At 68.6% G+C, this 56,971-nt stretch carries 46 protein-coding genes, 1 tRNA gene and 4 pseudogenes (1 of these 51 only partly in view); 27 read left to right on the forward strand and 24 right to left on the reverse strand.

Annotation, left to right across the window (positions count from 1 at the left end; translation table 11 throughout):
• Together ACZ2G1_RS17750 and ACZ2G1_RS17755 are read right to left on the reverse strand one after the other, a co-directional pair.
• Positions 1-1,168 carry the 5' portion of a phosphotransferase gene (locus tag ACZ2G1_RS17750; RefSeq protein ID WP_470377236.1) on the reverse strand. Its footprint begins 71 nt before the window's first position, so the window shows 1,168 of its 1,239 coding nt (coding positions 1-1,168); it begins with the start codon at positions 1,166-1,168; its stop codon lies beyond the left edge, outside the window.
• 4 nt (positions 1,169-1,172) lie between these two features.
• The gene (locus tag ACZ2G1_RS17755; protein ID WP_176338058.1) at positions 1,173-3,017 is read right to left on the reverse strand and encodes an ABC-F family ATP-binding cassette domain-containing protein; all 1,845 of its coding nucleotides are present in this window, start codon (positions 3,015-3,017) and stop codon (positions 1,173-1,175) included.
• A gap of 273 nt (positions 3,018-3,290) precedes the next feature.
• Here ACZ2G1_RS17755 and ACZ2G1_RS17760 point away from each other — a divergent pair, with 273 nt between their 5' ends.
• The 5 genes from ACZ2G1_RS17760 (at position 3,291) to ACZ2G1_RS17780 (ending at position 8,116) form a co-directional block, all read left to right on the forward strand.
• On the forward strand, positions 3,291-4,058 hold the full coding sequence (locus ACZ2G1_RS17760) for a hypothetical protein (RefSeq protein ID WP_150110285.1): 768 nt from the start codon (positions 3,291-3,293) through the stop codon (positions 4,056-4,058).
• Between the two features lie 62 nt (positions 4,059-4,120).
• Positions 4,121-4,193 (forward strand) — tRNA-Gln (locus ACZ2G1_RS17765).
• A 232-nt stretch (positions 4,194-4,425) separates the two neighbouring features.
• The gene (gene glmU / locus ACZ2G1_RS17770; RefSeq protein WP_229587715.1) at positions 4,426-5,922 is read left to right on the forward strand and encodes a bifunctional UDP-N-acetylglucosamine diphosphorylase/glucosamine-1-phosphate N-acetyltransferase GlmU; all 1,497 of its coding nucleotides are present in this window, start codon (positions 4,426-4,428) and stop codon (positions 5,920-5,922) included.
• Positions 5,923-5,924: 2 nt separating this feature from the next.
• Positions 5,925-6,908 carry a ribose-phosphate diphosphokinase gene (locus ACZ2G1_RS17775; RefSeq protein ID WP_017832365.1) on the forward strand — a complete coding sequence of 328 codons (984 nt, stop codon included), beginning with the start codon at positions 5,925-5,927 and terminating at the stop codon, positions 6,906-6,908.
• A 179-nt stretch (positions 6,909-7,087) separates the two neighbouring features.
• Positions 7,088-8,116, forward strand: a complete 1,029-nt coding sequence (locus ACZ2G1_RS17780) for a chitinase (protein WP_017832364.1) — start codon at positions 7,088-7,090, stop codon at positions 8,114-8,116.
• Here ACZ2G1_RS17780 and ACZ2G1_RS17785 read toward each other — a convergent pair.
• From ACZ2G1_RS17785 to ACZ2G1_RS17800, 4 genes are all read right to left on the reverse strand, one after another.
• Positions 8,082-9,353, reverse strand: coding sequence for an acyltransferase family protein (locus ACZ2G1_RS17785; RefSeq protein ID WP_470377237.1), 1,272 nt, complete (start codon positions 9,351-9,353; stop codon positions 8,082-8,084). The genes ACZ2G1_RS17780 and ACZ2G1_RS17785 overlap by 35 nt on opposite strands.
• Positions 9,340-11,745 carry a bifunctional polysaccharide deacetylase/glycosyltransferase family 2 protein gene (locus ACZ2G1_RS17790; protein ID WP_470377238.1) on the reverse strand — a complete coding sequence of 802 codons (2,406 nt, stop codon included), beginning with the start codon at positions 11,743-11,745 and terminating at the stop codon, positions 9,340-9,342. Before ACZ2G1_RS17790 ends, ACZ2G1_RS17785 begins: the two co-directional genes overlap by 14 nt.
• Positions 11,746-12,271: 526 nt before the next feature.
• The gene (locus ACZ2G1_RS17795; RefSeq protein ID WP_095650415.1) at positions 12,272-13,435 is read right to left on the reverse strand and encodes a CAP domain-containing protein; all 1,164 of its coding nucleotides are present in this window, start codon (positions 13,433-13,435) and stop codon (positions 12,272-12,274) included.
• Entirely contained in the window at positions 13,432-15,330 is a 1,899-nt protein-coding gene (locus ACZ2G1_RS17800; RefSeq protein ID WP_470377239.1) for a GH25 family lysozyme, read from the reverse strand. Before ACZ2G1_RS17800 ends, ACZ2G1_RS17795 begins: the two co-directional genes overlap by 4 nt.
• A 344-nt stretch (positions 15,331-15,674) precedes the next feature.
• Here ACZ2G1_RS17800 and ACZ2G1_RS17805 point away from each other — a divergent pair, with 344 nt between their 5' ends.
• Entirely contained in the window at positions 15,675-16,286 is a 612-nt protein-coding gene (locus ACZ2G1_RS17805) for an arsenate reductase/protein-tyrosine-phosphatase family protein (RefSeq protein WP_035926630.1), read from the forward strand.
• A gap of 91 nt (positions 16,287-16,377) precedes the next feature.
• Here ACZ2G1_RS17805 and ACZ2G1_RS17810 read toward each other — a convergent pair whose 3' ends face one another.
• Positions 16,378-16,620, reverse strand: a complete 243-nt coding sequence (locus tag ACZ2G1_RS17810) for a hypothetical protein (protein ID WP_470377240.1) — start codon at positions 16,618-16,620, stop codon at positions 16,378-16,380.
• A gap of 53 nt (positions 16,621-16,673) precedes the next feature.
• On the opposite strand from ACZ2G1_RS17810, the gene ACZ2G1_RS17815 reads away from it, so the two are divergent.
• From ACZ2G1_RS17815 to ACZ2G1_RS17825, 3 genes are all read left to right on the forward strand, one after another.
• Positions 16,674-17,003, forward strand: a complete 330-nt coding sequence (locus tag ACZ2G1_RS17815) for a hypothetical protein (protein WP_167508901.1) — start codon at positions 16,674-16,676, stop codon at positions 17,001-17,003.
• 120 nt (positions 17,004-17,123) lie between these two features.
• The gene (locus ACZ2G1_RS17820; protein WP_470377241.1) at positions 17,124-19,313 is read left to right on the forward strand and encodes a M36 family metallopeptidase; all 2,190 of its coding nucleotides are present in this window, start codon (positions 17,124-17,126) and stop codon (positions 19,311-19,313) included.
• Positions 19,314-19,323: 10 nt separating this feature from the next.
• Positions 19,324-20,595 carry a M28 family metallopeptidase gene (locus ACZ2G1_RS17825; protein ID WP_470377242.1) on the forward strand — a complete coding sequence of 424 codons (1,272 nt, stop codon included), beginning with the start codon at positions 19,324-19,326 and terminating at the stop codon, positions 20,593-20,595.
• A gap of 38 nt (positions 20,596-20,633) precedes the next feature.
• Here the strand turns inward: ACZ2G1_RS17825 and ACZ2G1_RS17830 are convergent, their stop codons facing one another.
• Entirely contained in the window at positions 20,634-23,036 is a 2,403-nt protein-coding gene (locus tag ACZ2G1_RS17830) for an ATP-binding cassette domain-containing protein (RefSeq protein WP_470377243.1), read from the reverse strand.
• A gap of 198 nt (positions 23,037-23,234) precedes the next feature.
• Between ACZ2G1_RS17830 and ACZ2G1_RS17835 the strand changes: the two genes are divergently transcribed.
• Complete coding sequence (locus ACZ2G1_RS17835; RefSeq protein WP_470377244.1) at positions 23,235-23,855, forward strand: ClpP family protease; 621 nt, start codon at positions 23,235-23,237, stop codon at positions 23,853-23,855.
• Positions 23,852-24,454 carry a ClpP family protease gene (locus tag ACZ2G1_RS17840; protein ID WP_470377245.1) on the forward strand — a complete coding sequence of 201 codons (603 nt, stop codon included), beginning with the start codon at positions 23,852-23,854 and terminating at the stop codon, positions 24,452-24,454. The genes ACZ2G1_RS17835 and ACZ2G1_RS17840 overlap by 4 nt, the downstream gene beginning before the upstream one ends.
• Before the next feature lie 24 nt (positions 24,455-24,478).
• On the opposite strand, the gene ACZ2G1_RS17845 is transcribed toward ACZ2G1_RS17840, so the two are convergent.
• Positions 24,479-24,871 (reverse strand): helix-turn-helix domain-containing protein, encoded by a 393-nt coding sequence (locus tag ACZ2G1_RS17845; protein ID WP_470377246.1) that lies wholly within the window; start codon positions 24,869-24,871, stop codon positions 24,479-24,481.
• Between the two features lie 102 nt (positions 24,872-24,973).
• Between ACZ2G1_RS17845 and ACZ2G1_RS17850 the strand changes: the two genes are divergently transcribed.
• The 4 genes from ACZ2G1_RS17850 (at position 24,974) to ACZ2G1_RS17865 (ending at position 28,355) form a co-directional block, all read left to right on the forward strand.
• A complete protein-coding gene (locus ACZ2G1_RS17850; protein ID WP_470377247.1) occupies positions 24,974-26,626 on the forward strand; it encodes a LuxR C-terminal-related transcriptional regulator in 1,653 nt (550 codons plus the stop codon).
• Between the two features lie 156 nt (positions 26,627-26,782).
• On the forward strand, positions 26,783-27,619 hold the full coding sequence (locus ACZ2G1_RS17855; RefSeq protein WP_470377248.1) for a class I SAM-dependent methyltransferase: 837 nt from the start codon (positions 26,783-26,785) through the stop codon (positions 27,617-27,619).
• A gap of 38 nt (positions 27,620-27,657) precedes the next feature.
• Positions 27,658-27,951 carry an ArsR/SmtB family transcription factor gene (locus tag ACZ2G1_RS17860; protein ID WP_470377249.1) on the forward strand — a complete coding sequence of 98 codons (294 nt, stop codon included), beginning with the start codon at positions 27,658-27,660 and terminating at the stop codon, positions 27,949-27,951.
• Complete coding sequence (locus tag ACZ2G1_RS17865; protein ID WP_470377250.1) at positions 27,948-28,355, forward strand: VOC family protein; 408 nt, start codon at positions 27,948-27,950, stop codon at positions 28,353-28,355. The genes ACZ2G1_RS17860 and ACZ2G1_RS17865 overlap by 4 nt, the downstream gene beginning before the upstream one ends.
• Before the next feature lie 83 nt (positions 28,356-28,438).
• On the opposite strand, the gene ACZ2G1_RS17870 is transcribed toward ACZ2G1_RS17865, so the two are convergent.
• From ACZ2G1_RS17870 to ACZ2G1_RS17885, 4 genes are all read right to left on the reverse strand, one after another.
• Positions 28,439-30,148, reverse strand: coding sequence for a tyrosine-protein kinase domain-containing protein (locus ACZ2G1_RS17870; protein WP_470377251.1), 1,710 nt, complete (start codon positions 30,146-30,148; stop codon positions 28,439-28,441).
• 44 nt (positions 30,149-30,192) lie between these two features.
• Positions 30,193-31,194 (reverse strand): GDP-L-fucose synthase family protein, encoded by a 1,002-nt coding sequence (locus ACZ2G1_RS17875; protein WP_470377252.1) that lies wholly within the window; start codon positions 31,192-31,194, stop codon positions 30,193-30,195.
• Between the two features lie 14 nt (positions 31,195-31,208).
• On the reverse strand, positions 31,209-32,240 hold the full coding sequence (gene gmd, locus ACZ2G1_RS17880; RefSeq protein ID WP_470377253.1) for a GDP-mannose 4,6-dehydratase: 1,032 nt from the start codon (positions 32,238-32,240) through the stop codon (positions 31,209-31,211).
• A gap of 79 nt (positions 32,241-32,319) precedes the next feature.
• Positions 32,320-33,543 carry a glycosyltransferase gene (locus ACZ2G1_RS17885; RefSeq protein ID WP_470377254.1) on the reverse strand — a complete coding sequence of 408 codons (1,224 nt, stop codon included), beginning with the start codon at positions 33,541-33,543 and terminating at the stop codon, positions 32,320-32,322.
• A 187-nt stretch (positions 33,544-33,730) separates the two neighbouring features.
• Between ACZ2G1_RS17885 and ACZ2G1_RS17890 the strand changes: the two genes are divergently transcribed.
• The 7 genes from ACZ2G1_RS17890 (at position 33,731) to ACZ2G1_RS17920 (ending at position 41,823) form a co-directional block, all read left to right on the forward strand.
• Positions 33,731-34,339, forward strand: coding sequence for an LbetaH domain-containing protein (locus ACZ2G1_RS17890; protein ID WP_470377255.1), 609 nt, complete (start codon positions 33,731-33,733; stop codon positions 34,337-34,339).
• The gene (locus ACZ2G1_RS17895; protein ID WP_470377256.1) at positions 34,336-35,490 is read left to right on the forward strand and encodes a glycosyltransferase; all 1,155 of its coding nucleotides are present in this window, start codon (positions 34,336-34,338) and stop codon (positions 35,488-35,490) included. Before ACZ2G1_RS17890 ends, ACZ2G1_RS17895 begins: the two co-directional genes overlap by 4 nt.
• Positions 35,487-36,650: a glycosyltransferase gene (locus ACZ2G1_RS17900; protein WP_470377257.1), complete on the forward strand. Its 1,164-nt coding sequence runs from the start codon at positions 35,487-35,489 to the stop codon at positions 36,648-36,650. The genes ACZ2G1_RS17895 and ACZ2G1_RS17900 overlap by 4 nt, the downstream gene beginning before the upstream one ends.
• Positions 36,650-38,065 carry an O-antigen ligase family protein gene (locus ACZ2G1_RS17905; RefSeq protein ID WP_470377258.1) on the forward strand — a complete coding sequence of 472 codons (1,416 nt, stop codon included), beginning with the start codon at positions 36,650-36,652 and terminating at the stop codon, positions 38,063-38,065. The genes ACZ2G1_RS17900 and ACZ2G1_RS17905 overlap by 1 nt, the downstream gene beginning before the upstream one ends.
• Positions 38,066-38,168: 103 nt before the next feature.
• Positions 38,169-39,278: a hypothetical protein gene (locus tag ACZ2G1_RS17910; protein ID WP_470377259.1), complete on the forward strand. Its 1,110-nt coding sequence runs from the start codon at positions 38,169-38,171 to the stop codon at positions 39,276-39,278.
• A complete protein-coding gene (locus ACZ2G1_RS17915; RefSeq protein WP_470377260.1) occupies positions 39,275-40,648 on the forward strand; it encodes an oligosaccharide flippase family protein in 1,374 nt (457 codons plus the stop codon). Before ACZ2G1_RS17910 ends, ACZ2G1_RS17915 begins: the two co-directional genes overlap by 4 nt.
• Positions 40,648-41,823: a glycosyltransferase family 4 protein gene (locus tag ACZ2G1_RS17920; protein WP_470377740.1), complete on the forward strand. Its 1,176-nt coding sequence runs from the start codon at positions 40,648-40,650 to the stop codon at positions 41,821-41,823. The genes ACZ2G1_RS17915 and ACZ2G1_RS17920 overlap by 1 nt, the downstream gene beginning before the upstream one ends.
• Positions 41,824-41,936: 113 nt before the next feature.
• Here the strand turns inward: ACZ2G1_RS17920 and ACZ2G1_RS17925 are convergent.
• The 3 genes and pseudogenes from ACZ2G1_RS17925 to ACZ2G1_RS17935 form a co-directional block, all read right to left on the reverse strand.
• Positions 41,937-42,230, reverse strand: a pseudogene (locus ACZ2G1_RS17925) (integrase core domain-containing protein); the annotation flags it as partial.
• A gap of 4 nt (positions 42,231-42,234) precedes the next feature.
• On the reverse strand, positions 42,235-43,632 hold the full coding sequence (locus ACZ2G1_RS17930; RefSeq protein ID WP_470377261.1) for an IS30 family transposase: 1,398 nt from the start codon (positions 43,630-43,632) through the stop codon (positions 42,235-42,237).
• A gap of 46 nt (positions 43,633-43,678) precedes the next feature.
• Positions 43,679-43,852 (reverse strand): annotated as a pseudogene (locus ACZ2G1_RS17935) (DDE-type integrase/transposase/recombinase); the annotation flags it as partial.
• A 53-nt stretch (positions 43,853-43,905) separates the two neighbouring features.
• Here ACZ2G1_RS17935 and ACZ2G1_RS17940 point away from each other — a divergent pair.
• Together ACZ2G1_RS17940 and ACZ2G1_RS17945 are read left to right on the forward strand one after the other, a co-directional pair.
• Positions 43,906-44,019 (forward strand): annotated as a pseudogene (locus ACZ2G1_RS17940) (hypothetical protein); the annotation flags it as partial.
• A 240-nt stretch (positions 44,020-44,259) separates the two neighbouring features.
• Positions 44,260-45,486, forward strand: coding sequence for an IS30 family transposase (locus ACZ2G1_RS17945; protein WP_470377741.1), 1,227 nt, complete (start codon positions 44,260-44,262; stop codon positions 45,484-45,486).
• Positions 45,487-45,907: 421 nt separating this feature from the next.
• On the opposite strand, the gene ACZ2G1_RS17950 is transcribed toward ACZ2G1_RS17945, so the two are convergent.
• From ACZ2G1_RS17950 to ACZ2G1_RS17980, 7 genes and pseudogenes are all read right to left on the reverse strand, one after another.
• Positions 45,908-46,216: a transposase gene (locus tag ACZ2G1_RS17950; RefSeq protein ID WP_470377262.1), complete on the reverse strand. Its 309-nt coding sequence runs from the start codon at positions 46,214-46,216 to the stop codon at positions 45,908-45,910.
• A 306-nt stretch (positions 46,217-46,522) separates the two neighbouring features.
• Positions 46,523-46,747: pseudogene (locus ACZ2G1_RS17955) on the reverse strand (IS110 family transposase); the annotation flags it as partial.
• A gap of 129 nt (positions 46,748-46,876) precedes the next feature.
• On the reverse strand, positions 46,877-47,716 hold the full coding sequence (locus ACZ2G1_RS17960; RefSeq protein ID WP_470377263.1) for an IS5 family transposase: 840 nt from the start codon (positions 47,714-47,716) through the stop codon (positions 46,877-46,879).
• Positions 47,717-48,178: 462 nt separating this feature from the next.
• Positions 48,179-49,717, reverse strand: a complete 1,539-nt coding sequence (locus ACZ2G1_RS17965) for a sugar transferase (RefSeq protein WP_470377264.1) — start codon at positions 49,715-49,717, stop codon at positions 48,179-48,181.
• Between the two features lie 302 nt (positions 49,718-50,019).
• A complete protein-coding gene (locus ACZ2G1_RS17970; RefSeq protein ID WP_470377265.1) occupies positions 50,020-50,481 on the reverse strand; it encodes a hypothetical protein in 462 nt (153 codons plus the stop codon).
• Positions 50,482-50,837: 356 nt separating this feature from the next.
• A complete protein-coding gene (locus ACZ2G1_RS17975) occupies positions 50,838-51,254 on the reverse strand; it encodes a VOC family protein (protein WP_470377266.1) in 417 nt (138 codons plus the stop codon).
• Between the two features lie 226 nt (positions 51,255-51,480).
• Positions 51,481-51,984 (reverse strand): hypothetical protein, encoded by a 504-nt coding sequence (locus ACZ2G1_RS17980; protein ID WP_470377267.1) that lies wholly within the window; start codon positions 51,982-51,984, stop codon positions 51,481-51,483.
• A 612-nt stretch (positions 51,985-52,596) separates the two neighbouring features.
• On the opposite strand from ACZ2G1_RS17980, the gene ACZ2G1_RS17985 reads away from it, so the two are divergent.
• Entirely contained in the window at positions 52,597-52,965 is a 369-nt protein-coding gene (locus tag ACZ2G1_RS17985) for a hypothetical protein (RefSeq protein ID WP_470377268.1), read from the forward strand.
• Positions 52,966-53,052: 87 nt separating this feature from the next.
• Positions 53,053-54,750, forward strand: coding sequence for a sensor histidine kinase (locus ACZ2G1_RS17990; protein WP_470377269.1), 1,698 nt, complete (start codon positions 53,053-53,055; stop codon positions 54,748-54,750).
• An 82-nt stretch (positions 54,751-54,832) separates the two neighbouring features.
• Here the strand turns inward: ACZ2G1_RS17990 and ACZ2G1_RS17995 are convergent, their stop codons facing one another.
• Positions 54,833-55,354 carry a hypothetical protein gene (locus tag ACZ2G1_RS17995; protein WP_470377270.1) on the reverse strand — a complete coding sequence of 174 codons (522 nt, stop codon included), beginning with the start codon at positions 55,352-55,354 and terminating at the stop codon, positions 54,833-54,835.
• Between the two features lie 156 nt (positions 55,355-55,510).
• Here ACZ2G1_RS17995 and ACZ2G1_RS18000 point away from each other — a divergent pair, with 156 nt between their 5' ends.
• A complete protein-coding gene (locus tag ACZ2G1_RS18000) occupies positions 55,511-56,521 on the forward strand; it encodes an IS481 family transposase (protein ID WP_272027982.1) in 1,011 nt (336 codons plus the stop codon).
• Positions 56,522-56,971 lie beyond the last annotated feature (450 nt).

Here is a 56,971-nt window from a genome sequence, read left to right on the forward strand (position 1 = left end):
GGTCCGGCGGCCCGCCCGAGCGGCGGGCGCCGGCCACCAGGGACAGGGCCACCCCGGCGCAGCGCACCCGCAGCGCGGCCGGGTCCACGGCCGCGTCGAAGCCGGCGAGCAGGCGCCGCGCGGCGGCCGGTGCGTGCCCGTAGCTGTCGTGGACCGTGGGCAGGACCGCCAGGTGGGCCACCAGGCAGGCGAGGTCGTCCACCCGGTGGCCGGGGCCCACGGCGTCGACGTCGAGCACCCCGGTCACCGGGCCGAACGTCCCGCGGGCGGCCGGGCCGACGAGCAGGTTCGCCTCGTAGAGGTCCCCGTGCACGGGCACCACCGGGCCGGGGTCCGTGGCCCGGCGGGCCTCGTCGATCGCCGCGGCGAGCCGTTCGATCCGTCCGCGCTCCTCCGGCAGGGCCACCGCGGCCGCGTGCCCGTAGTCCAGGACGCGGTCCGTCCAGGAGGCGCGGACGGGGAGCTCCAGCGCGGCGGCGGGCAGGGCGTCGAGCAGCGCCAGCACGTGCTCGGGGTGCAGCGCGGCGGCGCCGTCCCGGCGCACGGACGCGGCCAGCGGGGTGCCGGGCAGCTGCCGGAGCACCACCACGTCCCGGACCGGGTCCTCCACGGGCGCCGGCACGGGCAGCCCGGCCGCGAGCAGCATCCGGTGCCGGGCGTGCAGCGCCGCGGCCCGGTCCCGCCGCAGCACCTTGAGGTAGCGCACCCGGGAGCCGTGGGCCGCCCGCAGCACCGCCCGCCGGGTGGGCCGGTAGGAGACCTCGGTGAGCTCCGCGGGCTCGGCGGAGCAGAAGACCTCCCGCCCCACGGCCTCGGGCGAGGTCGCCCAGGCGAGCTCGGGCAGCCACGGGTCGTGCGGGTGCCGCCACGCCACGAGGTCCACGCCCTCGTGCCGGGTCCGCACCAGGTCCGGGGACGTGCCGGCGGGCGGGGACGTGTCGGCGGGCGAGGAGGCGGTGCTCACGCACACCACCTCGGCGCCCCGCCGTGCCCCGGCCAGGGCCACGACGTCGAAGACCGCGGTCACCCCGGCGCCCGGCCGGTGGTGGACACGCCGCCGGGTCCAGCGCTGCACGGACAGCCCGGCCGGGCTCAATGCAGCCGCCAGGACCGGGCCCATCCCGGTGCCCGAGAGCAGGGCCACGGCCTCCTGCTCCGGGCCCGCCACGGGGCTAGACCAGGTCCTCGGACAGCTCGAGCCAGCGCATTTCGAGCTCCTCGATCTCGTCCTGGACCGCGGTGAGCCGGGCGGTGATCTCGCCCAGGCCGGTGTAGTCGGACTGGTCGTGCGCCGCCATCTCCGCGTGCAGGGCGTCGACCCTGGCGGACAGCTTCTCCAGCTTCCGCTCGATCGCGCCCACCTCCTTCTGCGCGGTGCGGGCCTGCGCACCGGAGAGCTTCGGCCCGCCCTGCGCCGTCGTCGTCCCGTTCGAGGACGCCGCCCCCGTGGCCGCCAGCGGGTTCGAGGCGTTCGCGGAGCCGGCGGCCGTGCCGGTGCGGGACTGTGAGGCGAGCTCCAGGTACTGCTCCACGCCGCGGGGCAGGTGCCGGAAGCGGCCGTCGATCACGGCGTACTGCTGGTCGGTGACCCGCTCCAGGAGATAACGGTCGTGCGAGACCACCAGCAGGGTGCCCGGCCAGGTGTCGAGCAGGTCCTCCATCGCGGTGAGCATGTCGGTGTCGAGGTCGTTGGACGGCTCGTCGAGGATCAGCACGTTCGGCTCGTCGAGCAGGATCATCAGCAGCTGCAGCCGCCGCTTCTGCCCGCCGGAGAGGTCCTTGACCGGGGTGGCCAGCTGCTCGTTGGTGAAGCCGAGCCGCTCCAGCAGCTGGCCCGGCGTCATTTCCTTGCCGTCGGCCAGGTAGGTGGTGCGCTTCGAGGCGACCACGTCCGAGACCCGGTCCTCGGCCACGTCCTCCAGCTCGGACAGCTGCTGGGTGAGGGTCGCGATCTTCACGGTCTTCCCGCGCTTGACCCGCCCGCTCGTGGGCTGCACCTCACCGGTGACCAGGCCCAGCAGCGTGGACTTGCCCGCCCCGTTGACGCCCAGGATGCCGGTGCGCTCACCGGGGGCGATCAGCCACGTGACGTCCCGGAGCACCTCCCGGGGCCCGTCGTCCTCGGTGGGGTAGGAGACGGAGACCTTCTCGAGGTCCACCACGTCCTTGCCCAGCCGGGAGACCGCCAGCTGGGACAGGGCCACGGTGTCGCGCGGCGGCGGGACGTCGTTGATCAGCTGGTTCGCGGCCTCGATCCGGAACTTGGGCTTGGCCGTGCGGGCGGGCGCGCCGCGGCGCAGCCACGCCAGCTCCTTCTTCATGAGGTTCTGCCGCTTCGACTCGATGGTGGAGGCCTGCCGGTCCCGCTCCACGCGCTGCAGGACGTACGCCGCGTAGCCGCCCTCGAAGGGCTCCACCATCCGGTCGTGCACCTCCCAGGTGTCGGTGCACACGGCGTCCAGGAACCACCGGTCGTGGGTGACCACGGCCAGGCCGCCCTGGTTCTTCGGCCAGCGGTTGTTCAGGTGGCGGGCCAGCCAGGTGATGCCGTCCACGTCCAGGTGGTTGGTGGGCTCGTCCAGGAAGATGACGTCCCAGTCGCCGGCCAGCAGCGCGGCGAGCGCCACGCGGCGCTTCTGGCCGCCGGAGAGCTCGCCCAGCTTCGCGTCCCAGTCCAGGTCCTTGACCAGCCCCGAGACCACGTCCCGCACCTTCGCGTCCCCGGCCCACTCGTGCTCCTCGCGGTCCCCGACGACGGCGTGCCCCACGGTCAGCTCCGGGTCCAGCACGTCGGCCTGGTCGAGCATGCCCACGCGCACGCCCGAGCGCACGGTCACGCGGCCCCCGTCTGGCTTGAGCCGTCCGGCGAGCAGCTTCATGAGCGTGGACTTGCCGTCGCCGTTGCGGCCCACGATGCCGATCCGGTCGCCCTCGTCGATGCCGAGACTGACGGCGTCGAAGACCGTCTTGGTGGGGAATTCCAGGTGCAGGTTCTCGCCGCCGAGTAGATGTGCCACCCGTCAAGGGTACTCGCGCCCCCGCCCCGCCGAGTCCCCCCTCTCGGGCCCCTTGCCCCGTCGAGTCCCCCATCTCGTCGCAATCCCCCCAGCAGGATCGGGGGGATTTGCGAGGACATGGGGGGCTCGGCGGAATGAGGGGGCGGGGATGGGGGGCTCGGCGGAACAAGGGGGCGGAAATAAGGGACTCGGCGGAAATGGGGGCGGGGGAGGCACATGTGCGGACAGGAGTTTCTCAGCGGCGGCTCAAGCTCGGGTGAGAGCATGGAGGGCATGGAGCAGAACCCGACGGAGCGATCCTCCGCGTCCCCGAGCACCCGTCCGCTGGGCACCAGGCTGGACGGGATCACGGACCTGGAGACCGCCGTCCGTGCCGTGACGGAGCACCCTGGACCCGTGGAGATCCCGGCGGGCCCCGGTCAGCTGGTCGGGCGCCACCTCGGCTCGGTGCCGCAGCGGCAGGTGGGGGAGGCGCTGCGCGGAGCCGGCGCCGACCCGCTGATGATGCGGGCGGACATCTCGATCGACGAGGACATCCCGGACGAGGGCGTCATCGCGGTCCTGGACGACCACCTCTCGCTGGCCGCCGGCGTGGGCGCCGAGTACCTCGTGGTGCCCCGGGCCGGGATGGGCGGGCGGGGGCGCAGCGAGGAGCGGATCTTCTCGATGCTGGCCGCCCTCGACGAGGCGGCCTCGGCCCACCAGGTGCACCTGCTCCTCGAGACGGAGGGCGCCACCGCGGACGAGGTGGAGCTGGTCGAGTACCTGGAGCGCGCCCGGGAGGCGGGGACCCTGGACGTGGACCCGCACTACGTGGCGTCGGTGGCCTGGAACGTGGCCGCGTCCTCCGCGGCGGGGGAGGGCCCGGCCGCCGCGTTCGAGCGGATGCGGCCCCTGCTGGACCGTGCGCCGCTGATCGTCTGCGGGGTGGACGAGGACACCGTGGAGGACCTGTTCGCCGCCGTCCCGGAGCTGCGGGAGGCCGCCGCCACGGCCCGGATCATCGTGATCCTGGGGCGCCCGGGAGCGGCGGGGGCCTGACCCCCGAGTGGTAGGGTGACTGCCTGTGCACTGCGTGCACCACTGCCGTTCCACGGCGGTGCTCCGCCTTGGTGTAATCGGCAGCACCCCGGCCTTTGGAGCCGTGGAGTCTAGGTTCGAGTCCTAGAGGCGGAACGTCCGCATCCCGCCCGAGAGCCCGGAAGCTCGAGATCCCCAGAGCCGAAGAGCCCACAAGCTAGTGAGACGGAACAGAGCCGGAGCCGGTGAGCCCACCGGCTCCTCTCTCAGATCGACGACCGAGGAGCTGCATCCCGCCGTGAGCACCCCCCAGACCCCTGCACATCGTCCGGGGGCGGCCGTCGGGCCCGCCGCCGTCATCGTCCTGGCCGCCGGCAAGGGCACACGCATGAAGTCCAAGACCCCCAAGATCCTGCACCGGATCGGGGGTCGTTCCATGGTCGGGCACTGCCTGGTGGCCGCCCGGAGCCTGCACCCGCGCCGGCTGGCCGCCGTGGTGCGCTTCGAGCGGGACCTGGTGGCCCCGCACGTCCTCGAGCAGGACCCCGAGGCGATCGTCGTGGACCAGGACGAGGTGCCCGGCACGGGCCGCGCCGTCCAGGTGGCGGTGGAGACGCTCGACGCCCAGGAGCGGCTGGCCGGCACCGTGGTGGTCACCTACGGCGACGTCCCGCTGCTGACCCCGGAGGTCCTGCAGCGGCTGGTCGCCCACCACGAGGAGCGCCGCAACGCGGTGACGGTGCTGACCGCGGACCATGAGCAGCCCGGCGGCTACGGCCGGATCCTGCGGGACGCCGACGGCTCGTTCCGCGAGATCAAGGAGGCCAAGGACGCCACCGAGGCCGAGCTCGCGGTCGCCGAGATCAACTCCGGCATCTTCGCCTTCGACGCCGACGTGCTGCGCGACAGCCTCGCGAAGGTCACCTCGGACAACGCGCAGGGCGAGATGTACCTGACCGACGTCCCGCTGCTGGCCCGCGAGGCCGGCCACGCGGTGGACGCGCTGAAGATCGAGGACCGCTGGGAGGTCGAGGGCGCCAACGACCGCGTGCAGCTCGCCCAGCTCGGCGCCCACCTCAACCGCCGGATCCTCGAGGCGCACATGCGCAACGGCGTGACGGTCGTGGACCCCGCCAGCACCTGGATCGACGTGCAGGTGCGGATCGCCGCGGACGCCACGATCCTGCCGGGCACCCAGCTGCATGGGGGCACGCGGGTGGGCGAGGACGCCGTCGTCGGCCCGGACACCACTCTCACGGACGTGGAGGTCGGCCCGGGCGCCCACGTGGTGCGCACGCACGGCTCCGGCTCCGTGATCGGCCCCCGGGCCAGCGTGGGCCCCTTCGCCTACCTGCGCCCCGGCACGGTGCTCGCGGACGAGGGCAAGATCGGCACGTTCGTGGAGACCAAGAACTCCCGGATCGGCACCGGCTCGAAGGTCCCGCACCTGTCCTACGTGGGGGACGCCACGATCGGCGAGCACTCCAACATCGGGGCGGCCTCCGTGTTCGTCAACTACGACGGCGTGCGCAAGCACCGCACCGTGATCGGCGACCACGTCCGGATGGGCTCCGACAACATGTACGTGGCGCCCGTGCAGGTCGGGGACGGCGCATACTCCGGGGCGGGCACCACGATCCGCAAGGACGTGCCGCCGGGGGCCCTGGCCCTCACCGAGGGCGCGCAGCGGGTCGTCGAGAACTGGGTCGTGGAGCACCGTCCCGGCACCGCTGCGGCCGAGGCCGCGTCCCGGGCCCTGGGCAATGGCGCCGCGACCGCGGCCGGGACCGTTCCGTCCGGGACCACCGAGCACTCCACGGCAGGGACCGGCGCCGGCACCACGGCGCACGGCGCGGCCGGGGACACCACCGAGGAAAGCGAGTAGCAATGACCACTGCCATCACCAACGAGGGCGCCAAGCAGCTGGTCCTGGTCTCGGGACGGGCCCACCCCGAGCTCGCCGAGCGCATCGCCACGGAGCTGGGCACGGAGCTGATCCCCACGGACGCCTACGACTTCGCCAACGGGGAGACCTACGTGCGGTTCGGGGAGTCGGTGCGCGGCACGGACGCCTTCCTCATCCAGTCCCACCCGGCCCCGATCAACCAGTGGATCATGGAGCAGCTGCTCATGATCGACTCCCTGAAGCGGGCGTCCGCCAAGTCCATCACCGTGGTGTCCCCGTTCTACCCCTACGCCCGGCAGGACAAGAAGCACCGCGGCCGCGAGCCCATCTCGGCCCGCCTCATCTCGGACCTGTACAAGACCGCCGGCGCGGACCGGCTGATGTCCGTGGACCTGCACACCGCGCAGATCCAGGGCTTCTTCGACGGCCCGGTCGACCACCTGATGGCCATCCCGCTGCTGGCGGAGCACGTGCGCTCCGTCGTCGACGTCGAGAACGTCACCGTGGTCTCCCCGGACACCGGGCGCGTGCGCGTGGCGGAGCAGTGGACCGAGCTGCTGGGCGGCTGCCCGCTCGCGTTCGTGCACAAGACCCGCGACATCACCCGGCCGAACCAGGCCACCTCGAAGGAGGTCGTGGGGCAGATCGAGGGCCGCACCTGCGTGCTGATCGACGACATGATCGACACGGGCGGGACGATCTCCGGCGCCGTGCAGGTGCTGCGCGAGCGCGGCGCCAAGGACGTCATCATCGCCGCGACCCACGCCGTGTTCTCCGATCCCGCCGTGGAGCGGCTGTCCACGTGCGGCGCCCTCGAGGTGGTCGTCACGGACACCCTGCCCGTGCCCCCGGAGCACCAGTTCGAGAACCTCACGGTCCTCTCGATCGCCCCGCTCATCGCGCGCGCCATCCAGGAGGTCTTCGAGGACGGCTCCGTGACCAGCCTGTTCGACGGCAGGTCCTGACCCGCTCCCGGGAACGGTCGACGACGACGACGCAGCCCCTCGCCACCCGGCGGGGGGCTGCTCCGCCGCCGGGGCCCTACAGCTGGGGCCTCCGCTGCGGAGCCCGGCACCGCAGGAACCACCGTCCCGGGCGGCACCGTCCGGGGAACCTTCGCGCCGACAAGGACAGCCCGCACCCCATGACCCGACGACGACACCGCCTCCTCGGCCCGCTGCTGCTGTGCGGCGCCGCCGGGCTGGTCCTCACCGGCTGCGGCCCCGACCTGCGCGAGCCCTGGTCCGGCGGCTACGTCAACACCACGTCCTACCCGTACTTCGACTTCGGGGCGGAGGCCGCGGGGCAGTCCCGCACGGTGCTGGGGTTCGTGGTGGCCGATCCCGAGGACCCCTGCACGCCCTCGTGGGGCGGCTACTACGGGCTGGACGAGGCGGAGGACGTGCTGCGGATGGAGGAGCAGATCGCGTCCCTCCGGGAGCAGGGCGGGGAGGTGGCGATCTCCTTCGGCGGCGCCGCCGGGGCCGAGCTGGCCACCGTGTGCACCGACCCGGACCGGCTGCTCGCGGCGTACCGGACGGTGCTCGAGCGCTACGACGTGGGCATCGCGGACTTCGACATCGAACTGGACGACCTCGAGGACCGGGAGGCCAACCACCGGCGGGCCGAGGTGCTGGTGCGCCTGCAGGAGGAGCGGGACGAGCCGCTCGAGGTGTGGGCCACGCTGCCGGTGGCCCCGCACGGTCTGGACCAGGACCCGGTGGAGGTCGTGGCACAGCTGCTCGCGGCGGAGGTGGACCTCGCCGGGGTCAACCTCATGACCATGAACTACAGCGAGAGCAAGCCTGCGGGGCAGTCGATGGCGGCGGCCTCGGAGGAGGCGGCCCGCTCGGCGCACGGCCAGCTCACCGCGCTGTGGGAGGCGGCCGGCCAGGACCTCTCCGCCGAGGAGGTGTGGAACCGGATCGGGCTCACCCCGATGATCGGGGTCAACGACGTCCCCGGGGAGGTCCTGGACCTGGACGCGGCCGCCGAGCTCGCCGGGTTCGCCCGGGAGCAGGGCGTGGGGCGGCTCTCCTACTGGTCGGTCAACCGGGACCGGCCGTGCACCGCGCAGGACGGGGACCCGGCCGAGGCCAACGACTTCTGCAGCGGCCTCGACGAGGAGGCCGGGGAGTTCACCCGGGTCCTCCGCGAGGGCTTCGCGGGCTGAGCTCCGCCGGCGGGGCCGGCTCCCGCACGGAACGGGGGTAGAGCCAGGACCGGCCGGCGAAGCCGGTGCCGGCAGCTCCCTGTCCCGCGGAGGCGGCAGCAGCGGGGGCAGGCACGGGAGCGGGAGCGGTGGCAGGGGCGGGAGCGGGCCGCACCGGCCACAGCCGCGGCCGCCGTCCCGCGGCGAGGTCCTCGGCCCAGCCCACCGCGAGCACGACCACGGCGAGCAGCGGCCAGACCAGCACGAAGGACAGCCACGGGCTCGCCAGCAGCCCGGGCACGGCCGTGGCCAGGACGTCGCTCTCCCACAGCACGTCGACGAGCAGGACGGTGCCGAGCAGCAGGAGGTTGTGCCACAGGTAGACGGTCATCGCCCGGGCGTTGAGCAGGGTCACGGCCCCGTCCAGGAACCGCAGCGGCCGGGGCAGCTCCCGCCAGGCCGGGGAGACCCGCAGCAGCACGGCGCAGAAGCCGAACGACCACAGGGCCTGGGCGAGAGGGATCTCGTTGAGGTCCCATCCCGCCTCGCCGGGGTGCCGGGCGGCCCACCAGAGGCCCAGGCCCATCACCGCGGGGCCTGCCGCGAGGACGGCGGCGCGGGGGGTGCGGCGCATCAGCCCGCTCTGGTGGGCGAAGCCCAGGACCCAGCAGGAGCCGTAGGTCGCGAGGTCCGTCACCGGGGCGTCCGCCCAGGAGGGCAGCGGCACGAGCCCGAGGGCGAGCAGTCCGCTCAGGGCGAGCGGGGCGAGCAGCACCGGCCAGGGCCGGGCCCGGAACGCCCGCAGCAGCACGGGGGAGAGGAGCAGGAACCAGACGTAGGCCCGGACGTACCAGAGGATCTCCCCGGCCTGCACCGGCCAGGTGGGATCCACCGCCCCGAACCCGGCGCTCTCCGGGAGGACCGGGTCCCCGACCGGGAGGAACCACAGGAGCACCTGCCCCCAGGACGCGTCGGCCCCCGGCGTCCAGCCCTGTGCCACGAGCAGCGCCAGGACGGTGGCGGCGTAGACCCACAGCGGCACCAGCACCCGCCGGGCCCGGGAGGCGAGGACCGTGCCCGCGGGCCGGCGCAGAGACCTGGCCATCAGGAAGCCGGCCAGCGCGAACATCACGCCCATCGCGGGGAACACGAGGCTGAAGGCGGCGCCGGCGAACGTGTGGTAGGCGACGACGCGGACCAGCGCGATCGACCGCAGCAGGTCGAGGTACCGGTCCCGGCCGGGCTCAGGCCCGCTCACCGCGCCGGTCCTCCTGCCACGGGGCCACGGAGGCCGCAGGGGTCGCGGGGGCTGCGGAGCCGGCGGGATCCGCCGCGGGGGTCAGGTCGATCACGCTGTTGGTGCGCTCGGGCTTGTACCAGCCGATCATCCGGCCCCGCAGCGCCTGGAGCAGGGAGGCGTAGAGGAGGTAGGCGCGCAGGGGCTCGTAGATGATCCGGTAGACGGGCACCACCAGCAGGTGGGTCCAGGACTCGCCGACCATGCGGATGGCGAGCACGCAGATCACGGCGTGGATGGCCAGGACGAAGGCGGCGAAGGCGGCGATGGGCTGCCAGTTCCCGGCGGCCAGGTTGATCCCGGCCATGAGCACGGTCAGCGGCAGGAAGACCAGCGGGATGAGGGTGGCGAGCAGGGTGTAGGGCAGGGCCACCATCCCGAGGAACCCGTAGCGGGGGCGGAAGAGCATCCCGGCGTGCTTCCACAGGGCCTGGAGGTTGCCGTAGGTCCAGCGCAGCCGCTGCTTGGCCAGGCCGCGCACGGTCATGGGGGCCTCGGTCCACGCCACGGCCCGGTTCTCCTGCACCACGGCCCAGCCGAGCTTCTGCAGGGTCATGGTGAGGTCGGCGTCCTCGGCGAGGGTGTCGTGGGAGTAGCCCCCGGCGGCCTGGAGGGCCTCCTTGCGCCAGGCGGCGCACGCCCCGGGGACGATGGAGATCGCCCCGGCCACGCCCTCGCCCATGCGGGTGACGCAGATCCCGGAGATGTACTCCAGGGACTGCCACATGGTCAGCAGCCCGGTGCGGTTGCCGACCTTCACGTGCCCGGCCACGGCTCCGACGGGGCGCTTGGCGTCCTGGGCGTAGAAGTGGCGGGCGAACATCCGGACGGTCTGGGGCTCGAAGAGGGTGTCCCCGTCGAGGGTCACCACGATCTCGCCCCGGGCGGCCATGATCCCGTGGTTGGAGGCGATGGACTTCCCGCCGTTGGGCTGGGTGATGACCGTCAGCGCCGGCCAGGACGCGGCGTGCTCGCGCATGATCGCCAGGGTGCGGTCGGTGGAGCCGTCGTCGACGGCGATGACCTCGAGGTTCGGGTAGTCGCTGGCGCGCAGGGCGGCCAGGGTGCGGGCGATGACGGGCTCCTCGTTGAACACCGGGAGGATCACCGAGACCAGCGGCAGCCGGTCCTCGGGCAGCTCGGGCCAGGTCCGGCGGGTCTGGCGGCGGTGGCCGATCAGCGCCAGCACCACGTAGAGGGCGGACATGAGGGTCAGGGACCCGATGCCGAACCAGAACAGCCACGTCATGACCACGTCCGGGGCCACGGTCAGACCGGCCACGGCCAGGGCGGTGGCGTCGTCGGCGAGCACGGGCTCGGTGTCCGCCGCCGGCAGGTAGCCCTCGGGGACGATGGGGGCCAGCGTCGAGAAGGTGTAGCCCTGCGCCTTGGCCTCGGTGATCAGCTGCTTGAGGGCGGCCACGGTGGCGGTGCGGTCCCCGCCGCCGTCGTGCATCAGCACGATGTGGCCCTCGCCGTCGAGCGCGGGCAGGTCCACGGTCTCCCCGGGCGCGGCCTCCCAGTCGTGGGTGTCGTAGTCGAAGTCCACGTGCAGGTAGCCCAGCTGCTGGGCCTCGAGGATGGGCAGGGCCTTGTTGTCCGGGTCGCCGGTGGGCAGGCGGAACAGGTGGGTCGCGTAGCTGCCGACCGAGCGCATGGCGCGGTCGGTGCCGATCAGCTCCTCGCGGTTGCGCAGGTCGTCGTCCCAGGCGGTGGTGTGGGTCATGGTGTGGTTGCCCACCATGTGCCCCTCTCGGACGATCCGGCGGAAGAGCTCCGGCTGCCCGACCACGTTGGTGCCCACGCTGAAGAACGTGGCGGGCACGCCCTCGGCCGAGAGCACGTCGAGGATCTCACCGGTGTAGGTGGCGTCGGGGCCGTCGTCGAAGGTCAGCATGAGCTGCTTCTCCGGCAGCTCACCGAAGCGCTCCATGACGTAGGGGCTGTCCCCCACGAGCTCCCGCTCCTCGTCGGTGAGCACCCGGAACACGTCCTCGCTGAACGGGCTGCGCAGCACCGTCCCGGCCTCCGTCTCCTCGACGAGCCCGATCCGGCTGAACGGGTTGGACGCGTCCCCGAGCAGCGGGATGTTCTCCTGGTCCCCGGTGGCGATCAGCTCCCGCGGATAGCCGTTCTCCTGGTGCAGCGGCCGCTCCCAGGGCTGGGCGAGCGCCTGCGGGACGATCCAGGACACGGCGCCGGCCGCGAGGGCCAGGAGCACCACGAGGGTGGCGAGGATGCGGTACCAGCGCTTGCCGCTGGGGTCGAAGAACACCGGCGGCGCGGCGCTGCTGCCGGTCCGCTCCGCGCGTCGGCGGTGCGGTGGTCGTCGGTCGTTGTCGGATGCTGCCACGGCGTGCTCGTTCCCCCGGTCGGCGGTCCGTCCCCTCGACGGACCGGCCGGCGCATCCCCCCGGACGGGCCGACCGGGCCAGCCTGCCAAGCCGCGACCCGTCTGTCACAAGTGCAAACAGGTTGCACAGGCAGCACATCTCATCGCTGTGCATGCAAGTGCGAGTGCAAACGACTGCCATCGCGGCACCTGAAGTTACGGAGTGGTACTTAATGAACGGGAACATCCGCCGATCGGGGGACGGGCGCGGCCGGACTCGTCCCCCCAAGTGGTGACACGGGAATCCACACATTCACAGATTCGCAACAGGAAACACAGCTCGATTCCGTCCTGCCTGTGAAGCGCACCACATCCTGACGTGGCCGGATGTGATCGCCCGCCCTCGTGCGGGGGACAACCGCGGCGAGCCGGTGCCCGGCCCCCGCTCGGGGGACACCGGCACCGGGACCGGGGACAAGAACGCCGGCCGGGGACGGCAGAACGCCCGGCCGGAGAACCGGCCGGGCGTTCAGCGGGTGGCGAGGGGTCAGCGGGTGACCCAGGTCCGCTTCGTGATCGAGGACCAGTGCACGGTGTAGCCGTTCGAGAACCGCTGGCGCACCTCGGAGCCGTACCGGTACTCGTCGGTGCTCGGGTAGCCGTAGCCCCGCTCGTAGCCGGCGGACTTCCAGCGCTGGCCGATCGCGCTGTTCTCCTTCACGGCCTTCGCACCGGTCCGGGGGCTCCAGAGGACCTTGTGCACGGTGGCCCCGCTGCGGAACACCTGGTAGGCGCCGCCGCCGGTGAGTCCGCCGCGCTCCGGGCTGCTGGGGTAGCCGTAGCCGCGCTCGTGCCCGGCGGCGGCGAACTTCTGGCCGATGGCGCTGTTGAAGCGCACCGGCCAGGCGCCGGTGGGGGCGCTCCAGTAGAAGGTGGTGCTCCTGGCGAAGCTCTGCAGGGCGCCGCCGCCCACCAGGCCGCCGCGCTCGTTCATGGTGGGGGCGCCGAACACGGCGGCCCCGCCCAGCGCGCGGTACTGGTTGCCGATCCCGCCGCGCACCGTGTACCCGGCGGAGGTGATCGGGGCGGTGGGGGGCTTGGGCGCCGCGACCGTGCCCACCGTGGAGCGGGTGTCCGCGGGGGCCTGGCCGGCGGCGTAGCCGTAGGAGTTCACGGTGCCGACCAGCTTCCAGCCCTGCTTGTTCCCGGACAGCTGCCCGTCCACGTAGGTCAGGCCGATGCCGATGACCGTCATCCTCGGGTCGGTCAGCACCTTGTTGTGCGCCTTCGAGCCCTTCCACCAGTTCATGAGCTCGGTGACGGTGCCCTGCCAGGACACGGAGTGGATCTCGCCGACGGCGTTCCAGTTCCCGGCGCGCTCGTCCTTCCAGAAGTCGTCGGTGTGGTCGATGACCTCCTCGCGGACCAGGCGGGTGGACTGCTCCTGGCCGATCTTGGAGAGCGTGGCCGAGTACTTGACCGGGGCGAGGCCCTTGGCCTTGCGGTGGGCGTTGATCAGGTCCAGCAGCCGCTGGGTGTCGGCCGAGCGGGTGCTCGTGGAGACGTTGACGATGTCCGAGGTCGCCGCGGCGGCGGGGGCCGCCGCGAGCATCCCGGTGGCGGGGACCGCCAGGGCGAGGGCCGCCGCGGTGAGCGCCAGGCGGCCGGTGGTGCGGGGGCGCGCGGGGGCGCGGTGCTTGGCGGTGTTCATCGGGTGGCCCAGGTCCTCTTCGTGGTGGTGGAGTAGTGCACGGTGAAGTTCTTGGAGAACTTCTGGCGGACCTCGGTGCCGTAGCGGTACTCGCCGGTGGTCGGGTAGCCGTAGCCGCGCTCGGAGCCTGCGGCCTTCCACTCCCGGCCGATCGCGCTGTTCTCCTTCACGGCGTGGGCGCCGGAGGCGGAGCTCCAGAGGATCTTGTGGACGTCGTTGCCGCGCCGGAACAGCTGGTAGGAGCCGCCGTTGACCAGGCCGCCGATCTCGGGGGTGGAGGGGTAGCCGTAGCCGCGCTCGTAGCCGCCGCGCTTCCACGCCGCGCCGATCCCGCTGGTCTCCCGGACGGGCTGGGCGCCGGTGGCCGGGCTCCACAGGACCTTGTTCACGGCGCCGCCGCTGCGGAACACCTGGTAGGCGCCGCCGCCGGTGAGGCCCGTGATCTCGCGGGTGGACGGGTAGCCGAAGCCGTTCTCGTAGCGGTTCGCCGTGAACTTCCGGCCGATGGCGCCGTTGAAGTTCACGGGCCACGCCCCGGTGGGGGAGCTCCAGTAGAAGGTGGAGTTCTTGGAGAACCGCTGGTACACGCCGCCGTTGACCAGGCCGCCGCGCTCGTTCATGGTCGGGGTGCCGAAGACGGAGGATCCGCCGAGGGCCCGGTACTGGTTGCCGATGCCGCCCTTGACCACGTATCCGGCGGGGGACACCTGGGTGGGGGTCCCGGTCGGGGTGCCGGCCGGTGCCCGGCCGCCCATCGGCTTGTAATAGCGGTTGCGCACCAGGTCCTGGAGCTGCGCGGTGCTGCCGCGGAAGACGTTGGCGTCGATCCGCTCGGTGAACCCGGCGTCGGTGTACTGCCAGAAGTCGTAGGTGGACCAGGCGCTGGGCACCCGGGGTCCCGTGGTCTCGTAGGCAGCGATGTGCAGGGGGTGGTCGTTGAACGCACTGGTGTTGCCGGTGCAGTCCTGCCACCAGTAGTAGTTCGTGTAGATGGCCGGCACGCGCCCGGTGCGGGCCTTGTACCGGTTGGAGAAGTCGCGGATCCAGCTGACCATCTCGGACTGGCTGAAGCCGTAGCACTGGTTGCCGTACAGGGAGGGGTACGGGTTGTTCTCGACGTCCAGCAGGCCCGGCAGGGTCCGGCCGTCCGCGGACCAGCCGCCGCCGTTGTTGATGAAGTAGTCCGCCTGCTTCGCGCCCGAGGAGTCCCGGGTGGGGATCGCGAAGTGGTACCCGCCGCGGTGCATGCCCACGGCACCCGCCCCGGCGTACTGCTGCTGGAACAGGCTGTTGCGGATGCTGTCGCCCTCGGAGGTCTTGACGTAGGCGAAGCGCGAGCCCTGGTTCCACAGGCTCGACCAGTTCAGGGACGGCTGCCAGTTGGAGACGTCCGTGCCTTTGATGCCGCTGGGGGCCCAGGACGCGGCGGCGCCGAGGGACTCGGCCGACGCGACCCCCGCGACAGCCTCCTCCGCGGTGTCGCCGTCCGCCGCGCCGGCAGCGGCGCCGTCGTCGTCGTCGTCGGTGTCCGTGGCGCCGGAGAGCTCCTCCGCGGTGCGGGCGGAGGAGGCGGCCATCTGCTCGAAGTGGCTCTCGGACTTGGCCCACTGGCCCATCACGGCGCCGCCGTGGGGGTCGCCCGCGGCCGGCTGCGTGCCGGCGCGCGCCGGGTCGGGGAGAACGGCCTCGCCGGTGGTCGCGTCCACCAGGGTGGAGACGATCTCGCCGTCGGACTCCACGACCTTGGAGACCAGGTTGCCCTGCCGCTCCTCGGAGAGGGTGGTCGATCGGGTGGTGGCGGCCTCTTCCAGGGCCGCGACCGGGGTCAGTGTGGTAATGGCCAGCACCGCCGCCGTGAGGGCGGCAGGCAGCGTCAGTCGGGGGGGTGCTTTCACGCTGGAACGCCTAACTCGCATGGATCGTTGGGGGAACGACTCGTGCAAGGCCATCGGGATGGGGGGAAGATCCTCAGAGCCACGACGAGTATAAAGGCGCGTTTGCATAAACAATCAATAACGATGGGCCGTGTTACGCACCCGTACATCTCTGGCCGTAGTGATTCTGTCCGCGGGGTGCGTTGCGGGGTGCGTTGCGGGGGCCGCGCGCCGGGGAACGACGACGACGGACCCGGCGCGGCGCGGGTCCCGTCGGCGGCGCGATCCCGGTGGTCGGGCGAAGACCCAGCTCAGGACCCGGTGCCGGATACGATGAACCGGACTCGACCCCCCAGAGGAGAACCATGGCCCCCACGCGCATCCTGACGGTCTGCACGGGCAACGTGTGCCGCTCGCCCATGGCGGCGGTCGAGCTCGACCACGGCCTCAACGAGATCTCGCCCGGCGGCTTCGAGGTGACGAGCGCCGGGATGCACGCGCTGGTGGACGAGGGCTTCGAGCAGCGGGTGGGCAGGCTGGCCCAGGACCGCGGCCTGGAGGCCGCCGCCGCGCACCGGGCCCGGCAGGTCACCCCGGATGTGCTGAAGGACACCGACCTGGTGCTCGTGATGGCCCGGGAGCACACCCAGCCGGTGCTGCAGCAGTCACCGCGGCTGCTGAAGAAGGTCTTCACCCTGCGGGAGTTCGCCCGGATCCTGCAGTACCTCTCCACCGACCCGGAGCTCGACCGCGCGGTGCCGTCCGACCGTGCCGAGCGCTGGGCCTGGCTGGTCCAGCAGGCGCCGCGGCTGCGGCAGCGGGTGCCGGTGCGCCACCCCGAGCGCAACGACGTGATCGACCCCTACCGCCAGGAGGACGCTGTGCTCCAGCAGATGGCGGACGAGTTGTTCGAGGCCACGGACGCGATCCTCGCCTTCGAACGCCGCTACGCGGAGCCCGCGCCGGTGGCAGAGTAGTACTGCGTCAGGTGTGTTTTGCGCGGGTGCCTGTTCCACCCGGGTGGGGCGCCTTGTGGGGCGGGGAGTCCTGCACCGACCGCGCGGACGTTCAGTCCTGACCGAACCTCTGCTGGGCCGCTTGGCGCGTCGTGTCGAGAGCGGAACCGATCAAGGCCCAGGATTCGCCGGCCGCACGGGCGGCCTTCACCGCCTCCCGCAGTTCGTTCTCCGCCTCGGTGATGTGCTGCCGAGCGGCCAGGATGCGCCGGAAGTGCACGGCGTCACGAGCGGGGTGCGACGACACATCGAGTTCGTCCAGTCCTGTGCGGTCGTGCGCGGTTGCGATATCCATGGAATTCCACCTCATCTCAAATAGTCGTAGAACTTCGGTCTGAGCAGATCGGCGTGGATGATCCTCGTCGGTTCTCCGGCTGGTACGGCGACCAGCTCGAGGAGCCTGCCGTGTTGGTCGGGCCCGATGACCAGGAGGCGGTCTTCGCCCTGGTACTCGTACTCGACCAGACGGATCGCATTTACCCACGCGTGCTCGATGTCGGCGTCGTCGATGCCGTGCTTCCGCGCGGATCCCCGAACCTCCATTTCTCCAATGTGCCGGACCGCCCCGGGCGTGTCAAGATGAAATTGACGCCAACCGCCATGGTGGGCGCGCTCCGCCGCCGCGGGCTGGTGACGAGAAGGACGAACGGGCACGTCACACGCCTGTTCGCTGCTTGACCGATGAACGGGACCGGTTCCTTAATGGAGCTCAGGTCGGCCACGCCTGCGAGGAGAACCCGTTCCCGGTCCCGTGGACGATGACCGGGTGCTGCACTGATCATTCGCGAGGAGTTCCTGATGGCCGCTGACCGAGCACTCCCGGAGGACTTCCACGCGCTGTACGACGCCGGCGTCCGGAACGCCCGTGGCACCGCGCCGCCGGCTGCTCCGGCTCCTGGGTCGCCGGGCCACCTCCGAATGGACGCGCAGCTCGGCGACCTGGAGGTGGACTACGACCAGGCGACCGCGCTGCCGAACCGCATCGCACGGCGGGCCCCGGCCGCCGGGCTGTCGGGGGAGGCGGGCGCATCGCCGGAGGAGACCGTCCAGCGCTTCGTCACCGAGCACGGCGACCTGTGGCGGCTGTCCGAGGCGGACGCGCAGGGCGTCACCATCGTGTCGGTGAGCGGACGGGGGCTGCGCACGGTGCAGCTCGTGCAGCGGGCCGACGGCCTGGAGGTCTTCAACTCCGAGGCGACGGCGGCCATCGGACCGGACGGCGACGTGATGTCCGTGGCCGGCCAGTTCTTTCCCGGCGCCGCGCAGGCGGCCGGTGCCCGCGCGGCCAGCACCACCACCGGCGTCACCACGGCGGAGGAGGCGATCGCGGTGGCGGCGTTCGACCTGACCGGGGTCGAGTACCCCGCCACGGCCTTCACCGGGACGAGCACGGCGAGCGCGGCGAGCGCCGAGGACGCCGGGGGTACTGAGACCGGCGACACCGCCGGTGGCGGCTACCGGTTCTACCGCTTCACCGAACCGGCCGGCGCCGAGCCGACCGACACCGAATCGGCTGGCACCGAACTGGCCGGCGCCGGGCGGCCGGCGTTCGAGCGGGAGGTCCGGGTGAAGGACGTGCTGTTCCCGCTGGGCGAGGAGCAGTTCACCCCCGGCTACTACCTGGAGCTTTGGATCGAGGGCTTCCCGGCGTTCAGCTACGTGATCGACGCGCTGGGGGAGCCGGAGGTGCTGTTCCGGAAGAACCTGCGGGCGGACGCCGCCTTCACCTACCGGGTGTTCAACACGGGGGACGCGCTGTTCCGCCCCGAGGACGGGCCGGCGCCCGGGTCGCCGCACCCGACCGGGCGCCCCGACGGCTTCCAGGCCGCCACCATCCCCGACCGGCTGGTCACGCTCGAGAGCCTCCTCCCGGGCGCCCCGTGGCTGCCGGATGGCGCCACGACCACCCGCGGCAACAACTGCATCGCCTACGCGGACGTCCAGGCCCCGGACGGGAGCAGTTCCGGGGACGTGGACGGTCGGGCCACCGGGTCCCGCACGTTCGACCACGCCTACGACCACGCCCGGCCCGCGAGCGACCCCACCAACCTGCAGGCCAGTGTCGTCGGGATGTTCTTCCACGTGAACTGGCTGCACGACCGCTGGTACGAGGCGGGCTTCGACGAGGCGGCCGGCAACGCCCAGCAGGTGAACCTCACGGGGGCGGGCCTCGGCGGGGACCCGATCCTGGCCGAGGGCAACGACTTCAGCGGCACCGACAACGCCAACATGCAGACCCCGGCCGACGGCGCCAGCCCGCGGATGCAGATGTTCGAGTTCCGCGGCGTCGCCCCGCTGCCGTCCCGGACCAGCAACTTCGACGCGCTGATCACCTACCACGAGCTCGGGCACTACATCACCAACCGTCTCGTCGGCAACGCCACCGGGCTGGCCAACCAGCAGGGCCGGGCGATGGGCGAGGGCTGGGGCGACTTCTTCGCGATCACCATGACCTCCCAGGCCACCGACGACTTCGGCACCGGCGCCTTCCCCGCCGGAGGGTGGACCGACCTCACCCCCACCTTCACGGACAACTACTACTTCTCCATCCGCCGCTACCCCTACTCCGCGGACCTGGGCAAGAACCCGCTGACGTTCAAGCACATCAGCAACGGGGTGGTGCTCCCGGCCGGCCCGCCGCGCCGCCCGCACGGCGGCGGGCCGAACAGCGAGGTGCACAACGCCGGCGAGGTCTGGTGCGCCGCCCTGTGGGAGGTCTTCGTCAACCTCGTCGCAGCCCACGGCCACGCCGAGGCCGAGCGCCGCGTGCTCGAGTACGTGGTCGGCGGGCTCAAGCTCACGCCCGGCATGCCGACCTTCACGCTGGCGCGCGACGGCATCGTCACCGCGGTTGCCGCCCTGCACCCCGGCGACCTCGGTGCGGTGTGGCGCGGTTTCGCCAAGCGCGGGCTGGGCGCCGGCGCCGTGTCCCCGCCCAGCACCTCCACGTCGCTCGCGGGCGTGGTCGAGAGCTTCAGCACGCCGTAGGAGGCGCACCATGACGGCCCTCCGCTTCGAGGCAGGAAAGACGTCGGGGAACGACGACGTGCCCCGCGCCGCAGCACCGGACCCGCTGCGGGCCCTGACCGCCGCGGCCGCGGACGCCGGCGCCGCCTGGACGCGGCTCGGCGACACGCTCCTGGTGACCGGGGCGCCGGCCCAGCTGGAGCGGACGGCCGCCGGCCGCGCCCCCGCGGAGCGGATCGGGGTCCCCGCCGCCCGCCTGCACCTGGTGATCCAGAACGGCCGCCAGTTCCAGCAGGCCCACCCCGAGGTCCCGGTGCTTCTCGACCGGGGACGCTATCTCGTCGTCGACCTCGACCCCGCCGAGGCGGGGAGGATCGTCGAGCCGTCCGAGCGGCACCTGCCGTGCTTCGGCGTCCGCCCTCTGCCGGCGAACACCGTGGTCTTCGAGCAGCGGCCACCGGCACCGTCCCGGACCTGGGCCGTGGCGGCGCCGCGCGCAGCCGCCGTGTCCCGGGATGGGTTCGCAGCGGATCTGCGCGCGCTCGCCGGACTCGAGACGCGGCACTCGACGAGCCCCGAGTTCCGCACCGCGCTCGACTGGGCCGAGGGCGTGCTGAGCGGCCTGGGCTTCGCGACCCGGACCCAGACGGTGGCGATCCACGGCGGGAGCACGCAGAACCTCATCGCCGAGCGGCCGGGGCACGGCGGCGACGGCCGCGCGGTGCTCGTCACGGCGCACCTCGACTCGATCAACGTCCGGGACGGCGCATCCGCCCCCGCACCGGGCGCCGACGACAACGGCTCCGGTGCCGCCGGGGTACTCGCCGTCGCCCGGGCCCTGCGCGACCATCCCGCCGCCCGCGATCTGCGGCTGATCCTGTTCGGGGGCGAGGAGCAGGGACTGTTCGGCAGCCGACACTACGTCACGGAGCTGGACCAGGCGGCACGCGACCGCATCCACTCGGTGGTCAACATGGACATGATCGCGTCCCGGAACACGCCCGCGCCCACGGTGCTGCTCGAGGGCGCCACCGTGTCCCAGGCCGTGCTGGAGGAGCTGGCCGCCGCGGCGCAGGCGCACACCGGCCTGACCGTGCAGACCAGTCTGATGCCCTTCAACAGCGACCACGTGCCGTTCCTCGACGCAGGCATCCCCGCCGTGCTCACGATCGAGGGGGCCGACGGCGCCAACGACCGCATCCACACCGCCGGCGACACCCTGGAGCACGTCGACCATGACCTCGCCCTCGAGATCCTGCGGATGAACGTCGCCTACCTGGTCCAGGCCCTCGGGTCGGCCTGAGCCAGGACCGGCACCACCGGAGCGAGCGGGACGGCTGCTCAGGCGCCCACGTAGGCGGCGAGGTGCTCGCCCGTGAGGGTGGAGCGGGCGGCGACGAGCTCGGCGGGGGTGCCCTCGAACACGATCCGGCCGCCGTCGTGACCGGCACCGGGGCCGAGGTCGATGATCCGGTCCGCGTGGGCCATGACCGCCTGGTGGTGCTCGATCACGATCACCGACTTGCCGGAGTCGACCAGCCGGTCGAGCAGGCCCAGCAGCTGCTGCACGTCGGCGAGGTGCAGACCCGTGGTCGGCTCGTCGAGGACGTAGACGCCGCCCTTCTTGCCCAGGTGGGTGGCCAGCTTGAGCCGCTGGCGCTCGCCGCCGGAGAGCGTGGTGAGCGGCTGCCCGAGGCTGAGATAGCCTAGCCCCACGTCGGCGAGCCGGTGCAGGATGGCGTGGGCGGCCGGGGTGCGCGCGTCGCCGGCGCCGAAAAACGCCTCGGCCTCCTCGACCGGCATGGCGAGCACGTCGGCGATGTTCTGCCCTCCCAGGGTGTACTCGAGGACCGCGGCCTGGAACCGCCGGCCCTCGCACTCCTCGCAGGTGGTGGCCACCCCGGCCATCATCACCAGGTCGGTGTAGATCACGCCGGCGCCGTTGCAGGCCGGGCAGGCGCCCTCCGAGTTCGCGCTGAACAACGCGGGCTTCACCCCGTTGGCCTTGGCGAAGGCCTTGCGGATCGGGTCCAGCAGACCGGTGTAGGTGGCCGGGTTGCTGCGGCGGGAGCCGCGGATGGCGCCCTGATCGATCGAGACCACGTCCTCCCGGCCGAGCACCGATCCGGTGATCAGCGAGCTCTTGCCGGAGCCGGCCACCCCGGTCAGCACCGTGAGCACGCCGAGCGGGATGTCGACGTCGACGGACCGCAGGTTGTGGGTGTCGGCGCCGCGCACCTCCAGCACCCCGGTGGGGGTGCGCACGGAGGTCTTCAGGGTGGCGCGGTCGTCGAGGTGCCGGCCCGTGAGGGTGTCACCGGCGCGCAGCCCCGCCACGGTGCCCTCGTAGCAGACGGTGCCGCCGGCGGTGCCGGCGCCCGGGCCGAGGTCGACCACGTGGTCGGCGATCGCGATGGTCTCCGGCTTGTGCTCCACGACCAGCACCGTGTTGCCCTTGTCCCGCAGCCGCAGCAGGAGCTGGTTCATCCGCTGGATGTCGTGCGGGTGCAGTCCGATGGTCGGCTCGTCGAAGACGTAGGTGACGTCGGTGAGCGAGGAGCCGAGGTGGCGGATCATCTTGGTGCGCTGGGACTCGCCGCCGGAGAGCGTGCCCGAGGACCGGCTGAGCGAGAGGTAACCGAGCCCGATCTCCACGAACGAGTCGAGGGTCTCGCCGAGCGCGGTGAGCAGCGGCGCCACGGACGGCTCGTCCAGGCCGCGCACCCACGCGGCGAGATCGCTGATCTGCATCGCGCAGGCGTCGGCGATGCTGATTCCCTGGATTTTGGAGGAGCGGGCGGCCGCGCTGAGTCGGGTGCCGCCGCACTCGGGGCACGCGGTGAACGTCACGGCCCTCTCCACGAAGGCGCGGATGTGCGGCTGCAGCGCGGCCACGTCCTTGGACAGGAAGGACTTCTGCATCCGGGGGATCAGGCCCTCGTAGGTGAGGTTGATGTTGTCGACCTTGATCTTGGTCGGCTCCCGGTGAAGCAGGTCGTGCAGCTCGGTCTCGGTGTAGTCGCGGATCGGCTTGTCCGGGTCGAGGAACCCGGAGCCGCCGTAGATCCGGCCGTACCAGCCGTCCGCGCTGTAGCCGGGGATCGTGAGCGCGCCCTCGTTGAGGGACTTGGAGTCGTCGTAGAGCTGGGTCAGGTCGACGTCGTTGACCTGACCCATGCCCTCGCAGCGCGGACACATGCCGCCGGTGATGGAGAAGCTGCGCCGCTCCTTGACGGTCTTCCCGCCGCGCTCCATGGTCACCGCGCCCGCGCCGCTGATCGAGGCGACGTTGAAGGAGAACGCCTTCGCCGTGCCGATGTGGGGCTTGCCGAGCCGGCTGAAAAGGATCCGCAGCATTGCGTCCGCGTCCGTGGCCGTGCCGACCGTGGAGCGGGCGTTGGCGCCCATCCGCTCCTGGTCCACGATGATCGCGGTGGTGAGCCCGTCGAGGACGTCGACGTCGGGGCGGGCCTGGGTGGGCATGAAGCCCTGCACGAAGGTGCTGTAGGTCTCGTTGATCAGCCGCTGCGACTCTGCGGCGATCGTGCCGAACACCAGGGAGCTCTTGCCGGAGCCGGAGATCCCGGTGAACACGGTGAGCCGGCGCTTGGGGAGCTCCACGCTGATGTCCCGGAGGTTGTTCTCGCGGGCGCCCTGCACGCGGATCAGGTCGTGGCGGTCGGCCACGTGCGGCGCAGAGGACGATGCAGGGGAGTGCGGGTCCTGGCTCGGGGGTGTGCTCATCGTGTCTCCATCCCTGGGGGGCGCCTGCGCCGGGATTCCCGACGACGTGGCCCGGTTCGATCCGACCGGTTCCGAGCTTACGTCCGTCCCGCTGGCCGCTCGCGGATTCGACGCCGCCGGCAGCAGAGCCGCTCAGGGCAGAGCCGCGCACAGCAGAAACGGGTTCCGCTCGAGGGAGCCCGGGTCCACGCTGGGCCCATGAACACCACCACCGCACCACCCAGAACCCCGATCGACGACGAGCTCGCCTCCCGGCTGCTGGAGCAGCGCATCATCGTGCTGGGCGCCGAGCTGGACCAGGCCACCGGCAACCGGCTGTGCACGCAGCTGCTGCTGCTCTCCGCCCAGGACCCCAGGCGGGACATCAGCCTCTGGATCAACTCCCCGGGCGGCTCCGTCCCGGCCATGCTCGCGATCATGGACGTCATGCGGATCATCCCCAACGACGTGTCCACCCTGGCCATGGGCCTGGCCTGCAGCGCCGGGCAGTTCCTGCTCTCGGCCGGCACCCCGGGCAAGCGCAGCGCCCTGCCGCACGCCCGGATCCTGCTGCACCAGGGCTCGGCCGGGATCGGCGGCACGGCAGTGGACATCGCCATCCAGGCCGAGGACCTGCGCCACACCCGGGACACCGTGCTCGGGCTCATCGCCGAGCACACCGGTCAGCCGCTCGAGCGGATCGTGTCCGACTCCCAGCGGGACCGCTGGTTCACCGCCGAGGAGGCCCTCACCTACGGCTTCGTGGACCGGGTCATCGCCGGGCTCGACGACGTGCGGCCCCGCTCCGCCACCACGGCCGCCGCGGGGGTGGGGTCATGAGCGGCTACGCCGTGCCCTACGTCGTCGAACGCACACCGAACGGCGAGCGCAGCATGGACGTCTTCAGCCGGCTGCTGGTGGAGCGGATCGTCTACCTCGGCACCGAGATCGACGACGGCGTCGCCAACGTCCTGATCGCCCAGCTGCTCTACCTGGACTCCTACGGCTCCGATCAGCCGATCGGCTTCTACATCAACTCCCCGGGCGGTTCCACCACGGCGATGCTCGCCGTCTACGACGCCATGCAGCACGTGGCCGCGCCCGTGGAGACCACCTGCGTGGGCCAGGCGGCCTCGGCCGCGGCGGTGCTGCTGGCGGCCGGCGCCCCGGGGCGGCGCTCGGTGCTGCCCCACGCCCGGGTGGTGCTGCACCAGCCGGCCGCGCAGGGCCAGGGCACCATCCCGGACCTCATCCTCGAGGCCGAGGAGATCGCCCGCACCCGGGAGCAGCTGGAGCAGGTGCTCGCCCGGCACACCGGGCGCACCCCGGAGCAGATCCGGGCGGACACCGACCGGGACCTGGTGCTCACCGCCGAGGAGGCGGTGGCCTACGGGGTGGCCGACCGGGTCGTGACCCCGCGGGAGGCCCGGGCCCGGTGAGACCGGCGGGACCGGGCAGAGCGCTCAGACGGCCAGGGCCACCGGCCCGGCCAGGCAGACTGGACCGCCCGGGACGGCACGGGCGGCCGGAACGCTGTCGAGCAGCACCCCGGTGGTCCCCTCGGTGAGATCGAGCAGGTTCAGTCCCAGGGCACCGACCACCGCGGCGATGATCTCCGAGGAGGGGTCCTTCACCCCGCGCTCGATCTCGGAGAGGTACTGCGTGGAGACCCCGGAGACGCGGGCCACCTGCGCCAGGGTCAGCCCCTGCGCCAGGCGGTGACGGCGCAGGAACATCCCCAGCACGGACCGCCACAGCGGGTCCACGGGCGCTCGCGGCGCGGCACGCTCCCGCGGCGCGGGCGACGGGAGCCAGGCCGGCGACGAGGGCGAGGTGGGGCGGATCACGTCCTTCATGACCCCATGCTAGGTCCGCACGGGCGCCGGCGGGCGGGTCGTCTGCTGTGAGCGGAGCACGGTGTCCTGTCCACGCCGCGGGCGCGGTGGGATACTGGCCGCATGGATTCGCCGCAGGTGGGCGACCAGCTCCACGAGGGCACGGAGGCGCTCGAGCGGGCCGACTGGGCCGGCGCGCGCCGGGCCTTCGAGCACGTCCTGGACGGCGGCGGATCCCCCGGCGAGGCGGTGGCCGCCGAGGGCCTCGGGCTCGCCCTGTGGTTCGAGGGCCAGGTGGCGCAGGGCATCGCGTGGCGCGAACGGGCCGTCACCGGGTACGTCACGCAGCGCCGGTTCGGCGACGCCGCCCGGGTGGCGGTCTGGGTGTCCGAGCAGCACCAGCTCGCCGGCCGGCCGTCCGCGGCCCGCGGCTGGCTCGCCCGGGCCGAGCGGATCATCGACGGCACCCCCGTGAGCGAGGGCCACGGGTGGGTGGCGGTCGGACGGGCCCAGCAGGCCGCGTCCGTCGAGGAGCAGGCGGCCCAGGCGGAGCAGGCCCACCGGATCGGCCGGGAGACCGGGGCGGAGGACCTCGAGATCCTCGCGCTGAGCCTGCTCGGCCAGGCGGAGCTGACCGCCGGCCACCGGGAGCCGGGCCTGCGCCTGCTCGAGGAGGCCATGGTCGCGGCCACCGCCGGCCGGATCCGCAACATCCACACCATGGGCTCGGCCTACTGCCACCTGGTCATGGCCTGCGCCGAGGCGGAGGAGTGGGAGCGGGCCCGGGAGTGGTGCGAGCACGTCGAGAACTTCGCGCAGACCCACCGGGCGGCGCCGCTGCTGGGGGTCTGCCGGACCGTGCACGCCGACGTCCTGGTGGCCACGGGCCACTGGTCCGAGGCCGAGGAGGCGCTGGAGTCCGCCCTCGCCTCCCACGCCCGGGCCATCCCGGAGCTCAGCGTCCCGGCGCTCGCCACGCTGGCCGAGCTGCGGATCCACCAGGGCCGCCTGCGCGAGGCGGAGCAGCTGCTGTCCGGGCGGGAGGAGCACCCGTCGTCGTTGCGTGCCCTGGCCCTGCTCCACGTGGCCGAGGGGAGACCGCACGTGGCGGTCTCCCTGCTCGAGCGCGGCCTGTCCGAGACGGAGGGGCACGCGGCGCGCACCACGCAGCTGCTGGCCGCCCTCGTCGACGCCACCCTGGCCGCCGGGGACCTCGGGGCCGCCGAGGCCGCCAGCGAGAGCCTGCACCGGATCGCCGGGGAGTCCGAGATGCGCCTCGGCTCGGCCCGCGCCGATCTCGCCGCGGCCCGGCTCGCCCTGGCCACCGGTGACCGGGGCACGGCCGCCGAGCTCGCCCGGCGGGCGCTGCGCGCCTTCGGCGCCATGGCCATGCCGCTGGACGCGGCCCTGGCCCGGCTCGACCTGGCCCGGTCGGTCATGCACGGATCGCCCGACCTGGCGCGGGAGGAGGTGCTGGCCGCCCAGGGCGTCTTCCGCGACCTGGGGGCGTCCCGGGAGCTGGACGCCGCGGCCTGGCTCCTGCGCGAGCTCGGGGGCGGCACGGGCCCCCGGCCGCGGAACGGGGGCGAGCTGACCTCGCGGGAGCACGAGGTGCTGGACCTGATCGCCCTCGGGATGTCCAATGCCCGGATCGCGAGAGCCCTGAGCATCGGCGAGAAGACCGCCGGGCACCACGTGAGCAGGATCCTCATGAAGCTCGGGGTGCACAACCGCGCGGAGGCGGCCGCGCACGCCGCGGGCAGGGACAAGGGGTAGAGGAGGAGTGGGGAGAAGGTAGGGAGCGAATAGGGAGTTCTCCCGATGTTCGGCTCGGACGATCGGCGGATCCTGGGACGCGTGACACAGCTTCACAGCACCCCAGCAGCAGACCTCGACCCGAGGTACCCGACCCCTCGACCAGGAGACCCCGTCATGAGCCAGACCATCAGCCCCCGGACCGCGGACCACGAGCTCAAGGCCAAGCACCGCGCCATCTGGGCCTCGGGCGACTACCCGACCATGGTGGAGACGTTCCTGCTCCCGCTGGGCCCGCGCCTGGTCGGGGCGGCCGGCGTCACCGCCGGCCAGCGCGTCCTCGACGTCGGCGCCGGCAACGGCAACGCCTCCCTCCCCGCGGCCGCCACGGGTGCCCGCGTCACCGCCGGCGACCTCACCCCCGAGCTGCTCGACGACGGCAGGCGGCGCGCCGCGGTCGCCGGACTCGACCTCGAGTGGGTCGAGGCCGACGCCGAGCACCTCCCGTTCGAGGACGCATCCTACGACGTGGTGATGTCCTCGATCGGCGCCATGTTCGCCCCCCACCACCAGCAGACGGCCGACGAGCTGGTGCGCGTGACCCGCCCCGGCGGGACCCTCGCCCTCCTGAGCTGGACGCCCGAAGGATTGGTGGGTGAGCTCTTCCGCACGATGAAGCCCTTCGCCCCGACCCCGCCGCCGGGCGTGCAGCCCCCGCCGCTGTGGGGGAGCGAGGAGCACCTGCGGGGGCTCTTCGGCGGACGGGTTCAGTTCCACCGGGTCCTCCGGGACGTCCTCGAGGTCACGGCGTTCGAGCGGCCCCGCGGCTTCGGCGAGCACTTCAAGGCCAACTACGGCCCCACCATCGCCGTGCGGAAGAACGCCGAGCGCGAGGGCCGGGCCGCGGAGTTCGACGAAGCGCTCGACCAGCTCTGCGACGAGTGGAACCGGGGCACGCCCGAGCGGGCACGCTTCGAGATGGAGTACCTGGTGGCGGTCGGCACGCGGCCGTGACCTTGACCGGCAACCAAAAGGTTGCCTAATCTGGTGGCGTGGACATCGTGTTCCAGGCCCTGGCCCATCCCGCGCGGCGGATCCTCCTCGAGGAGCTCGCCGCGCGGGATGACCAGAGCCTCTTCGAGCTCACCGTGCGGCTCATCAACGACCACGGCCTGGCCATGACCCGGCAGGCCGTGACCAAGCACCTGGCCGTGCTGCGCGAGGCCGGCCTGGTGACCTCCACCGTTCAGGGGCGCACCACGGTGCACCACCTGGACACCTCCCCGCTCACCGACGTGCGGCAGTGGATGGACTCGCTGCCGCCCCCGCCGAAGGACACGCCGTGATCATCACCTACGCCTCCGTCTTCGTGGACGACCAGCAGAAGGCCCTGGACTTCTACACGGAAAAGCTCGGCTTCCAGCTCAAGGTCGACGTGCCGACCGGCCCCTACCGGTGGCTGACCGTCGTCTCGCCGCAGGCCCCGGACGGGGTGCAGCTGCTGCTGGAGCCCTCCGAGCACCCGGCCGTCCACCCGTTCAAGGACGCCCTGGTGGCAGACGGCATTCCGTTCAACAGCTTCGGCGTGGAGGACGTGCAGGCCGAATACGAGCGGCTCACCGGACTGGGCGTGCGCTTCGTGCAGGAACCGACCGCGATGGGCCCCGTCACCACCGCGGTGCTCGACGACACCTGCGGCAACCTGATCCAGATCGCCCACCTGAACGACCCGGAGGCGGCCGGGCAGTAGGCGCGGCGCAGTCCGCACAACGCCGAAGGGGCGCCTCCCCGTAGGAGGCGCCCCTTGACGTCCGAGCCGGGAGTCGGCCGGGGTCAGTGCCCCGTCGACGTGGACCCGGTGGACGAGCCCGATCGGCCCCAGGCCTCGAGCCCGAAGGTCTCGTGCTCGGCAGAGCCCGGGATATCCGTCTGCACCTGAGCGGTGGGCTTCGGCGCGGGCGCCGCGTCCTCGGCCGACGGAGCCGTGGGCTCCTGCTGGGCCCGCGGAGCGGCGGGCGGCTGGGCCTCGGCGGGCTCCGGTCGCAGCTCGGTGCCCCACGGCTGGTGCTTGCCTACCGGTGCGGGGACGACCGGCTGCGCGCCGGTCTTTGGCGCCGCCTTCTCGTCCGAGTTCGCGTAATAGGATTTGCCATAGTATCCGTAATAGCCGGCGTCCGCGCCGGTGGTGGGCACCCGGTTGAGCACCACACCGAGGACGTTGCCGCGGACCTGGCGCAGGTTCTCCAAGGCCTTGGCCAGCTCGTCCGTGGTGGTTCTCTGCGCGGTGGCCACGATGAGCGCGCCGTCGGCCGAGGCCGTGAGCAGCGCCGCGTCGGTGACCGGCAGCAGCGGGGGAGCGTCCACCAGCACCAAGGCGTCCTCGGCCAAAGTCTCGAGCATGTTGTGCATGGCCTTCGAGGACAGCAGCTCCGTGGGGTTCGGCGCGGTCTTCCCGGCACCGAGCACCTGCAGGTTCGGGAACGTGTCGTAGGTCTGGAGGACCTCCTCCACCTGCACCTGTCCGGTCAGCACATCGGTGACGCCCACGCCGGCCACGAGGCCGAAGAGATCGGTCATCACTGGGCGACGGAGATCGCCGTCCACGACGACGACGTTGCGCCCCGTCGAGGCGATGGCCACCGCCAGGTTCGCGGTGATCGAGGACTTGCCCTCACCCGGCAGGGACGAGGTGACGACGATCATCTTCGGCGGGTTGTCCACGGAGACGAAGCTGAGGTTGGTGCGCAGCTCGCGCAGGGCCTCGGCGAACTCGTGGTGGCCGCGTCCGGCGGAGATGCCGGTCTCGACGATCGCGCGGTGGTCGGACAGCCGGTCGTCCGTGGGGATGACACCGAGCACGGAGACGCCGAAGCCGTCCCTGATCTCCTCGACCGACTTGATGCGGCGGTCCATCTTGTACCGGGCGAAGGCGTAGAGCAGACCCAGGCCGAGACCGCCCACGAAGCCGAGGGCCAGGTTGAGCTTGAGGTTCGGGGAAGAGGGCGCCAGGGGCAGGGAGGCGTTGCTCAGCGGCTGGACGGCCACGCGGTTGATCGCGTCCTCGTCGCCCTGGCTCTCGAGCTCCTGGACCTGACCGGCGAGCGCCACGACCCAGGCGTTGGCCAGGTCGGCCGCCTCCGTCGGGTCCTCGGCGTCCGCGGTGATGCGCAGCTCCGGGGTGTCCACGGGGACGTCCGTAGTGATGCGCGGCAGTACCTCTTCCGGCGTGGCGTCCAGATCGAGCTCGTCGATCACCGACTCGGCAACCGGCCGGGACGTGGCCAGCGACTCGTAGGAGACAGCCTTGGACTGCGCCAGGTTGTTGCCGGCCAGCGCGCTGGCCAGGTCCTGCTCTCCGGTGGCGACGACCAATCCGGACGCGGTGGCCGAGTAAATTTTCGGCTGGATCAGCGTCCAGCCGAGCGCCAGCAGGGTGCACAGCAGGGTGATCAGCGTGATGGCCCGCCAGTGCGTGCGCACGAGCCGGAGGAGATCCCGTGCATCGAGAGCGGGGGCTTCCCGCTCTGCGTCAAGGTGCTCCATGGTTCTCCTCGGGATCGGCTCGGGGGTGGGGGGATGTATGGAGGTCACTCGCGGATGCCGTCCTGGTGCTCTCTGAACCACTCGACCGTGGACCGCAGGCCCTCCTGCAGGGGGATGCGGGCGGTCCAGCCGGCGTCGGCGAGCTTGGTGACGTCCATGAGCTTGCGGGGAGTGCCGTCGGGCTTGGTGGTGTCCCACTCGATGCGGCCCTGATAGCCCACGGCCTCGGCGACGAGTCCGGCGAGGTCCTTGATGGTGACGTCGGTGCCGGTGCCCACGTTGACGTGTTCGGGGCCGTCGTAGTGCTCAAGCAGGTGCAGGCAGGCCTCTGCCATGTCGTCGACGTGCAGGAACTCCCGCAGCGGCGACCCGGTGCCCCAGTTCGTCACCGACTCCGCCCCGGAGATCCGGGCCTCCTCGTAGCGGCGGATCATGGCCGGCAGCACGTGGGAGCCGGTGGGGGAGAAGTTGTCCCCGGGCCCGTAGAGGTTGGTGGGCATCGCCGAGATCCAGGGCAGCCCGTACTGGCGGCGCACGGCCTGGATCTGCAGGATGCCGGCGATCTTGGCGATCGCGTAGGCGTCGTTGGTGGGCTCCAGGTGCCCGGTAAGCAGGTACTCCTCCTTCAGCGGTTGCGGAGCCAGCTTCGGGTAGATGCAGGAGGACCCCAGGAACAGGACCCGCTCCACCCCGTGCTCCAGCGCCGCGTCGAGGACGTTGACCTGGATCCGCAGGTTCTCGCTCAGGAAGTCCACCGGGTAGGTGTTGTTGGCCAGGATCCCGCCGACCTTTGCCGCGGCCAGCACCACGTACCGGGGCTTGGCCTCGGCGAAGAACTCGAACACCGCGTCCCGGTCCTTCAGGTCCAGCTCGGCGGAGGTGGCCCCGATGAGGTCGGTGAAGCCCTCGGACTGGAGCCGGCGCCAGATGGCGGAGCCGACCAGGCCGCGGTGACCGGCTACGTAGAACGGAGCGGTGCGATCGAGCGGGCCCGGGATAAACGACGTCGTCGCGTCGGCGGTCTTCTCGGTGGTGTCTGCTGTCATGGTGGGGTCCTCCGTCACTTGGCCCAGGAGGCGAGATCGACGGTGTCGATCCAGGCGTCGTTCTCGAGCAGGGCGATGTCGGCGTCGACCATGAGGCGGGCCAGCTCGGGGGCCTTGACGGTGGCTTCCCAGCCGAGCTTGTCCTTGGCCTTGGCGGGGTCGCCGATGAGAGCGTCGACCTCGGTGGGGCGCAGGTAGCGCTCGTCGAACTCGACGTGCTCGCGCCAGTCGAGGCCGGCGTGGTCGAAGGAGATCTCCAGGAACTCCCGCACCGTGGTCGGGTGGCCGGTGGCGAGCACGAAGTCCTCGGGCTCGTCGGCCTGGAGCATCCGCCACATGCCTTCGACGTACTCGGCGGCGTAGCCCCAGTCGCGGATGGCTTGGAGGTTGCCCATGTAGAGCTTCTCCTGCTGCCCGGCCTTGATCGCGGCCACGGCCCGGGTGATCTTGCGGGTCACGAAGGTCTCGCCGCGGCGGGGGGACTCGTGGTTGAAGAGGATCCCGTTGACGGCGTACATGTCGTAGGCCTCGCGGTAGTTCTTGGTGATCCAGTAGGAGTAGATCTTCGCCGCCCCGTAGGGGGAGCGGGGGTAGAACGGGGTGTCCTCGTGCTGCGGGGGCGGGGTGGCGCCGTAGAGCTCACTGGTGGAGGCCTGGTAGTAGCGGGCGTCCACGTTGGCCAGGCGCATCGCCTCGAGCAGGCGCACGGTACCGAGGCCGGTGGTGTCCCCGGTGTGCTCGGGTTCTTCGAAGGAGACCTTCACGTGGGACTGGGCGGCGAGGTTGTAGACCTCGTCGGGGCGGATCTGGGCCATCAGCGTGACCAGCCGGGAGCCGTCGGAGAGGTCGCCGTAGTGCAGGAACAGCTTGGCGTCGGCCTCGTGCGGGTCCGAATACAAGTGGTCGATGCGGTGGGTGTTGAACGTCGAGGCGCGGCGGATCAGGCCGTGGACCTCGTAGCCCTTGGCGAGCAGCAGCTCCGCCAGGTAGGAGCCGTCCTGACCGGTGATCCCGGTGATGAAAGCCTTCTTGGGGGTGGCGTGCATGATCGTCCTTCGGGGGGAGAGGGCGTGGGCCGTTGAGGGGACAGCTTTATGCTAGTGAATGAACGGGCAAAGCCGGTGATCAGAGCCGGACATGTTGCGTCAAAGATCGGAGCACCTCGTCCCACCGGCGCATCGCGGCGTCGGCAGAGAGGTGTTCCGCGGCGTACGCCGGGCCGTTGCCGCTGAGAGCCGCCGCGGCCACGCGGTCGGTGCCGAGTTCCTCGGCCGCGCGGAGCAGTCCGGCGGGATCTCCCGACGGAATGACCCGGCCGGCCCCCGACGACTCCACCTCGCCGGCCGAGGAGCTCTCGTCGTCCACCGCAGCCAGGACAGGCCGACCCGTGACGAAGTAGGACGTCAGCTTGCTGGGCACGCACATCTCCCGGAGAGCAGGCTTCTCGTTGACGAGCAGGACGTCTGCGGCGGACAGCGTCGCCGTGTACTCGTCGTCGGGCAGGGGGTCGACGAACTGCAGTCGCTCGATTCCTGTGGCCAGTTCCTTCAGCCGGTCCAACTGGTTGCCGGCGCCGAGCAGGACGAACCGGACGCGAGACCCAGTCCGATCCGCTAACCGGGCGGCGTCCACCACGTTCTCGAGGTACTGCTTCACTCCCATGTTGCCGGCGTGGAGAACCACAACATCGTCCTCCGTCCAGCCCCGGCGGGCGCGGACGGCGGCGACGTCGATGTGCTTCTGGGGGGCGATGTGAGACCAGTTCCGATGGATCAAGGCGCGGTCCGAGGGGACGCTGAGTTCATCGACGGCGTGCCGGCGGAACCGGTCGTGGATGACGATCGTCCGATCCATGGCGCGCAGGATCGCGCTCTCGGCCCGTCGCATCAGCGGGGCCAGTCCAGCGGCCGAGGTGTGCACTTCCTCGAGCCCGCGAGAATAGAGATCCTGCACCCAGATCGCCGTTCCGGCCCGAGAGCGCGAAAGCCTGGCCCGCAAGGCACCCACTGCGGAGGAGAACAGCCCGGGCGAGACGAACAGGACCACGTCGGGATCACCCCAGTCGGCCAGCGCCGACCGGAGACCGAAGTGCAGCTCCATCAGCATGCGATTGATGAGGCGTGGCTCGCGGGGGACGTAGTGGCGTAATCGCAGCACCTGGACGCCATCGTGATCTTCCATGAGTCTGCGGCCTTCGTAGCCGTCATACACCTGCCACTGGGGGTAACTGGGATATCCAGTGATGACCTTGACCTGCCATCCGAGGGCGGTCATGCCCTGGGCAAGAGCCGCTGCGTACGGGGCGATGCCACTGGACTCGGGAGCGTAGTTGATGCCGATGATCGTCAAACGAGGGGGCATGGAGATGCTTTCGTCACACTGGGAGCAACGCCGACGGGGATCAGCGGCCCACCGGAGGGGATGGGGTATAAATCAGACGATACATGTGAGCGCATTCAGCTCCGGGACGACGCCCCACGTCGGCCCGTGGTTCAGCTCACATGACCTCCCCGCCCCCCCACACGCAGAGGTATTCATGGCCACCGCCGCTGAGCGCAGCCCTGCCGACTCCGACGTTCCTGTCATCGACCTCTCCCAGGCGCCCGGCGAAGGCGAAGCCTGGAACAGGCCGAAGTGGATGATCTACCTTTGGTCAGCCACCGAGCTTGTCCTCGTCACCAACCCGTGGCAGATCAGTTCCGGCCTCCGCACCAAGGCACTGAGGGCTTTCGGTGCGAAGATCGGCGACGGCGTCATCATCCGGCCTCGGACCCGCATCAAGTTCCCTTGGAACCTGGAGATCGGCGACCGCTCCTGGATCGGGGAGGGCGTGTGGATCCACAACCAGGACCAGGTCACCATCGGTCATGACGCAGTCGTGTCGCAGGAGACCTTCATCACCACGGGTAGCCACGCGCACCGCAAAGACATGGGTCTCATCACCCGGCCGATAACGATCGACGACGGCGCCTGGATCACCTCGCGCTGCGTGGTCACCGGGGGAGTGACGGTTGGACGCTCGGCGCTGGTGCAGCCGCTGACCTTGGTGAACCGGGACGTGAAATCTAACGCCGTGATCGGCCCCCCGCGGGCAGAGGCCAAGGGGCTCCGATTCGCTGGCCGACCCGAGGAGGCCCAGTCGTGAAAATTCTCCAGGTCGTCGCCTACATCAGCCCGGACGGCGCCTACGGGGGACCAGTCCGCGTAGCTATCAACCAGGCGAAGGCGTTGACCAAGCTCGGACACGAGGTGGTACTCGCCGCCGCCGCCGGAGGCTTCGAGGGCCCGTTGCCGGAGGAGTTCGACGGGTTTCCTGTACGGCTATTCGCCGCACGTCGCGTACTACCTCGAGCTGGCTTTGCAGGGATAAGTTCACCCGGTCTCATTGCCTGGCTGGCGCAGGTAGTTCGAGATGCGGACGTGGTTCACGTTCATTTGGCGCGTGACCTCCTGATGCTCCCTGCCGCCGCACTGACATTGCTAGCCAAGAAACCCTTGGTCGTGCAGACACACGGAATGATCGACAGCACCCACAAGGTGTCGGCCAAACCACTTGACTGGCTACTGACTCGACCCGTGCTCCGCCGCGCCAACGCAGTACTCCATCTGACAGAGTCTGAACGCCGCGACCTGCAGGATGTCGCTGGGGAATCGCTCAATCTCATGAGCTTGTCGAATGGAATACCGCTGCCGGACGAAAAGGCGATCGAACAACAAAAAGGCGTGCAGGAGGAGGTGGAGGTTTTGTACCTTGCTCGTCTCCATGCAATCAAGCGGCCGATGCTACTTGCGCACGCAGCCCGGGAACTCGCGGACAAGCACCCGAGGGCAAAGTTTACGCTGGTGGGCCCCGACGAAGGCGAAGCATCAAAAATACAAGAGGCGATAAGGGTTGAGCATGACACCACAGCCAATCTGAGGTGGAGCGGTCCGCTTCCTCCAGCGCAAACCATCGATAGGATGAAGCAAGCATGTATTTATGCGCTTCCCTCGACAGCTGAGTCATTCGGTATGTCAATCGCGGAAGCAATGTCGGTCGGTCTTCCGGTGGTGATTACGGAATCATGCGGGATCGCCCCCATAGTTCGTGAAAAAAAAGCGGGAATTGTATGTGACCAATCCCAAAATAGCTTCACGCAGGCGATTGATCGTCTGCTGGGAGACGCCGAGCTGCGGATCACCATGGGAGCCAACGCCCGAGAGGCTGTCCAAGATATGCGTTCGACACAGGATGTGGCGATCGAACTGGTTGCCATCTATACCAAAACAGGCGCTACTGATGGAAGTCCCAAATGAGAAAAAAACTGGTGATAGTACAGCCGTACGTGCCCACGTACCGAGTTGCCTTTTTTGAAACTCTGAGCGCACGACTGCGTGACAAGGGAATCGACTGCGTCGTAACAGCCGGGATGCCGAAAGGCGAACAAGCCATGCGGGGCGATGCCGTGCGGCCGGACTGGCTCCATCCCCTTGAACAAAAATCCTTGCACATAAAAGGGCGTTCAGTAGCACTCGGCTACGGCCAGAAGCCATGGCGGAATGCGGATGCAGTAATTCTCGGGCTCGAGGGGTCTTCCTTTCCTGTCTACCAGGCGCTACTCGAGGCTCAAGTCACAGGTCTTCGTGTTGGGTTGTGGGGACATGTGCGTCCCTATGTCAACTCCGGTAACCCTGTCGATCTTTGGCTCGAAAAGCTTCAGCTGAAAGCTTCTGACCATGTATTCGCCTACACTCCCGGCGGTCGCGATTATGCTCTCACCGCCGGCGTTGCGCCCAACAAAGTGACCACGGTCATGAACTCGCTGGACACCTCCTCCCTGGAAACGTCAAAGCAGCGACTGACTCCTGAACTGATCGGAGAAAATGCCCGAAAGTGGGGTATCGATCCCACCCGCACACTTTGTTTTGTGGGCGGCCTGGACGAAAGCAAACGCATAGGTTTCCTCGTTGAAGTGCTGGACCGTCTTTGGCAACGGGACCAGTCCGTCCGCATCTTGGTCGGCGGCGAAGGCCCCCAGAAAGACCTCTTACGACCTGCATTCGAACGTGGCCAGGCCATAAGTCTGGGCTACTTAAACCTTGACGAGAAGGCGTTGGTACTGGCAACATCCCGAGCCCTTGCGATGCCGGGTCGAATAGGATTGGTAGCCGTAGATGCTTTGGTCATGCATCGGCCGGTTCTCACAACAAACTGGCCCTATCATGCTCCCGAGTTTGAATACTTAACAGAAGGCACCAGCAAAATCACCTCAGCTGACGATCCGCAATCCTATGCCGATCTAGTGCTCCGCTTTCTTGACGATGAATGCGCCCTATATGATCACACGGATTGGAATTTTCCTGGCCTTCATCAAATGGTCAAAAATTTTGCCGGAGGTGTGGAAATTCTGTTGACCTCAAAAAGCGTGGCGCGGAGGTCTGCCGCCGGTCTTTTCGCTGATAAGGCCGCTCACTGATGCGTATCACGTCGACGCTAATTGATGCCGACTGGCAGGCGATTCAAGGTCTGTTGCTATTGACAGCTTTGCTCGCGGTTTCCGGGGCAATAATTACTGGTCCGGCGGGATTAATACTGGTTCCCGTCGCGACTATCGGAATGATTTATGCGCTGGGCACTTCCCTCGGCAGGTTGCTGATGCTGTGTTTCGGCACCATGGTCATGTTTGGCGCCAGTCCTTTCGGCGGCACAGTCCGAGCATTGTTTCCGGTATTGCTTGTGGTGGGAATTCCGTTTGCCTGGATGTCCATTCGACGAAGAATGCGCAAGGACCTCGGAGTGATGAAGAACTTCCGTTTTCCGCTGGTTCTTCTCGTGCTCGTGCCAGTCGTCTTCCTATATGTTATGGCATTTTACTCAACCGATGTGTCTTCCTGGATCAGAGATGCAACCACCTTTGTTCTCATACCGATCGGAGTTCTCTACGGCATTGACGCGGGCCTGTCCATAAGACCTGTAGTCCTCCAGATCGCCTTTACTGGTCTGGGCATTCTTGGGGCGGTAGCCTATTTCACGACGTGGCTCATTAACAGACAGCAACTCCCCCCAAGCGCGGCACTTCCACTGCTGAGTTCGTCGATGATTGTCATTCCTATCATATCCATGAGCTTGGCGTTGTACTTCATGTCAGCTTCTCGAGCTAGATTCTTCTGGGCCGCAAGCGCTGTTTTCCAGATGTTCTTGCTAGTTGGTGCGGGCGGTCGATCGGCCCTAATATACTGCGCTTCAATGACACTTTTTTTCCTGATCGTTTCGCTAAAGTCTAGGAAGGGATTCTGGCGAACCTTGGTCTTCTGTGCTGCGGGAGCTATCCTCGCGGTCAGCCTGTTTCGCGTTTATACCCAACTGGTAGGTTCGACCTTTTTGGCCAATCGGTTCGACTGGTTTTTTGATGCATCGCTTGAGGCCGTCGAGAATGACGCTTCCGGTCAGGCACGCATCCGGTCGTACCGGATCATGTGGGAGTCCTTCCTGGAAAAACCATTTTTGGGCAACGGATTCGGATACAGCTATCCACCGGCTGCTCCGACCGACATGGATGTCTATACCCTCGACACTCCACTCGTTTATTTGGCCAAATTCGGGATGTTGGGCGCTGCGGTGATCATACTAGCCATAACGGGCGTAGTCGTCGGGTGTGTGCGCGCATCACGTGGGCGCCTGTGCCGGATGCAGGTTGTTGCTATGTGCGGCGCCGTGGTCATTGCATGGCTGGCGACCCTTCCGTCTGGGGCGCCGACGGAACAGAAGGGCTTCGGGATTGGGTTGGCTGTACTCGTGGCTATGAGCTTGGCCTGGTCCAGGGAATCGGGAATGCGCCGATTCCAGGAACGACGCTGTCAACCTACCGTCCGGCCCTCCGCACTTGCCTGACGAATACACGCGCACATTTTGCAGGGAATTGACACGAGCGTGGGATTCTTATGAGAACTTCGGTATCAGAACACTTAAGCAATAAAATAGGATGGACCATTATATGAAGTGGAATTTGTTTATGACCGGCTCCGAGGTGGTCGATGGATCTGGACGCTCGCGGCCAGAAAGCCACAATACGACAAGAACATCCGGAGACGAGGCCTCAGTTCTCTATGGTGCCATCCAGGCCTGGCGGGGAAAATGCGCATATGTAGTGCCCATCGCAGACGAGTCAGGCAAGTTGTTCGGCAATAACGGTGATGAGCTATTGACGAAAGTTTTTCTGCACATCTTGGATCAAGTGGATATACAGGTTACCGACAGTATCCATGCCGCGGATGTGTTGTTCGTGCCGCCGAGTGGGTCCTTACTGGAAATGTATGCGTTCCCGGACTTGCTGAAAAAGTACACCGCTGGCAACGTGGTCGTGCCGATGGTGATTTTTCCATCATCTGCTTATTTTCCGACCAGAGATCCCGCGTTCATGTTCAGCGATCGACAGGCGAAAACAACCTGGATTCTGAGAGAAAAATACTCGTATGATCATCTCCTTGGAACCTGGGGCGACAAACTGGCGGCAACGGGATGTGAGCTGTTGCTCGACCATGACGTCGTCGCTTCACACGAAGAATTCGTTCGTCAGCTGTTCGGTCCTGTAAAGGAGGGGCGTCCCCTTGTGGGTGCGCGCAAGGATGTCGAGAAGGACTCCGATTCCGGTTCTGCGCGGGGATCATTGCCGCCCAGGCGTGCGAAAAAATCCCGTTCGATGCGTCAGGCCCTTACCAAAGGATTTATCGGGCGCTTTCCCTACGGGAAGATTTACACACTTCTGGTCAGAATAGCCAGGGCCAAGGCGCAACGGAGGGCGGGCATGGATTTAATTTCCCGTTTGCCGGTCGAGGAGCAACAAAGGTTCTCAGCACCCGGGACGACGCATCGGGATGCGAGTTCCAAGCACCAGGCCACGTTCGAACAGTACTGCCGGACGATAGCAACATCTGGGCCGGTTCTCACCGATCGTCTGCACATTGCCCTGCCCGCCGCCATTTTGGGTAAGGAAGTTTTCCTCGTCGAAGGTGGCTACCACAAAGCGCGTGGCGTTATCGAGCGATCACTGGCGGACGCACGGAATATGCACTTGATCGTTCCCGATCCGGCGGAAGGGCGATGAGCACGAGCGCGTCAATGCGAGGCGTGTTGTCACTATCTGTGGGCACAGTGGTGACTCGGGCACTGGCACTGTTCTCTCAGTTGATTCTGGTCATTTGGTTGACGCCGGCCGAGTTCGGGTACTGGGCAGCGGCATCGTCCGCCATGTCCCTCGTGACGGGTCTGATCAATTTTGGAGAAGTCAACGGATATCTAGCGAACTCCGGCGCGGCCTTGAGCCGCACCCGCCGGGCCGTCTTGCGACTGAACGCCCTTCTGGTTGTCGCCGGTCTAATCATCGCATGCGTCTACTTCTATCACGGTGATATGAGGGTCGCAGCTCTTGCACTTCTCATTACCGTTTCCATCCCCGTGCAAGGCGATGCGGATTTGCTCTATGCAGCGGGTGTCCGGGCGCGGCAGTTTGGTCTGCTGATATTAGCCCAGAGCCTTGGTGCCTTGCTAAAATTGGCGGTGGCTGTGGCCATCGCCTTCTGGAGTGAGTCGGCCATCGCCTTAGCCGTATCGGTGTTGGCCTATTACATTGCGGTTGACGTGGCCATTTTATCGCGTTTGCGACGTATGGAGCCGCCGTCGTCCATCCCCGTTTTCGCGCCCAGTCGATCGGAGCGCTTTAGTTGGGCGGTTAATTCGCTCATGATGACGCTGCCATTACAGGCGGCCTACCTGGTCTCGCAATTCTTGGCCGAACCGCAAGTGCTCGGTCTCCTGTACTTGGCCTTTCAGGTCACTCTCGGTATTAGTGGTGTCATCAGTCAACCATTGGCGAGGGTGGCGCTATCAGCATTCGCGTCTCTGCAAGGCGTGTGCCGGGCCGAGACTGCAATGGCGTTCATGCATGTTTTTTCATCCGGAATGCTGATCGTTGTGACAGGGGGCATACTAGTGCTGCCTTGGGTCGAGCCATACATCAATCAAGAGTGGGCCGTTGCAGTCCCTGCCACCCTGGCACTTTTTGTGAGTCTTACACCTCGCATCATCTCGCCCGTCATCGACGGTTTTCAGCAGTCTTCAGGCAGGTGGTGGCAAGCCACATCGTTCAACGCAGTAGATGCCGTGGGCACCGGAGTCGCGGCCTGCACCGCGGTGTTCGGCGACGTCGTCCTGCTAGCGATGAGCATTTCGGTCTGGAAGGTCTCGTTCGGTGTGGGCCGGTTTGTTGTGGTGATGCGAGAGATCGATTTCTGGCCGCGGATGCTTTTTGCGGGCGTGCTACTCCTGACTTCCGCGCTCGGATACGTTTCCGTCGTCAGTGGCGACTTGATCAGGGTGGTCCTGTGTTTGATACTTGTGGTACTTGGAACTGGGTGGTTTTTTCTCGCTCTAAGAAGGACCAAGACGCAGCCCATCGCCCAGAAAGAGGTGGCGTGATGATTATCGATCCTGCGATGGAACCGTCACCGGCGGCTGCGGCGAAACATCGTCTTCTGGTTTTGTCACCCTGGGGCGTGGCCGGAGGCTACAGTGGCCCCCTGGTCCTCCAGGATCGTCTGATGACAGCACTCATAGACACGAACGCGTTTGAGACTACCGTGCTCTACCGGGAGCGGGGGCTTGCGCCCGTTCCGGACTGGATCACAGAACCGGTGGCTGTTGTGTCGTCCCCGCCCCACAGCTTTCCGAAGAAGGAGCAGATTACCTGGCTTCTGCGGACGAGCTGTTACGTCCTGGGGAACCGGCGACGGTTCGACGCCGTGTTCCTGCAGGGGGCATACCTCCTGACCTGCCTGCCGGCGCTGTTCGTCGGCAAGGGGACCAAAATCATCGCTTTGCCAGTGGTTGACGGGGGGGACCTGCCCAAGGAGGGTTCCACGGCGAAGAGCTTTCTGAAACGGCAACTGCAGAGGCGCCTGTTCGGTCGACCGACGCTCGGCATCAGCTTGTCGAGCGGTATCAGGAATGACTTCATGGGTCTGGGAGTACCCCAAGGCGCCGCGCCCTTGGCGTACAACCTAGTGGACACCGAGCAGTACCGTCCTGTTCCCGGGACACGACTAGTTCGGGCGGACGTCTTCCGGATGCTCTTCGTCGGTGCCGTCGGCCGGAGGAAGCAACCGCACATCTTGATCCAGGCCTGTGCCGAGTTGCGGGACGCCGGCTTGGACGCCAGAGCTACCCTGGTAGGCCCGTTTGAGGACTCCGCTTACGAGGAGGAACTCAAGTCGCTAGTGGGCCGCCTGCATTTGGATGCCGTCGTCAGCTTCGTCGGTCTGTCCGAATATCCTTTGGAGTACTTTCAGAATGCTTCTGTCTTCGTCCTGCCCTCCCGCAGCGAGGGCATGCCGGGAGCTATGTCCGAGGCAATGGCCTGCGGATTGCCCGTCGTCGTATCGGACGTAGGCGCCATGCGGGAGGTGGTGGTGGCATCGGAATGCGGGATCGTGGTGCCGGACTTCCAAGTTGGTTCCTGGACGGAGGCGCTGAAGTGTCTGCATCACTCACAGTCTCGTAGGCGGGAGATGTCGGTGAATGGCCGGAGATTCGCTGAAAAACATATGGCGCCGGATGCACTGGCGACTACGATTCGTCAGTTTGTTGAGCAATAGTGCACACATCGAGTATATTGCGGAATAGTTCCGCATTCGGGTAAACGGGTTTATAACCAGCGCCAGCGGCTAATCGGGCGGGGCTGCCGCACCGATAGCTGACAGGTGGGGTCTCATGCCGCAAGGGTCACGGCGGAGTCCATCATGGTCTCGTACCCGATGGGGGTCAACCGCCCCAGACAAGCCTGCCGCCGGCGTCGGTGGTAGGTCCGCTCGGTCCAGGTGACGATGGCGATCCGCAACTCGTCCCGGGTCGCCCAGGACCTCCGGTCGAGGACGTTCTTCTGTAGCAGGGCGAAGAAGCTCTCCATGGCGGCGTTATCCCCGGTTGCTCCGATCCGGCCCATCGAGCGGACCAGCCCGTGGCGGTTCAGGGCTTGGCCGAATTTCCGTGAACGAAATTGGGCGTATTCAACCGGTCGTCGCAACAGTGTGCTGTTGAGCTGAGCGTAGCTGTTCCTTGAAGACCTCCGCGGGGGTGCGCCAGTCGAGGATTCCTCGGGGCCTGTTGTTGATGGCGTGCGCCACGGCGGCGATGTCCTGGGCACTCCAGCGGGAGAGGTCTGTGCCTTTGGGCAGGTACTGGCGCAGCAGCCCGTTGAGGTGCTCGTTGGACCCGCGCTGCCAGGGGCTCTTGGCGTCGGCGAAGTAGACGGGCACTGCGGTCTGCTGCGTGAACAGCGCATGGGCGGAGAGCTCTTTGCCGCGGTCCCACGTCAGTGACCGGCGCAGCCTGTCCGGCAGCGGCGTGAATGCCGCAGCGAGGGCTTCTTTCATGGTCAGGGCGCCATAGCCGGCCAGTGCTGGGGCGTTCTTCTTCGGCGGGATCAGCCCATAGCCCTCCTGCCGTGGCAGGTGCACCAGCATGGCGTAGCGGGTGGTGCGCTCGATGAGGGTGGCCACCGCAGAGCGCTTGAGCCCGATGATGAGGTCCCCTTCCCAATGGCCGGCCACCTTGCGGTCCTCCACTTCCTCGGGCCGCTTCGAGAGCAAGGTCTCCTTGGTCACGTGCGCCCAGGTCTGCTGGCGGGTGCGCGCCCGGGGTACTCGCTTGGTCCGGCCTCGTCGCAGGCACCACGACAATCGTCGTTCCAGGCCGCCGCGGCCTTCGATGTAGAGCGCTTGGTAGATCGCCTCCGCACTGATCCGCATGGATTCGTCTTGTGGGAAGTCGATCGGCAGCCGTTTGGCGATCTGCTGCGGACTCCATCCGCTCACCCAGGCCCGGTCCCCGCGATGGGGCTTGTTCTTGCCGTCCCACACCGGCCCTGCCGGGCCCACGATCTCGCCCTCGTCAGTGGTGACGGCGCCGTTGAGCCGGTCCTGGACGTAGTCCCGTAGCCGGTCATGAGTCACCATTTTGGCGACCTTGGGCCGACGAGCCCGGCGTTCGGCATGCCACTGCGCGGTCGAGGCCTTGTACTCCAACCGGTAGGTGCGCGTGGAGGCGTTCCGGCGCAGCTCCCGCGAGACCGTCGAGGCGGATCGGTCCAGCCGGCGGGCGATCTCGCGTACGCCCGCACCTTGGGCGCGCCACAACGCGATGTCCTCACGTTCGGCCGAGGAGAGGTAACGCCCCGAGAGCATGGGGGCCAACTGCGGATTCACCCCGCCAGCATGCCGGAACCACCGGTGCGCCACCGGTTCTGAGACTCCCGCCTCCACGCCGGCCTCCGAGGTCTTGGCGCCTGCCGCGATCGCTGCCCAGAATCGCACCCGGTCCTCGCGCCGGCCGATCGTCGGCCGACCCGGGGAGAGGATCTGCCCCCGGTAGGCCTGCACCCGCTTCTGCTTCTCGATGACACCCATCGAACACCTCATCCTGTAGGTGTTGCGACGACCGGTTGAATACGCCTTGACTGCCCCTATCCGAGTGGACGATGCAGCCGACCACATTCCCGCGGCGCGCGACCGCGTTGTGCAGTGCCTGTACCGCCAGGCTGGACCTCATCCGCGAGTCGATGGAGTAGCCGACGATCCGTTCGGAGAAGACGTCCTTGACCGCGCACAGGTAGAGCTTGCCCTCGGCGGCTTGGATTCCAGTGGTCGTCGCAGCACCCTGGCTAATGGGGAGTTACGTCGATGGGTGCTTCGTCACCGCGGAAGCGGAATCGGCAGTACACGGCTGCGGAGAAGGTGGAGTTCTTCCGACGCTTGGATCGGGGCGGCACCATCCGGGCGGTCGCAGCCGAGCTGGGGTTGAGTCCGGACGTCTGCTACCGGTGGCGTCACGAGACGGGGACCTCCAGCGCCCGGGGGCGTTCACGGGTGTACTCGGCGAACGACAAGGCGGAGTTCTTCCGTCGGCTGGCGCTGAATCCGAACGTCTCAGCGGTGGCCCGAGAGCTCGGCTTCGTGCGGGTGACCTGCTACAGATGGGCCCATCAGGCGGGGATCTTCACCGGCAAGGACGTCACTGCCCAGCGTGAGGAGTTTCTGCGACTGCGCGCCGAGGGCCTCAGCCGAGCCCAGGCCGCCGCCCGCGTGGGCGTCGACAAACGCCGCGCCCAGGACTGGGACAAAGGCATCCGGCAGTTCTATGGCGGCCGGGTCTATCCCGACGGTCGGGTGGTGCGGTACGGGCAGGCCGGAATACTGGCGAACGTGAAGACACCGCGCACCGCGTACACGCGAGGGGTCCCGCACGACCTGCAACGGCTCGAGCGCCCGATCAGTAACCGGTATCTCAGCCTCGAAGAACGGGAGCAGATCCACGACCTACACGTGCGCGGGGACCCGATCCGGGCCATCGCCCGGGCCCTGGGGCGGGCGCCGTCGACGATCGGGCGGGAGCTGGTCCGCAACACCGCGACCGCGGTCGGGTACCTGCCCTACGCCGCGCACCGTCTGGCCGTGTCCCGTCGGCCGCGCCCGAGGCCGGGAAAGCTGCAGATTCCCGGGGTTTTGCGCGGCTACGTCGCCACGGGCCTGGGGCAGAAGTGGTCGCCGGAGCAGATCAGTCACCGTATGGTCGTCGACTTCCCGGCCGATCCCCAGATGCGGGTCTGCACGGAGACGATCTACCAAGCGATCTACGCCCCCGGGCGCACCGGACTGACACGTGCAGCGTCGCCGGTGCTGCGCTGCCGGCGTGCTGCCCGCAGGCCACGGCGTGACCCGGCCCGGCGCAGGAGCCGGTTCGTGGAGCCGATGGTCCCGATCACCGACCGCCCCGCCGAGGCCGAGGACCGCACCGTGCCCGGGCACTGGGAGGGCGATCTCATCCTCGGCACTCTCAGCAATTCCGCGATCGGCACCCTGGTGGAACGCACCACCCGCTACGTCACACTCGTGCACTTGGCCCACGACCACACCGCCGAGACCGTGCGGGACGGGCTCATCGCCGCAGTCAACCAATGGCCACCAGGAATGCGCCGTTCCCTGACCTGGGACCAAGGGGCGGAGATGTCCCACCACGCCAGCCTCCGCCGCGCCACTGGCATCGACGTGTTCTTCTGCGAGGCAGCCAGTCCCTGGCAACGCGGATCGAACGAGAACACGAACGGCTTGCTCAGGCAGTACTTCCCGAAGAGCACGGATCTCTCAGCGCACACCGCCGAGGACCTCCACGACGTCGCCCGACAGCTCAACACCCGCCCTCGGAAATCCCTCGCCTGGGCCACCCCAACCGAACGACTCCGTGCTCTACTGGAGCCCATCTGAACGGTAGGTGTTGCGACGACCGCTGGAATCCAAGCGGCTTTGTGCTCGGTGATGTCGGTCAGCCACAGCTGGTTCGGCCCGCCGACGGTGAAGTCGCGGGCGACCAGATCATCGTGCACGGGCGGGCCTGGCTTCTTCGCGTTCTTCTTCCCGAACGCCGACCACCAGCTGTCGTCCCGGCAGATCCGCCACGCGCTGCGCTCACACATCACCTCGCCGGCCTCTTTGGCCTCATCGACCAGGAAGCGGTAGCCGAACTCCGGGTCATCCCGGTGGGCGTCGAACAACGCGTTCGCCCGGTACGCCTCGGCCAGCTCGGCGTCGGTGACCGGGTCCGCCAGCCACCGGTAGTACGGCTGGCGGGAGAGCTTGACCACCCGGCACGTCACCGCGACGGGGATCCCGTCGGCGGCGAGCTCATTCACGAACCGGTTGTGCCTTTTCCCGGCAGGTTCGCCTGCGACAGGTAGGCCGCTGCCCGGCGCAGGACCTCGTTCTCCTGCTCGAGCAGGCGGATCCGCTTCTTCAGCTCACGGTTCTCGGCCGACTCGGCTCTGGTGGTACCGGGCTTCTCACCGTCCTCGACGTCGGCCTGGCGCATCCACTTCGAGAGCGTCATCTCGTGAATGCCGAAGTCCTTGGCGATCTGCGCGAGCGTCACACCGTCTTCGCGGGTGCGGGCCACGCCTACGACGTCGTCGCGGAACTCTTGGGGATAGGGAGCGGGCACAGCAACATCCTTCCAGGCCGCCCTGTGGGCAAGCCAGGTCAATGTGTCACCTATTCGTGCGGCAGGTCCGGCACTTCACAAATGAGCATGGGTAGCGGGGTGCGTGGGTACGTTCCGGAGCGCGTGTTGCGAGGTCTGGGTAGAGGTCGAGGCCTCCAGGATGGAGCGACCTAGCAACCTGGTCCATGAAGGCCTCGACGTGTCTCATGCTGGCTGCGCGCCCGCGTGCGCGCTTTTCGACCTGATCGACGTCCACGTGCTCGCCGTCGATCGTGGTCCGCGCTCGTTCACCCCGCCCATTGCCTACGCCACGGCCACCGGCAGCGCCCCGATGGTGGTCGGCTGGTCCATGACCATCAGCACCGGCCCATGCTTCGTGGTCAACTCCTCGAGGATGTCCCGCAGGGCCTCGTCGTTGGGCAGGGCCTTGTCGAACACCGTCTTCCAGGCCGAGGTGACGGCCACGGCGTGGTGGCCGGACTTGCCGACGTCGAGACCGACGAGCACCGCCGGATGTGGTTGCCCTGACATGACCGAGTCCCTTCTCATCCGCTGCTGCACGAGCATGCTGGCCGGCCGGATGGTGATCACGCTCGGCATCCACGTTACGAAGGCCCCGAACCAGCGGGTCCTGCCTCTATTAGAGGTTCCGCCGATAGGTCAGGGTCGTCGGGCGGGTCTGGTGTCCCAGCGGTGGCGGATCCATGTCTCTCGAAGGAGCCGTCGGGTGATGATGATGGCGTTGGCCAGGGCGATGAACGCCTCGATCACTCGGGTGCGTTTCTCGGTGCAGACGGCCAGTTTCTTGAAGCCGCGATTGTGCCAGGAGTTGGTCCGTTCCACGACCCAGCGGGCGGTGTTCTGGATCGGGGCGGGCACGCCCTTGACTGCGATCCTGGCTTCGCAGCCGAGCTCGGCGAGCAACCCCCGGGTGCCCTTCGAGTCGTAGCCGGCGTCCAGGTGCACCGTGATCCGCTGCGGGAGGTCGAAGCCGAACCGGGACAGCGTCTCCAACGTCGGGCGCAACGGCGGGGAATCGTGGCGATTGGCCGCAGCGACCACTGCTCCCAGGGGGATCCCGGCGCCGTCGACGAGCAGCGATCGTTTCGTGCCCTGTTTGCCCCGATCCACCGGTGACCGCCCGGCGGCCTCGCCCCCGCACGGGGCCTTGGTGATGCACCCGTCCACGGCCAAGGTCTCCAGCTGGAGCCCGACCATCTTCTCGTAGCCCTCCAGGCAGAACTGCTCCAGCTGGACGAAGGCTCCGGCGGTGATCCACTCGTCACGTCGGCGGCGGATCGTGGTGGCCGAACACGTCGTGTCGGCGATCTTCTCATAGGCGGCCCCGAGGACGAGGACCTGTACGAGCTTGTCGAACACCGCCCGGTCCGGGATGCGTGGCCGGTGGCAGCCCAGCGGATGCTCGTCCACGACAGGAGGGATCAGCACCTGGAACTGGTCCCAGATGGGCTCGATGATGCACGATGGAACAGCAGGCACGAGTGCTCCTGGTCAACACACTGATTCTCAACAAATCCGTGTCTACCAGGCCTCGTGCCTGTCTCATGCCATAGCCGTCCCACGCCTATCGGCGGAACCTCTTAGCGATCCGTGACCACCGGACCGGCCCTCGGTGACAACACCCCCCGGATCATCGACGACTGGGGGCAAGCGATCATGCCGAGGACCGACCGGCCAACACTCTTCCATCCTGCTGGACGGACGAGCTACGAAGAAGGTAACGGGGGCAACAATTCCAGAAACACCCACAACGGGACACTGCCCAGTTAAGGGCGCACGTGTTGCTTCGTCGGGGTGACCGAGATTGTCACCGATCCGCGGGTCCGCCTAATTCTGATATCAAGAATGTAATCATTTTTCAAGTATACATCTACGTTTATACGTGGGTGATCCGCGACATGCCTAAATGCTCGAGGCAAAATGGTCTGGCATATCTGATGGTTAGTATGCGCCTTCCTTGGCCACGACCGCTTTAAACGTGCGCCCCAGAATGAGCATGTCCTGCACCGGCGACCAGTTCTCCACGTAGTAGAGGTCCAGGCGTACCGACTGCTCCCAGTCAAGGTTGGACCTGCCCGACACCTGCCAGAGGCCGGTGATTCCGGGCTTCACGCGCAGTCGGCGGTGGACGTAGTCCTCGTACTGCTCCACCTCCGCGGGGAGCGGGGGGCGGGGGCCCACCAGGGACATCTCGCCCTTGAGGACGTTGAGGAACTGGGGCAGCTCGTCCAGGCTGTAGCGGCGCATCCACTTGCCGGGGGCGGTGACGCGGGGATCGTCCTTCATCTTGAACAGCAGGCCGGCGCCCTCGTTCTGCTCCTTGAGGCGCTGCAGCACCTGCTCGGCGTCGGTGCGCATGCTGCGGAACTTCAGCATTCTGAAGCGGGAGCCGTCCTGGCCGATGCGCTCCTGGGTGAAGAAGGCGGGGCCCCTGTCGTGCGCCTTGACGATCAGTGTCAGGGCGAGCAGAACGGGGGAAAGGATCAATAGGGCGGCTCCGGAGCCGAGGATGTCCATGAGTCGCTTGGTCATGGCGCGGCTGCGGCTCAGCTTGGGCGTGGCCACGTGGATGAGGGGGAGGCCCGCCACCTGCTGCATGTGGATCCGGGGGCCGGCGATGTCGGTGAGGCCGGTGTCCATGACCAGGCGGATGTGGGCGTCGGCGAGCTGCCAGCTGAGGTGGCGGATCTCCGTGGTGCCCAGGGGGACATTGGAGGAGAGGACGACGGTCTCGATGCCGCGCTCATGGCAGGCATCGACGATGCCCTCCACGGTGGGGCGCGCACCCGGGGCGAGCGCGTTGGGCGGGAGGCTCATGCGCTGCAGCTCCGCGGGTACGGGTTTGCGTGTCTCGGGGACGTAGATGGCAGCCGCGTCGAGCCCTGAGGTCGGGTGCTGGCGCAGGGACTTGATGAGGTCGCACGTGCCGGCCAGCCGGCCCACCACCATGGTCTTGGACAGTGCCTCGCCCTTGTAGCGGGCCTTGACCAGCCGGTCCCGCACGATGAAGCGGCCGAGGATCAGGAACCCCAGGCCGAGGGGGAGTGCCAGCAGGACGTAGCTGCGGGCCGTGGGGAGGTCGAAGCCGAAGGAGATGATCGCGATGGCGCCGAAGAGGATGAGGCTCGAGTGCACCACCTGCCGGGTCTCCTCCAGGCCGTGGCCGATGAGCCGGACGTCCCGGGCGCCGCGGGCGCCCAGGTGCATCCACCAGAACACAGCGAGAGCAGCGCCCACGATCCAGTAAGGGACAGAGATGTCTCCGCCGAGGTGCAGACCGGCGTTCTCCAGCTGGAAGCGGAGCAGATGCGCGCCGATGAGGGTGACGAGCAGGGCCAGGCCGTCGGCCCAGCGCATGCGGGTGAGGTAGGCGGAGCGCCAGCCGGAGCGGGACGCGGCGTCGCGAGCGGTGGTTCGTGTGCTGTTGAGCTGCGGACGCCGGTGGTCGTCCGCTCGGCTGATCTCGTTGACCTTGAGCATGGTGGTGCTCCCTCCCCGAAAAAGCACGCGGCCACCTGGGGTATCTCCTCCCAGCCCGTGGGAGAGACGGTGGACCGCGCGCTGCGTTGCACTTGTGGCCAGTTTAGTGGCGCAAATCGATGAAACCGGCTCTATGACGAAGGATGTTTGCGTCTGCACTCGTCTGTGCCGAGAACTCGCGGGACGGCGTCGTGCCTAGTGGTGACGGGGGTCACGTCGTCGGGCGGGGAAGTCGACCCGACGGTGACGGTGCCTTTTTCTGTCCCCCACTCGGGGGACCGCGGCGTGGTGGTGCCGGCCGCTCAGGCGGCGCGTGCCTCCGGCGCGGTGTGGCCGGCGGTGCGGAGGTGCTCGGCCTTGAGGCGGCGGAGGTTCAGGGCCAGGCAGCTGGGGGCGTAGGCCGGGCGGATCACCACGGGGGTGCCCTCGTGGCCGTGGGTAGTAAGGATCTCGCCCAGGGCGGCCTCGTGGCGCTCGAGAACCACGTGCCCGAAGTAGTGGTCGTTGAACAGGTCGGCCAGTTCCAGGGCGTAGGCCCAGGTGGGGGTGCCGACGTCCATGGACGCCTTCGGGCAGTCCCAGTCGCTCGGGGTGCCGGCGGTGCGCAGCTGGGTGCGCAGCACGCGGTCGAGGGCCTCGGGGGTGAAGGCCAGGGTGAGCTCGGCGACGTCCTCGACGATGTCGAGCTCCATGAGGGTGAGACCCGCCGGGGAGCAGGACTCCAGGTAGTGCTGGATGTCAGTGGCAAGGGGGGAGGTGCGCATCGGATTCTCTCTTGTCCGTCGAGGGGTACGGATCTTCGGGTCCTCCGAGCGTATCGGGGCAACGGCCCTAGTGGGGGGCGCATCTTGTCCCCACATGGTCCCCATCGGACCGGACAAAAGTCTATTGTCAGGCCCTTGTTCCTATGCGGGAAGTGGTTTTGTGTGGACCATTGTCCAGGCGGTGTTTCTGGAGTGTGTCGGGAGCCACACACGCCGCCTGTTTGCCGGACCAAGGCTTCGGCCTGATCTGGTGCACGCCATCGGGGGAATGCTCGCCGAGGACTGCGTACTCGAGGACCAGGAGGTGCGCCGGGTGGCGGCGGGGCCCGGGTGATGCGGTGGAGTTCTGTACGCGCCTACGCGACGAAGATGCAGAACGGGTGCCCGGCGGGATCAGCGAACACGTACAGCGGTTCGTCCGGGTCGTCCGAGCGATCGAGCAGCTGCTCGGCGCCCAGCTCGAGGGCCCGTTCCCGCTGGAGCTCGAGCGCTGCCGAGTCCGGGACGGTCAGGTCCAGGTGCAACTGCTGCGCGACGCCCGAAGCGTCGGGCCACGTCACCCGGGGTAGGACGGGGACGGCCTGGAATGCCAGTTGCCGTGCACCGTCCGCGTTCGTGAGGACCAGCCAGTCGTGATCGTCCGCAGCACCGTCCGCCGGCGGCTCGTCCCCGGGCCGGTAGCGCAGGCCCAGCAGCTTCCGATAGAACTCCGCCAGCCCCCGGACGTCCGTCGCGTCCAGCACGGTGGTCTGCAACTGCGGATAATCGCTCATCCGTCGTCCCTTTCGCTCGTTCCCACCTCCCACCGTAGGCAAGGGGCGACTCTTATGAGGCCGTGGACGGGGTGGAGCAGGGGCCTCCCGCCCGAGCATTACCCGGCCTCTGCTCCAGGTCCGCATCCGCCAGCCTTATGAAGGGAGAGCACCCCACCCGCGCAACGAGTGGGGTGCTCCTCCTTCTCATGAGGGGAACGCCCTGGTTGCCCCCGTCGTCCTGGTCTCAGTGCTTCCAAGCGTGAGCGTGGTGGTCCTTCTTGTCCTTCTCCTCGTCCTCGTCAGCCTTCTCGTCCTTCTTCTCATCCTCCTCATCCTCCTCATCCTCCTCATCCTCCTCATCCTCCTCGTCGTCGTCGGCCTTGTCGTCGTACTCCCACGTGTACTCGTGGTGGTACTTCTCGTCCTCGTCCTTGTCGCCGTTCTCGTTCTCGTCGTGGAACCAGTGCTTGCCGTCGTACTGCCAGACGTGCTCGTGGTGGTACTTCTCGTCGTCGTCCTTGTCGCCGTTCTCGTTCTCGTCGTGGAACCAGTTCTTGACGTCGTACTCGTCGTCGTCCTTCTCGTCGTCCTTTTCGTCCTTCTCTTGGTCATCACTGGATTTGTCTTCGTAATCACCCTTAGACTCGTGGTCATAGTCCCCGCCCGCGAATGCGGGAGTACTCAGTGAGCCACCGAGGAGGGCGGCCGCGATGGCCGCACCGGCGAGAGTCTTGTACAGATCGTTCATGGTGTCCCCTAAAAAGGGCATGACGAAGAAGTCGCCATGCGCGCGAAAGAGAATTTGTCCAGGCCTGTGAAACAGACCTTCCCTGAGAACCGGGTGACACCACCGTAGAAGGGGATTTGCGCGGGGTTCAAGAGTCCGACTAGGGCAAACGGCAATATGGCACTGTTTCTTTGTGACCTCTTCCTCCCCGGACGGGGTGGCCTGGGCGGGTCAATGGGACGGCCTGCACCCTGAGGCGCCTGCTGGTTAGTGACCGGTAAGTCACCCGTATTCCTGCACGTCATCACTGGGTTGCGGCCAGCTGGAGCCATGGCTGACCCACCGGAGCCGACCCTTCTCGGTGGTGTGACAGGCGGGCTCCATGGATCCACTGAGGACCCCTTCGACCATCAGCACTATGACGGTTCGCCGCTCTTTGTGACAGCGCCACTGGGTCCACCCGCGTTCCCAGAAGTACTGATCCATGGGTCTCCAGACCGCACGCCCGCGCAGGGCGCTGAAGGCACGGGAAGCTGGCAGGTGCGGGACACGCCCCTGTTACTCAGCTCACGGAGGCTGGGAGAGGGCAGGTGCCTCCGCCGGTCCACGCAGCGTCCCGGAAGGAACCCCACGATGACCGTGACCCTCAGCATCCTCACCGCTTCCACTCCCGCCGGGGCGGTGGAGTGGGCCCGACTGTTCTCCTACCAGCTGCCCTCCGGCCACGACCCGGGTCTCGTGGCCGTGCTGGAGTCCATGACCGAGGGCCGGCGCGTCCCCGGACACACCTACGTGTGGGCGGACTACCGGGTCCCGGTCGAGCTGGTCCCCGCCTGCCTGCTGGACACCGAGCACGAGGCGGAGATCAGCCACGGACGGATCACCGGGTTCCACGGCGTGGATCTCGTGTCCGTGGTGGCCGACCACGAGGTGGGCCGAGCGGCGCTGCTCGAGCCGGAGGATCCTGGTGCGGCCGACGGGGCCTTGATTCCAGCCGCCTGAGCGGCCCGATGGAGGCCCCGACGCGCTAGCATTTGCGATGGTCACCTACCCCCGGGGTGGCGCCCCCGCCGTCGGAAGAGCCCCGCCGTGGACCCCCTCGCAGCCCACCCCTCACCGGTCCCGTGGCAGTTCCACGACCTGTCCCTGCGCGGGCGGGTGGTGGTGAGCCAGCTGCCGCAGGCCGTTACCACGTTCCTGCTCTTCCTGGTCCTGGCGGTCGTCCAGGCACCCCTGCTGGCCGACCCCCTGGTGCGGTGGGCCGGCGGACTGACCCTCGCCCTGACGCTGGCGTGCGCCCTGGTTCCCTGGGACCGGCTGCCCTACCGGTCCTACCTGGTGATCCCGGTGCTGGACTTCGTGCCGATCGGTCTCCTGTTCGAGGGCCTGTTCCCGCAGGTCCTCGGCGTGCCGTTCCTGGCGGCCCTGCCGGTGCTCTGGCTGGTGGCCTCCGCCCAGCTGCCTCGGGCGGCCGCCCCGCTGGGGGCGCTGCTGACCGTGGCGATGCTGTGGGTGCCGCTGCTGCTGCGCCCCGGGCCGGTCACACTCACGGCCCTGGGCAGTCCCTTGCTGATCCCATTGATGATGCTGGCCATCGGCACCATGGCCCAGATACTGACCAACAGCACCGAGGCCAAGGATGCGCAGCTGCGCCACCTGCTGGCCGCCGGCGCCCGCCGGGAGCGCCTGCTCAGCACCGTGCTGGACTCGGTGGACGTCGGGGTGCTGGCCCTGGACGAGGCCGGCCGGCCGCTGCTCACCAACAACGGGCACCTGCACGCCCACGCCCAGCAGCGCCTGGCGCGCACGTCGTCGTCCTCGGCGCTTCCGATCCTGTACGACGGGGCGGGCGCTCCCTTGTCCTCGACGGCCCGGCCGATCGCCCGTGCGGTGGCGGGGGAGTCCTTCTCCGCGGACCTGGTGCGGGTGGGGGAGCCGCCCGCCCAGCAGGTGCTGTCCGTGACCGCCCGCGTCATGCGCGACGAGCACGGGCAGGCGGAGGGATCCGTGCTGTCCTTCAGCGACGTCACCGAGCTCGTGGACGCCCTGCAGGCCAAGGACGAGTTCGTGGCCGGCATCTCCCACGAGCTGCGCACCCCGCTGACGTCCATCCGCGGCTACACCGAGCTGCTGGCCATGGACGACCGGCTGCCCGACTCCGCGCAGACCGGTCTGGAGGTGATCGAGCGCAACGCCGACCAGCTGCTGAGTCTGGTCGACGACCTCCTGAACTCCCACCGGGACGCCGCCGACCTGCACGTCGTGCCCGCGGACCTTGTGGCGCTGCTCGAGCAGTCCGCCGAGGCCGCCCAGCCCCACGCCGATCGGGCCGGGGTCACCGTGAAGGCCTGGGCGCCGGACACCCTGGTGGTCGACTGCGACCCCGTGCGCATGCGCCAGGTCCTGGACAACCTCATCTCCAACGCCATCAAGTATTCGCCCGCCAACAGCACGGTGTTCGTGCTGGGCACCCAATCGGGCGACTCCGCCCAGGTGCAGGTCATCGACCACGGCCACGGCATGTCCCCGGAGGACGTCCGCCGGGTGTTCGAGAAGTTCTACCGCGGCGCCACGGCCCGGATGAGCACCACCCCGGGCCTGGGCATCGGGCTTGCCCTGAGCAAGGCCATCATCGAGCAGCACCGCGGCACCCTGACCTGCCACAGCACCCTGGGCGAGGGCACCGTCTTCACTCTGGCGCTGCCGATGACCTCACCTCAGGACGTGGCCCCGGCTGCCGAGATCGGGCGAGGCGGCGCCGACCGCAGTGCCGCCGCCGGAGCGTGAGCGCCGGACCCGGCTGAGACCCCGCGCGCAGAAAGGTCCCGCCGGGGTTCCGGCGGGACCTTTCTCGGGTGTGACCGATGGATCAGTACTTGTTGTCGACGTACTGGACCTTGTACCAGCTGTTGTGCTTCTTGTACTGGCAGACCTTGTACCAGTGCTTCACATCGTTCTTCTCGACGTACTGGGCGTGCTTGTGCGCCCAGTCGTACTTGACGTGGCACTTGTCGGCAGCGTACTTGGCGGCCCAGTCGTGGTGGCTGTGCTTGTAGTGCTCCACGGCGTGCCACTTCTTGTACTGGTGGTCGTACTTCCAGTGGCTGACCTGGATGTACTCGTCATGCTTCTCGTACTTCTGGTCGGCCTTTTGGTCGGCGAGCGGCAGACTGGCCGTGGCGCCGACGGATGTGGCTTCCGAAACCTCTGCCGATGCCGAAGCCGGTGCGACGAACGCTCCTGTCATGAGCGCGCCGGCCATCATGGCGGCGGCGATCCTCCCGCGCAGATTTTTCATTTTTCCCCCCGATGAGTGGACACTATCGAGCCTACGCCGCTGGTCAGAGGGCACTTCGGAGGTGCGGTCAAGATCGGGCACCAGGTGCGTCACGAGTCGAAAATACCGAGACGTATGCGGTTCGATTGATGTCCTAGGTGTTGTGGGGCATGAGGTTCTTGGCGCGGGTGCGTCGATGAGTTGAGGAACGGGCTCCTCGTCACAGGATGGAAGTTCCTACACCGTCCGTCCGCGCGAGAGAGCCCGTTCATGACCCACGTTAATGCACCTCTGACCCCGACCGGCCGGCTGCGCATGGTGTTGCGCCACCTCGACGACGGGATCCCCAAGGCCCACGTGGCCGCGGAGTTCCGGGTCTCCCGGCCGACCGTGGCCACTTGGGTGGCCCGCTACCTCGAGGCCGGGGAAGCAGGGCTGATCGACCGTTCCTCTGCTCCGCACGAGAGCCGTACGCTCACCCCGGCGGCGGTCGTCGACCTTATCGAGGCGCTCCGTCGGGGCCGCAAGTGGTCGGCGCGGCGCATCCACCGTCACCTGGTCGACCGCGCCGTCCAGATCAGTCTGCGCACCGTCGGCCGTTGGCTGCATCGACTCGGGATCTCCCGGCTGCGCGACCTTACCCCCGCAGGTGAGAACTCCCGCAGGACCCCGGGACGGATCCGCGCCGCCTGGCCCGGACACATGGTCCATCTGGATGTGAAGAAGGTCGGCAAGATCCCTGACGGCGGCGGCTGGCGGGCCCATGGCCGCGGGTCCAGCGCCGCGAAGCAGTCCAAGCGCGGGCCCGGGGCGAAGGTCGGCTACACCTACCTGCACTCGGCCGTGGACGGGTTCTCCCGGCTGGCTTACACCGAGGCCCTCGCCGACGAGAAGGCCACGACCACGATCGGGTTCTTCTGCCGGGCGCGAGCCTTTTTCGCCGCCCACGGCATCACCCGTCTGCACCGGGTGGTCACGGACAACGGCGCCAACTACCGGGCCCGGGACTTCACCCGTTGCGTGGAAGCCTTGGCCGGCCGGCACCAGCGCATCAAGCCCTACACGCCACGGCACAACGGCAAGGTCGAGCGGTACAACCGGCTGCTGGCCGACGAGGTGCTCTACGTCCGCCCCTACGCCAGCGAGCAGGCCCGCCGGGACGCGATCGGGGTGTGGGTGAACCACTTCAACTACCATCGACCCCATACCGCCTGCGGCGATCAGCCCCCGGCCTCACGCGTCCCGGCCCGCGCCAATAACGTCATGCCCTCCTACACCTAGGCCGTGCGAGCCGGCCGCCCCGTCGGAGGCGCAGCCTCCTCGACTGCCTGAGGAGCACATGACCCCCGCGCAGCTCATCTCCGGGATGGTGGTGGCCACCGCGGTCACTGCCGCCCTCGGCACGGAAGGGTGCCGTCGGTGTGGACCGAGCGCCACGATGGCGGAGAGTCCGCCTGTCGGGGCCGAAGATCCAGAGAGCTGGATCGCGGGGACCTGACGCTGCGCTGCCGGAGGCCTCTCACAGCAGACTCCTGCGGGGGTCAGAGTCCGTCACGTGGACCGTCCCCTGCCTGAAGCCGGATAACCTGAGTGCCAGCAGCGCGTCCAGCAGGCCGTGTCTGTTCTGATCGTTGCTCGTGCCGGTTAGGGGACATCGGTGGCGGCAACGTCCTCCTGTGCGGGGTCGGCGGCACCTGACGAAGTCGGCATGTGCGCGTGGGCCACGGGGTC

The organism is Kocuria sp. KKT182, assembly GCF_055635395.1.

Excerpts from the sequence above, each read along its gene's own strand:
- ACZ2G1_RS17875 (WP_470377252.1), bottom strand. The coding sequence starts at position 31,194 with ATGACAGCAGACACCACCGAGAAGACCGCCGACGCGACGACGTCGTTT.
- ACZ2G1_RS17985 (WP_470377268.1), top strand. The coding sequence starts at position 52,597 with ATGACCGTGACCCTCAGCATCCTCACCGCTTCCACTCCCGCCGGGGCG.
- ACZ2G1_RS17845 (WP_470377246.1), bottom strand. The coding sequence starts at position 24,871 with ATGAAGGACGTGATCCGCCCCACCTCGCCCTCGTCGCCGGCCTGGCTC.
- ACZ2G1_RS17780 (WP_017832364.1), top strand. The coding sequence starts at position 7,088 with ATGACCCGACGACGACACCGCCTCCTCGGCCCGCTGCTGCTGTGCGGC.
- ACZ2G1_RS17840 (WP_470377245.1), top strand. The coding sequence starts at position 23,852 with ATGAGCGGCTACGCCGTGCCCTACGTCGTCGAACGCACACCGAACGGC.
- ACZ2G1_RS17870 (WP_470377251.1), bottom strand. The coding sequence starts at position 30,148 with ATGGAGCACCTTGACGCAGAGCGGGAAGCCCCCGCTCTCGATGCACGG.
- ACZ2G1_RS17760 (WP_150110285.1), top strand. The coding sequence starts at position 3,291 with ATGGAGCAGAACCCGACGGAGCGATCCTCCGCGTCCCCGAGCACCCGT.
- ACZ2G1_RS17975 (WP_470377266.1), bottom strand. The coding sequence starts at position 51,254 with ATGAGCGATTATCCGCAGTTGCAGACCACCGTGCTGGACGCGACGGAC.
- ACZ2G1_RS17855 (WP_470377248.1), top strand. The coding sequence starts at position 26,783 with ATGAGCCAGACCATCAGCCCCCGGACCGCGGACCACGAGCTCAAGGCC.
- ACZ2G1_RS17775 (WP_017832365.1), top strand. The coding sequence starts at position 5,925 with ATGACCACTGCCATCACCAACGAGGGCGCCAAGCAGCTGGTCCTGGTC.
- glmU (WP_229587715.1), top strand. The coding sequence starts at position 4,426 with ATGAAGTCCAAGACCCCCAAGATCCTGCACCGGATCGGGGGTCGTTCC.
- ACZ2G1_RS17805 (WP_035926630.1), top strand. The coding sequence starts at position 15,675 with ATGGCCCCCACGCGCATCCTGACGGTCTGCACGGGCAACGTGTGCCGC.
- ACZ2G1_RS17900 (WP_470377257.1), top strand. The coding sequence starts at position 35,487 with ATGAGAAAAAAACTGGTGATAGTACAGCCGTACGTGCCCACGTACCGA.
- ACZ2G1_RS17890 (WP_470377255.1), top strand. The coding sequence starts at position 33,731 with ATGGCCACCGCCGCTGAGCGCAGCCCTGCCGACTCCGACGTTCCTGTC.
- ACZ2G1_RS17980 (WP_470377267.1), bottom strand. The coding sequence starts at position 51,984 with ATGAACGATCTGTACAAGACTCTCGCCGGTGCGGCCATCGCGGCCGCC.
- ACZ2G1_RS17825 (WP_470377242.1), top strand. The coding sequence starts at position 19,324 with ATGACGGCCCTCCGCTTCGAGGCAGGAAAGACGTCGGGGAACGACGAC.
- ACZ2G1_RS17830 (WP_470377243.1), bottom strand. The coding sequence starts at position 23,036 with ATGAGCACACCCCCGAGCCAGGACCCGCACTCCCCTGCATCGTCCTCT.
- ACZ2G1_RS17905 (WP_470377258.1), top strand. The coding sequence starts at position 36,650 with ATGCGTATCACGTCGACGCTAATTGATGCCGACTGGCAGGCGATTCAA.
- ACZ2G1_RS17810 (WP_470377240.1), bottom strand. The coding sequence starts at position 16,620 with ATGGATATCGCAACCGCGCACGACCGCACAGGACTGGACGAACTCGAT.
- ACZ2G1_RS17820 (WP_470377241.1), top strand. The coding sequence starts at position 17,124 with ATGGCCGCTGACCGAGCACTCCCGGAGGACTTCCACGCGCTGTACGAC.
- gmd (WP_470377253.1), bottom strand. The coding sequence starts at position 32,240 with ATGCACGCCACCCCCAAGAAGGCTTTCATCACCGGGATCACCGGTCAG.
- ACZ2G1_RS17795 (WP_095650415.1), bottom strand. The coding sequence starts at position 13,435 with ATGAACACCGCCAAGCACCGCGCCCCCGCGCGCCCCCGCACCACCGGC.
- ACZ2G1_RS17915 (WP_470377260.1), top strand. The coding sequence starts at position 39,275 with ATGAGCACGAGCGCGTCAATGCGAGGCGTGTTGTCACTATCTGTGGGC.
- ACZ2G1_RS17930 (WP_470377261.1), bottom strand. The coding sequence starts at position 43,632 with ATGGGTGTCATCGAGAAGCAGAAGCGGGTGCAGGCCTACCGGGGGCAG.
- ACZ2G1_RS18000 (WP_272027982.1), top strand. The coding sequence starts at position 55,511 with ATGACCCACGTTAATGCACCTCTGACCCCGACCGGCCGGCTGCGCATG.
- ACZ2G1_RS17850 (WP_470377247.1), top strand. The coding sequence starts at position 24,974 with ATGGATTCGCCGCAGGTGGGCGACCAGCTCCACGAGGGCACGGAGGCG.
- ACZ2G1_RS17835 (WP_470377244.1), top strand. The coding sequence starts at position 23,235 with ATGAACACCACCACCGCACCACCCAGAACCCCGATCGACGACGAGCTC.
- ACZ2G1_RS17920 (WP_470377740.1), top strand. The coding sequence starts at position 40,648 with ATGATTATCGATCCTGCGATGGAACCGTCACCGGCGGCTGCGGCGAAA.
- ACZ2G1_RS17970 (WP_470377265.1), bottom strand. The coding sequence starts at position 50,481 with ATGCGCACCTCCCCCCTTGCCACTGACATCCAGCACTACCTGGAGTCC.
- ACZ2G1_RS17910 (WP_470377259.1), top strand. The coding sequence starts at position 38,169 with ATGAAGTGGAATTTGTTTATGACCGGCTCCGAGGTGGTCGATGGATCT.
- ACZ2G1_RS17965 (WP_470377264.1), bottom strand. The coding sequence starts at position 49,717 with ATGCTCAAGGTCAACGAGATCAGCCGAGCGGACGACCACCGGCGTCCG.